Source organism: Aciditerrimonas ferrireducens, assembly GCF_023130475.1.
GTDB lineage: Bacteria > Actinomycetota > Acidimicrobiia > Acidimicrobiales > UBA8190 > Aciditerrimonas > Aciditerrimonas ferrireducens.
Genome location: NZ_JAKHEX010000018.1, coordinates 660 through 47,745, shown reverse-complemented (window position 1 = coordinate 47,745; position 47,086 = coordinate 660). Strand labels below are relative to the sequence as shown.

The following is a 47,086-nucleotide window of genomic DNA, read 5'->3' as shown; positions in this document are numbered from 1 at the left end:
CGATCCCCAAACGGATCGCGTAGACAGCAACGACACCAGCCAACAGCTCAACCACCCAGGTCAAGGCCCTACAGTGCTGAATCGGAGGCGTAACTTCGGTCTAGGCGGTCAGGCCGCCGACCCGTAGAACTGCTCGTGGAACGAGAACACCCCGCCGTCGCTGGCCACCATCCAGTACCCGCCGGTCGCGGGGTCAGCGACGATCCCCACCACCGGCTTCGCCAGGTGGGTGCCGGGGGGCAAGACCCCCGGGACCGAGCCGTGGAACTGGGCGTCCCCGAAGGTGAACACCCCGCCGTCGGCCCCGACCAGCAAGTACCCCTGCCCGTCGGGCGACCCGTCGATGCCGACGATGGGGGCGGCCAGCGGGTGGGGGCCCGACAAGCCGGTGATCCCGTCCGACCAGGTGCTGCCCTCGAACTGGGCGTGGAACGAGAACACCCCGCCGTCGGCCCCGACCAGCCAGTACCCGCCGGTGGCCTGGTCAGCCCCGATCCCTACGATCGGGGCGGCCAAGGGGGTGGGCAGGGTGTTGGCCCCGCCCCAGTACTGGGCGTCCCCGAAGGCGTAGACCGCCCCATCGGCTGAGACCATCCAGTAGCCCAGGCCGCCGGGGGACTCTGCCGCCGCCACGATGGGCGAAGGCGGGGGCGAGGACAGCTGCCCGAACACCGGGGAGGCGTCCCCGCAGTTGGACACCTGGCCAGCCGAGTCCACGATCCAGTACCCGCCCCCATCCGGGGTGGCCAAGGCCGCCACCACCGTGCCCGCCGGCAGCTGGTGGCACCCGGTGGCCGGCTGGATCGGCCCCGAGGGAGGGGGCGGCGTGGTGCTCGACCCCCCACCCTGCTGTGACGGCGGGCCAGGGGTGGTGGGGATGCCCGGACCACCGCTCGGGGGCCCGACCACGAACTCCACCGGTACATAGAACCCGGTGGAGTCGTTGGGGTTGCTGGCCGGCGCCACGAAGAACGACGGGGCGTAGTAATACTCGCAGGTGGTGTTGTCGGCCGGGTAGCAGTCCTGTACAGATTGCCCGTCGCCAAAGGTAAGGGTGACGTCGGCGGTGCAGCTCTGCCCCGGGGCCAGCTGTACCGTGTCGCTACCGGACGGTGCGTTGGTGCAGTAGATCCCGGTCTCCGAGTCGCTGGACTCATACGGGAAGATGATCGACCCCACCCCGGTCAGCTCCACCGTCTGGCTGGAGTTGTTGGTGATGGTGATCGACTGGGTGCTCGACCCGCCGTTGTTGTCGATATACCCGAAGTTCACCAGCGACGGGGAATAGGAGATCCCCGGCACCGACTGGGCGCACGGCTGCGGGTTCGGGGTGTTGAGCCCCGAGCAGTAGGGCGGCGACCCGTCCTCGGAGCCGCCCCAATCGGACCAATCTGTTCATGCCCCCATGCTCCTTTCCTGTGCTGGGCCACCGCTCGCGGCGGCCCATTGTCCACCCGCGCTCAGCCGGTCATTGCAACAAGCTCGGCGAACCTCTCCGATGGCGTGCGCCAACCGAGCGTCTCTCGTGGCCTTCCGTTGAGCTCGTCAGCGATCGCGTCGAGCTCGTTCTCGCTCAGGGTGAAGAGGTCGATGCTTCTCGGCAAGTACTGGCGGAGCAGCCCATTGATGTTCTCGTTCGTCTCACGCTGCCAGGGGTGGTGGGGCTCGCAGAAGTAGATCTGGATACCGGTGTCCACCTTGAAGGCGGCGTGCGTGGCCATCTCCTTGCCCTGGTCGAGGTGATCGAGCGCAGCATCGCCTCGGGAAGCGTGGCGATCTTGCGCTGCATGGCGTCGCGAACGGTCTCGGCCTTGCGATCACTCGGCAGGTGCACGAGGACGACGAAGCGGGTCGTGCGCTCGACCAAGGTGGCGACCTGGGAGCGGCCGGACCGGCCGAGGACGAGATCGCCTTCTGAAGTGGCCGGGGACGGCTCGGTCCTCGATCTGGGCGGGACGCTCGGAGATGAGGACCGGGTCGACGATGCGACCACGCTTGCCCCGGCCGGGGTTCGGTCCCTTCTTGCGCCGGCAGGGCGGCCTGTGCGAAGCGCTGCCACGAGCTCGGCCCGAAGCCCTCCGCGGCCTTGGACGGAGAGGACTGGGAGATCGCCTCGTGCGACACCCACCAGGGTGGCTCAGCCGGATGCTCGAGGCGGAGGCGGTTGGCGATCTGCTCGGGCGACCAGCGCTTCTTCAGCCCCGTCTCGACCGCTTGGGCAAGGTGAGGGTGGCAGGCGAGCTTGTGCTTCTTCGGCCGACGAGCGCGGGCGTGGGCCGCCTGGTGCGCCGTCGCCGCCCGGTAGTGCGCCATGCCGCCGTTGCGGGCGACCTCACGGCTCAGCGTGGACGCTGGCCGGCCGAGACGTCCTGCGATCGACCGCAGGCTCTCCCCGGTCACGAGTCCTCGCGACAGCTCCTCTCGCTCCTCGATGCTCAACCGTCTGCCCGGCATCTTGCAGCCACCTCCTAGGAACCACATTGCTGTAGTCCACCGAGGCGTTGCAACGATCAGCTGAGCGCGGGACCCCGTTTCCGGGTTCGAGTGCGACAGTCGGCCGTCGAAGGATGCACAGGGGCCGGGCCGCTTAGCGGCTCGGGTCGGGGTCGAGACCGAGGGCCCGCCGGAGCCCGTGGGCGAGGAGCCCTGGGGCGAGGCCCGCCTGGCCCGGGTGGCGCGCTGCGACGTAGCCGTCTGGGCGGACGAGCACCGCGCCGCTTTTCGAGAGGCCGTAGGCCTCGAAGAAGGCCGGGTCCTCGATGGCGATGGTGGCGAGGGGGACGCCGAGGCGGGCGGCCTCGGCACCGACCGGTTCCAAGCTGGTCGCAACGGCGGGCCCGCAGAGGAGCGTGAAGCGGTCCCCGAGGAGGTCGAGGGTTGAGCGGGCGCGCCGTGGGGATGTAGTCGCCCACCGGGTCCTCCACCGCAGGTGGGGCCGTGCCGTCGGGGGTGATGGCGGCCGAGTCGTAGACGGCACCGAGGACGATGCCGTCGATCGGGGCCGGGGGGCGGGCGGCCCCGAGACTGGCCTCCACGGTGGCCGCTGCCGCGGGGCGCCGTTCCTCCTCGTAGGTCGCCACCAGGGCCCCCTGGCCAGAGCCGGCTACCACCATTGCGAGCTTCCATGCCAGGTTGTGGGCGTCGGCGACACCGCAGTTCATGCCGAGGCCACCGAGGGGGGTGGTGACGTGGGCCGCGTCGCCCGCGAGGGCCACCCTGCCCAGCGCGAAGCGCTCGGCGAGCGCCGCTTGTCGGCGCCAGAACCGCCACTGGAGCGGTTCCACGGGGACCTCGTCGTCGCCGACGGCCGCTCTCACCAGACGCTCCGCCTCGCGCCGGTCGAAGGGTCGGGTCGGGTCGTGCTCGGTGAGCAGCAACCAGTGCTCCGCATTGTCGACGGCCCCCACGGTCGTGCCAGGCCCGGGTTGGCTGAGGTAGTAGGCCCCGGCCAGGCGGTCGGCCATGCGCTCTTTGAGCGGCGACCAGAACAAGATGGACACCCGGTCCCCGCCCGGCCCAACCGGCGCCCAGTCCACACCCAGCTCGGCTCTCACCCGGCTCTGGCTGCCGTCGGCCCCCACGAGCCACTGGCAGCTCACCGTGCGCGACTCGCCGCTGGCCCGCTCGACGACCCCCGCTTCCACGGACTCCTCTCCGGCGCGGAACCAGGCCAGCTCGGTCCCCTGCCAGATGCGTGCACCCGCGGCCCGGGCCGCTTCCAGCAAGATCGGCTCCAGGCGCTCCTGGGAGCAGATCACCTCCTGGGTCGGGCTCGCTGGGTGCCGATCGCCGGGGTCGGGTACCTCCTGGCGGACGTAGTCCTCGGCGAGCAGCGTCGCCCCCCGGTACGCGAAGAGGCTCTCGGCCCGCTCGAGCGCGACCTCGGCGACCGCCGGCTCGAGCCCCCACTGGCGGAGGATCTCCATCGTGCGCACCGTGACCCGCCGGCCCTTTGGGAAGTCCAGGGCCGAGTCGTGGCGCTCCACCACCGCGCAATCGACCCCGAAGCGGCGCAGACCAATGGCCACCGCCAGGCCCACGGGGCCACCACCGGCAACCAGCACGTCGGTCGCGCCACCCAAGCGCACCAGCACAGCTTACCGACCCTCCGATCAGGCCGACGACTACCAACACCGCCGACCCTCTGCAGCGCCAGAGCCACAACCTGCCGTGTCTTTCTCCACCCAGAAGGCGGCCATCCTCGACGACCTGCACCGCCTGGACCTGCCCATGACCAAAAACCAAGCCGAGCGGGACCTGCGGCCCGTGACGCGCCACCGCAAGATCTCCTCCTGCTTCCAAAGCCACGCCGACGCCGAACGCTTCGCCCGGGTCCGCAGCGACCTCCCCACCACCCGCAAACACGTCATCTTCGCCATCTGCGCCCTCATCCACCTCCTCAACGACGACCCCTGGATCCCACCGGCCCCACTCGCTGCTTGACCATCGGGTCACTTCCGCCGCCCCCACCTGAATGGTTACCGCGTTTCCCTCGACGAACCCGCCAGCGGCGTGGTTGGAGACCAAGGTGAGATAGGAGTGACCCTTGCGCCAGGAGACCTCGTCGACGCCGGCCACGAACAGCTTGTCCAGGCGCTTCTTGTCGAGCCCGGTTGCCATCACCCGGCAAATGATGCGCCCGACGGTGTCCCAGTCGATGCGCACCAGGCGGCACAGGGCCGTCTTGTCCATGGTGGTGGCGAGGCACCCGACCAGGTCCTCGGAGTCTCTGGTGAACCGGGAGCCGGCCCGGGCGAAGGTCACCTCCTCGGTGCGGGCGCCCTCGGTGGGACAGTCGACCCAACGGAGATCGGCCCGAACTTCGAGGCGCCACCGGCCCAGATCGAAGTGCCGCCACGACGAGGAGACCGGGCGGGTGTCGTAACAGGCATTGGTCGTGTCCTGGCACTCAGGGCAGTACCGCTTCCGGCTTCGCAGCTTGACGGTGACCACCACTCTGGACGGCTCGAACACCACGGCGGTGACCGTCACCCCGGGCAGGTCCATGAGGCGCTTCAATGCAGTGGTGACGCGAACGGGATCGGTCTCCTCGGCTCGGTTGGTGTCGCAACTCCGAACCTGGAGACCATCCGTGCGCGTCACCCAGATACCCGGTGCGAACGCCGGGCCCACCTACTCCGACCCAGGTCGCGAAACGGGAAACGGGAAACGGGAAACGGGGACAGATGTCACCCTTGCTGACCGGTTTCGAAGCTCTTGTCTTCCACGAGGAACTTCCTGGTCACATCGGCGCGTTCACGCACATGCATGCGGGAAGACCCGAAAAAGAGCGGTGCCAAGAATAGGCGAACAAGCCGACGGCGCGCCGCATCCCCGACGACAATGTGCGGGAATAGATCGAATCAGGGAAAACGTGAACAGCTAAGAAACGAGCGGCCAGGTTCAACCAGGAGGGGTCAGGACCATTGTCGGGTCGTTACCCCTGTCGCGTCGAGCCTCTAGTCTTCGTCGTCGCTCGGGAAACCGTTAGGGAACAGGAGCGGCACGCTCTCTGGGTCAACATCGTCGCTATCCGCGTGCTGCGCCTTCCGCTGAGCGATCTCCCACACGTGCTCAAGGAACTTCTCGACCATCTCGTTGAGCACGCCGGCCAGCCGGTCCGCCTCGGCGTCCCGAGCAGCATCGTCGCTCAAGTCGACGTCCGGGTTGAGCGGCAGCGTCAAGTGCACGCCCTCACCGGACTCCACAACCAGACGGATAGCTTGTTCTCGCTGTTCAGGCGTCAGCGCCATCGTCCAACACCTCGATCGTCGAAGGATCGACCTGATAACCGTTTACCACGTACTGCGTGTACCCGAGGTTGTCAACTGGCACCAGCACCAGCTCTCCCTCCACCTCCCGCGGCAACCCCTCGTAGGTCGGCAACCGAGGATCCGGCTCGGGCAACAGATTGTTCGCTTGCGCTTTGTCCCAATCCAACAATACTGCTCGAACCCTGGGCACGAGCATCATGCTAGCAGGCAGGTGTCTCAGCTGTCACTTCACGACTCGAAAAAGCTCTGGTCGTTGCGGTGAGCGTTGCAGTCCCTGCATGACGGGAGCAGGTTCCCCAGCCGGTATTGGCCACCCTCAGCGCCAGTCAAAGTCGTGTCCTGGGTGAGAGTGCTCTGGTCCAACACCTTGCCGCAGTAGACGCACGGCGCGTGCGCACCGTCCATGAACTCGCGGAGGAGAGCCCCCGTCCTATTTGCTTGGTCACGACTGTTGCCACGCAGCTCGCCGCCTGGCCGCTTGGCTGAACGGATCTGCTCCTCGTTGCTCATACGAAAAGCGTCGCTCGGCGGAGTGACCGAAAGCACGGCCGGTTCAACCGGTGGTCGCGACGAGGGCATCGTCGTCGTGGCGGTGGGCGTGGCCCCCTTTGAGGGAGCGGCGTGGCATGTGGTTGATGCGGCGGGCGATGGCGTCGAGGTCGGCTTGGGAGGAATTGGACAGGTCGGTCCTCTTCGCCGACCAGCGGCGCCCGAGGCCGTTGATGCTCTCGTTGACGGGACGCTGGACAGCAGGGCGTGGGGATCGGCGAAGTCGATGGGGGTGCCAAGAACCTGTTCGATGCCCACCCACAGCGCCATCTCTCGGCCCTGATCCCAGGTGAGGGTGCGCCGGCCTGGCTGGGGGATCGGGCGAAGCAGGCGGATCGCGCCCTGGGCCAGGTGCCAGGCGTCGTAGCCCTCGGGTAACCGCCCGAGCGGGCAGAAGCGTGTGGCGCGATCCACGATGGTGATGACAGCCGAGGCGTTCCTGGCGCCGATGATCAGACCGCCGTCCAGATGCCCGATCTGGGTGCGGCGACCGGCGGCGGCGCTGGTGGTGCAGATGACGCCACAGCCCCAGGTCCAGCCCGCGGTCTCCTCAGTAGATCGCCTGGTAGATCGTCTCGCGGCTCACGCCTTGGCGTCGAGCGATCGTCATCGGCGGCTCTCGGTGCTCTACCAAGCGCCGGGTGACACGCCGGGCCAGCGCAGGATCTGCTCTGAGCCGCGGGTCTTGGGCCGACGAGCACAACGTTCCGCTCGAAGCTGCGCGCAGGCCGCCGCGGAGCGGGTCCGTCCGCCGTTGCGGTCCACTTCCCGAGCGATCGTCGACACCGGCCGTTCGATGTGCCGAGCGATTTGGCGCAGCGACTCGCCCCGCACCAACCCGACCCGGATCTCCTCACGCTCGCCCAGCTCGAGGCGTCGACCTGGCATGCTGGTACCTCCATCGGTGGTTGCTTCCAAGAGCACCGACCATCATGGCCGGCGTGTCGCAACCACCGGTGGAAGCAGCGGTTGGAGGTTCGAGCCCTCCCCCGCCAGCGAAGGCACGCCCCGGAGAGCTCGTGGGGAGGGCATGGGGGAACGAGCAGGGCAGACGCCAGAGGGCGGCGGGCCGGGGGTCATTCGGGGCGTGGGAAGGGCCGGCCTCGGAAGGCACTGGCGTCGAAGGGGCAGCCGGTGGCACCTGGCCTATGGCCCGAGCCGAAGCCAGGTCGGTGACCTCTGGCTCCCGGACGAGCCGGGCGTCCAACGGGCGGCCGGGGAGCGGCGTCCGCCGGCGGTGGTGGTGCTGTTCCACGGCGGCTACTGGCGCATGCCCTACGGTCGGCGGCTCATGGTTCCCCTGGCCCGGGGCCTGGTCCGTCACGGCCTGGCCGTCTGGAACGTGGAGTACCGGCGGGTCGGGCTGGGTGGCGGGGGCGGGGGCTGGCCGGCGACGGTCGACGACGCCGCCCGGGCGGTCGACGCCCTGGCGGCACGGGCCGAGGTGGACGGGGAGCGGGTCGTGCTGGTCGGCCACTCGGCCGGCGGTCAGCTGGCCCTCTGGGTCGCTGGCCGGCACCGGCTGCCATCCGGGGCGGCGGGTGCGAGGAGCGCCGGGCAGGTCCCGGCGGTCGGGATCCGGGGGGTGGTGGCGCTCGCCCCGGTGACCGACCTCCGGGGCACGGCGTCGGGACCGGTCCGGTCCTTTCTCGGGCCCGACCCGACCGGCTCCCGGGCGGAGGCCGCATCGCCTCGCGGCCTGCTTCCCCTCGGGGTGCCCCAGATGGTGGTGCACGGGGCGGTCGACGAGGTGGTGCCGGTCGCCGCCAGCCGGGCGTACGTCGCTGCGGCCCGGGAGGCGGGGGACGATGCCCGCTTGGTCGAGGTGCCCGGGGTGGGCCATCGGGGGGTGATCCTGCCCCGGGGGCCGGCCTGGGAGGCGCTGGTGGGCGCGGCCTGCTCCTGGTGCGCTGCGCGCCGTTGAGCCGCTGGTGCTCGGGTCCGAGCGGGCTGGTGCCGATGGCTCCTCGGTGGTGGCAGACGCGGCGCAGCAGGGCGCCTGGCAGGGCTGGGCGGACGAGCTCTCGGGCCTGGACCGGGCGGTGGTCCTGGAACGGCCCGGGGCGGGGCGCCACGGTGGCCCCTTCCCGAAGATCCGCTCCTGGTTCGCCCTGGGAGCCCCGGCCGAGCTGCTGAGCCCGCTCTCGCTCCTTCGGGTCCTCGTACCCCTGGTGGCTCTGGGCGTGCCTTTGGTGGCCGTCGGGAGCCGAGTGCCGAGCGTGACCCAGGATGTGGCGTGGGCCGGCCTGGGGTGCCTGGCGGTTCTCTGGGGCGCCTTGGCGGCGGTGCGGCGACTGGAGCGGTCGGCCACGACCTGGTCGAGCCGGGCGCTGCTGGTGGTCCTGGGCGGAGCGATGTGGCGCGGCCGGCCCGACGACGTGGTCGGGCTGCTCGTCCTGGCCGTTCCGCTGCTGGTCTTCGACGGCATGTTCCTGGGTGCGGCCGAGACGAGCGGCCAGGCCGGGGTGCTGGTGGCCTGGGCGCTCGGGGTGGCGGGGATCGGTCACCCGAGCGGGCTGGCGGTGGTGGCCGTCGGTGCCCTCGGGCCGGTGGTGGGGGGGCTGGTCGGGGGTCTGCTGGCCCGGACCCTGGCTCGAGTGGGCACGGTGGACGCCGAGACCGGGCTGGCCAACGCCGTGGGCGTGGCCCGGACGGTCCAGCGCTGGGGGCTGCGGGAGCAACGGGCGGTGACCCTGGTGGTGCTGGCGGTCCAGGGCCTCGCCGAGGCCCAGGAGGCCCTCGGGCACCGGGTGGCCGGGGAGGTGCTCCGGCGGGTCGTGGAGCAGCTCGGCACGGTCGTGCCCCCGGGAGCCCTCGTCGGGCGGGTGGCGAGCGAGGAGCTGGTCGTCGCCCTCCCCGACGATCGGCTGGCCCTGGACCCGGCGGCGGCCGGGCAACTGGCCACGGCCCTCGTGCAGGTCGTCGGCGCCGGCCGGTACCTCGCCGGGGACCTGCCCGTGACGGTGCGGGCCGCCGCCGGGGTGACCCAGGCGCCGGCCGAAGGGCAGGCGGTGAGCGAGCTGCTGCGCCGAGCCGCCCAGCGGGCCCGGTCGGCGGAGCGGACCGGCCGGCTGGTCCTCACCAGCGACCTGCGGGACCGGGAGGACCCGACGGGCCGCGCCGTCCATCCTCTTCGGCCCGAGGACTTGGCCCTCCTCGCCGATCTTCGAGCGGGTCTGGCTCGCGGCGAGCTCTGGCTCGCCCTGCAGCCGCAGGTCGCGGCCAGGACGGCGAAGCTGGTCGGGCTGGAGGCGCTGGTGCGCTGGCGGAGCCCGGTCCACGGGCAGGTCCCCCCAGGCCGGTTCGTTCCCCTGGCCGAGCGCACCGGCTTGGTGGACGAGCTGACCCTCTGGGTGCTCGGCGCTGCCCTGGACGCCGCCGTCCGGTTGCGCTCGGCCGGCGTGCGGGTGCCGGTCTCGGTGAACGTCTCGGCCCGTTCGCTCGGCATCCCCGGGCTCGCCGACCAGATCCTCTCGGCCCTTGCCGCCCGGGGCCTACCCCCGGAGGCGCTGACCGTCGAGATCACCGAGACGGCCGCCTTCGACGTGGAGCGGGCCGCGGCCGTCCTCGGTCCGGTCCACGAGGCGGGGGTGGCTGTCTCGATCGACGACTTCGGGGCCGGCTTCACCTCCCTGGCAGCCCTCCCGCGCCTGCCGGTGGACGAGCTGAAGGTCGACCTGGCCTTCGTCCAGCGGATGCGCCGTTCGCTCGCCGATCGGGCGGTGGTGGTGGCCGTCCAGACCCTGGCGGCCCACCTGGGTCTGCGGTCGGTGGCCGAGGGCGTCGAGGACGACGAGCTCGCCGAGGAGCTGGCCCGCCTGGGCTACGACGTCCTCCAGGGCTACGGCCCGGGGCGCCCGATGCCCGAGGCCGACCTGCTGGCGTTCGTGCGCGCCCGGGACCTGCTCGATCAGCCGGTGGCGGCTGAGGTCGAGGTCAGCTGAGGACCCGGCGGCGGAACCCCCACAAGCCGATCGCCCAGAGCAGGGCTCCGAACCCGACCACCGCCAGGTAGACCCAGAGGAGGGCCATGTGGGGGACCCCCGCGGTCAAGGCGGCCCGGAAGCCCTCGCTCATGTAGACGAGCGGGTTCACCAGCACCAGGTACTGGAGCCAGGCGATGGGGTGGAGAGCCTGCCAGGGGTAGTAGATGGCCCCGAGGAAGGTGAGGGGCAGGACGATGATGGCGAAGATCAGCGCCACCTGCTGGGGCGGGATGAGGGTGCCGATGGCCAGGCCGAGGGCCCCTGCGCAGAGGGCGGCCAGGGGGGCCAAGGTGACGAGGACCGGCCAGTCGACCGAGAGGTGCACGGGGGTGGCGGGCACGAAGGCCGCCACGGGGAAGACCACCGCGGCGGCCACGAGGCCCTGGAGGGCGGCGGCCACGACCTTCTCCGCGGCCACCGCCCAGATGGGCAGGGGCGCGAGGACCCGGTCCTCGATCTCCTTCGTGTAGCCGAACTCCTGGACGAGGTTGAGGGCCACCCCCTGGATGCCCTGGAAGATGATGGAGAGGGCGACGACCCCGGCGATCAGGACGGTGGAGAACGAGGTCGTGGAGCCGCTCCCACCGATGGCCTGGCCGATCTTCGGGAAGACGTAGGTGAAGACGAAGACCAGCAGCAACGGTTGCATGACCACCCGGATCACGAACACCGGGAAGGTCGAGCGCAGGACCCGGAGGTCCCGGGCCAGCAGGGCGAGGAAGGTGCGGGTCACTCTCGGAGGTCCCTCCCGGTCAGGCGGATGAAGACGGACTCCAGGGTCGGCTCCTCGACGGTCACGTTCGTCACCGTTCCCGCTCGGCTCGCTTCGGCCACCACCGTCGGGAGGACCGAGCCGGCGTCCCGGACGAAGCAGCGTACGGTGCCGTCGAGGGCCACGACCTCGGCGTCCCCCGAGGCGAGGACCCCTTTGACCAGGGAAGCCGCCTGCTGGGCGTCACCGGCCAGCGCCAGGCGGATCTCGCTGCGATCCCCGAGGGTCCGCTTCAAGGCGGCTGGCGTGTCCTGGGCCAGGATGCGGCCGTGGTCGATGATGGCCAGCCGCTCGCAGAGCTGGTCGGCCTCTTCCATGTAGTGGGTCGTCAGCAGCACCGTCTGCCCGCGAGCGTGGAGGTCCCGGACGAGGTCCCAGAGGGCCAGGCGGCTCTGGGGATCCAGACCGGCGGTGGGCTCGTCGAGGAAGAGGACCTCGGGCTCGTGGAGCACCGCCCGGGCCACCATGAGACGCTGGGCCATGCCCCCCGAGAGGGACAGGACCGGCGCATTGGCCCGGTCGGCCAGGCGGAACCGCTCGAGGAGCTCCTCCGCTCGCCTGGCCGCTTCCCGACGGCCGAGGCCGAAGTAGCGGCCGTGGTAGTAGAGGTTGTCGGAGACGCTCAGGCTGCGGTCCAGGGTGTTGGTCTGGGAGACCACCCCGATGTGTCGTTTGACCCGGGCCGGGCTCCGGACGACGTCGACCCCGGCGACGAGGGCTCGGCCGCTGGTCGGGAGGACCCGGGTGGTCAGGATGCCGATGGTGGTCGACTTGCCGGCCCCGTTCGGGCCGAGCAGGCCGAAGATCTCGCCGCGGCGGACCTGCAGGTCGAGGTGGTCGACGGCCACCAGGCCGTCGCTGCTTGGCCCGTCCGGCCGTCCGGCCCCGGGGGGGCGTCCGGCGCGACGAGGACCAGGGGTCCGGAAGACCTTCGTGAGCTGCTCGGCCCGGACCACCTCCTCGGCTGGGGTCACTGCGGGTCCCCCTGGAGCCAGGGCCATCGACCCTCAGCGGGGGCGGCCCGGTTTGGTGGGCTTCCCCGCAGGGCCCGACCCGAGGGCTCCGCCGAGGTCGCTCGCCGGGTGCTGCCCGTTGCCGAGCACGGGCGAGCTGCCCGCCAGGCCAGGGGAGGATGACCCCGTTCCCGCCCGGAGGGGGCTCGGCGCTCCTTCGCCGGGGGAAAGGGGCGAGGCGGCGCCGGCCAGGACGGAATCGGCCCGGCCGGCTGCCCCGACGGGTTCGGGGATCGCCTCGTCCTGCTCGCTGCCCCCGATCCAGGTGGCCTCGTCGTGGACGAAGTGCTCTCCCCGCATCCAGGAGGCAGCGCCGGCGATGACGAGCATCACGATGGCGAAGACGAAGACCACCTCGAGGCCGTGGTGGAACGGCCCGGCGATGAGGCTGGGGAAGAAGTGCTTCCCGGTCAGCACGGCCGCGTCACCCTTCGGCAGAGCGCCGAGGACCTTCGGCCCGAGCAAGGTGGCCATCGGGTTGTAGCCGAGGAACCCGGCGAAGAGGTAGCCCATGGGAGGCAGGTGGGCCAGCCCCGCGGCCGTCGGCGCAGCGACCCCGTGGCGGACCAGGCCGTGCGCGATGGCCTTCGGCATCCGGGAGGCCAACCCGGTGATCATGAGGGAGAAGAAGATCCCCATGGACAGAGGCAAACCGGTGTTCATGAAGGTGGCCCGCATGCCCGAGGCCGCCCCCCGCTCGCGGGCCGGGACGGCGTTCATGATGGCCGCCATGTTCGGGGCGGCGAAGAGCCCCATGCCCGCCCCGTTGCCGAAGGCCAGGAGGGCGAAGAGCGGGTAGGAGAAGTTCACCGGCAGGAGCAGGAAGAGCCCGAAGTCCAAGGCGACGAGCAGCATGCCGCCGGTGGCGAACCACCGGGCCCCGTAGCGGTCCGAGAGCTTGCCCGAGATCGGGCCGCAGACCAGGAAGCCGAAGGTGAAGGGCAGCATGTAGATACCGGCCCACAGGGGCGTGTTCTGGTAGGCGTAGCCGTGGAGGGGCAGCCAGATGCCCTGGAGCCAGATGACGAGGATGAACATGAAGCCGCCCCGGCCGATGGCGGCGAGCAGGCTGGCGATGTTCCCGGCAGCGAAGGCCCGGATGCGGAACAGGGACATCCGGAACATGGGCTCGGCCACGTGGTGCTCGATGACGACGAAGGCCACGAGGAGGGCCACCCCGCCGGCCAGGAGCCCGAGCACCAGGGGGCTGGTCCAGCCCATGGTGTCGTGGCCGTAGGGCCGGATGCCGTAGGTGATGGCCACCAGGATGGCGGTGAGGCCTCCGGCGAAGGTCAGGTTGCCGAACCAGTCGATGCGAGCCGGGGTCCGGATGCCTCGCTCCTCGAGCTTCCAGTAGGCCCAGACGGTGGCGAAGACCCCGATGGGGACGTTGATGAGGAAGACCAGGCGCCAGTCGATCGAGGCGAGGATGCCGCCGAGCACCAGGCCGATGAACGAGCCGATGATGCCGGCGATGTTGTTCACCCCCATGGCCATGCCCCGCTGGTCGGCCGGGAAGGCGTCGGTGAGGATGGCCCCGGAGTTGGCGAACAAGAAGGCGCCGCCCACCGCCTGGAACAGGCGGATGATGATGATGGCGAGCGCCCCGGTCGAGCCGGTCCAGGGCTCGAAGGCGATGAAGGCCGAGGCCGCGGTGAAGATGGCGAAGCCCAGGTTGTAGGTCCGGACTCGACCGAAGATGTCGCCGATCCGGCCGATGGTCACCACGAGGACGGCGGTGACCAGGAGGTAGCCCATGAGCATCCAGAGCAGGTAGGAGAAGTTGGCCGGGTCCAGGGGGTTCATGTGGAGGGACCGGAAGATCGCTGGCAGGGCGATGAGGAGGGCCGAGCCGTCGATCATGGCCATGAGGACGCCGACGGTGGTGTTCGAGAGGACCAGCCACTTGTACCGGTCGGAACCCCCGCCGCCGGGGGCCCCGCGGGGCGCAGTGATGGCCGAGGAGACGCTGCGGTCGTCGGGCATGGCCCCAGTCTATCGTTGTCGGACAGGACTGTTGACTCGATGAACTATCCGATCGATGGTCGTTCGCGGCAGGACCGGGATCGTCGCCTGCGAGCTCGGCGTCGCCGGGGCCGCCTCGGCGTCCTGGTCGCCCTCGGGGGGTCGGTCGCGGGCCTGGCGTTCGCCGGCGTGGGCCCCTTCGCCGGCGGGCCGACGACCCTTCGCCAACGGATCGTGGCCCTGGCCGAGTCCCAGGTCGGCTACCGGACCGACCCGCCCGACAGCTACTGCAACCGCTACAGCGCGTCCTGGGGGGCGGGGAGCACCGACTGCCCGGGCGGCCTGCGGGCCGAGGAGTGGTGCGCCGACTTCGCCGCCTGGGTGTGGTGGCGGGCCGGCGCCGAGGTGGCCTACGGCGACGGCCCCGGTGAGCTGAACGGCGCAGCCGCCAGCTTCGTGGCCTGGGGCGAAGCGCATGGGACCTGGCACCCCCTCGGGACCGGCTACCGGCCCGAACCGGGCGACGTGGCGGTCTACGGCTACGACCCGGCGACCGGGACGGCGGTCCACGTGGCGATCGTGGTGGCCGACCCCGACGGGCCACGGTTCCCGGACGTCGTGAACGGCGACGGGGACAGCACCGGATTTAGCGTGGTGGAGCGGGGGAGCCGGCAGTTCTGGGCCGACACCACGGCCGGCACCGTGATAGGGCCCCTCTCGGGGTACGTGGCCCCAACCCCACGCCCCGCCCAGCCGCGCCGGACAACGACCGGGCAATCCTCGGCAGCGTGACGAAAGGCCAGGGCCGCTGCTGCCTTCAGCCTCGAGACCCCGAGGGCTGGCAGCGGTCGTGCGAGTGGCCTTGGTAGCCTGCGGGCATGTCTGCTCCGGTCATCAGCCGCACCCGGGTGGTGGCGGCCCCGCCGGAAGCGGTCTTCGCGGTGCTGGCCGACCCGCGTCGTCATCCGCTGATCGACGGGTCCGGCTCAGTCCGTGGGGTGACCCGCGGACCGGAGCGCCTTTCCCTGGGGGCACGGTTCGGGATGGAGATGCGGATCGGGGTGCCCTACCGCATCACGAACACGGTGGTCGAGTTCGAGGAGCCTCGGCGGATCGCCTGGCGGCACTTCGGGGGCCACGTCTGGCGCTACGAGCTGGAGCCGGTCCCCGAGGGCACGAAGGTGACCGAGACCTTCGACGGTCGGCCGTCGAAGGCGCCCTGGCTGCTGCGGCTGATGGGGGTCGAGCGGACCCACCCGACGGCTATCGAGGCCACCTTGGACCGCCTCGCTGCGCTCGTCGAGGGGGGACTCGTCGAGGACAGCCAGGCTGGCGAGGCTGCCGATCAGCGGCCCGATGCCGCCGGGTCGGACCGATCGACCTGAGCGCGACGTGACCGGCACGGACGGTCGGGGCCCGCGTGCTCGGTGCCGGGGCGGGGCCACGCTGACCCTCCAGGAGGCCGCCGATCGCCTGGGCGTCCACTACATGACCGCCTACCGCTACCTCCGGACCGGTCGGCTCAACGCCAGCTGGCGGGACGGGCGCTGGTGGGTCCCAGCGGGCGAGCTCGAAGCCCTGGCCGAGGAGCTTGCTCGTCGTCCCGCGCCAGGGCGGCGACCCGGGTCGCTCCGGGGCCGGACGGACCAGCCCAGCTCGGGCCGACCGGTGGACCCGAGCGTGGCCGAGCGGCTGGCGGGGCGGCTGGTGGCCGGGGACGAGGCGGGTGCCTGGGTGGTCCTCGAGGCCCTGGTCCTGGCCGGCCACGACGTGGTGGACGTCGTGACCGACGTGCTCGGGCCGGCGATGCGGGCGATCGGGGAGCGCTGGGCGACCGGGGAGGTCTCGATCGCCGAGGAGCATCTGGCCTCGCAGGTGGTCGAGCGTCTGGTCGTCCGCCTCGGGACCCGCAGCCGCCGGCCGGGCCGGCGGTCGCCGGTCGTGGCGTTGGCGGCACCGCCCGGCGAGCTGCACCGGCTCCCGCTCAGCATGGCCGTCCACGTCCTGCGGGCTGCGGGGTTCTCGGTCCTGGACCTGGGCTGCGACCTGCCCGCCGCCGACCTGGTGGCAACCGTCCAGGACCCGCCGCGTCCGCTGGCGGGCGTCGTGGTGGGCGCCACGCTGCCGGCTCACCGGCCGGCCCTGGCGGAGGTGGTCAGGGCGCTGAAGACGGCGGTTCCAGGGGTACGGGTGCTCGTGGGGGGAGCAGCCGTGCCCTCGGCCGCCGAGGCCGAGGCCCTCGGGGCGGACGGCTGGACCGGTCCGGACGCCCGGTCGCTGGTGCGGGCCGTGGACGCGGTGGTGCGTGGTTCGCGACCTCGGGCCCTGCCCTCGGGCTGAGCTCGGTCGCGGCCAGGGCGAGCGCTCGCGCCAGCACCGTCTGCAGGTCGCGCACGAGGCCCAGGCGGGCCAGGAGGCGGAGGCCGAGCCAGGTCGGGTCGAGCTCCAAGCGGCCCATGCCCTGGCGGGCGCTGCGGGGAAAACGGTGGTGGTTGTTGTGCCACCCCTCCCCGAGGGTCAAGAGGGCCACGACCGCGTTGTTGCGGCTGTCGTCCCGGGTGACGAAGCGCCGGCGGCCGAAGCGATGGGCCACGGAGTTCACGGCGAAGGTCGAGTGGTAGAGGGCGACGGTGGAGACCAGGAAGCCCCAGACGAGGACCTGCCAGCCCGAGGTGTGCAGGCCGGGCCACGCTGCCGCGAGGCCGACCCCGAGCCCGAAGGTGGCGAGGGCGGTAAGGGTCGGCACCAGGTGGTGGAAGCGGTCCAGGACCCGCAGCTCCCGGTACCGGGCCAGATCGGGGACCAGGTCGAGTCGGGTGCCCTGGTTGGCCGGGTCGAACAGCCACAGGAGATGGGCGTGCCAGAACCCTTCCCGAGGGGAGTGCGGGTCACCCGGTCGGTCGGTCGTCCGGTGGTGCTGACGGTGGTGGGCTGCCCACCACAGGGGGCCCCGTTGGGCGGCGGCGGCGCCGAGAACCGCCCCGGCAAACTGGACCGGCCGGGAGCAGCGGAAGGAGCGGTGGCTGAAGTAGCGGTGGTAGAAGGCGGTGATCCCGAACATCCGGGCCAGGTAGGAGACGAGGGCCACCCCGAGAGCGACGGGGGAGACCCCCACGGCGACGACGGCCAGGACCGCCAGGTGGACGAGCAGGAACGGCACCCCAGGCCGCAGGCCGCCGGCCCGGCCCTGCCGGCTCATCGGCCGGCCCGCCCCGGTCGGGGGGCGAGGACGAGCTGGACGTCGCTGATGTGGCGTCGCTCGAAGGCCGCCTCGCAGTAGGCCAGGTAGAGCCGCCACAGACGCAGGAGCCGGGGGTCGAGGCCCGCCTGGCGAAGCCTCGACGCCGCGCCTTCGAGGTTGGCCCGCCAGCGGCGCAGGGTCTCGGCGTAGTGGGGCCCGATGTCCGAGAGGGCCACGGTCTGGAGGCCCGCTCCCGCGGCCAGGGCGACGAGCCGGCTGACCGAGGGGATGCAGCTGCCCGGGAACACCTGGGCCCGGATGAAATCCGGCCGGTGCCGAGCTCGGGGTTCGGCGGCCTCGTCGATGACGATGGCTTGGAGGCTCATGCGGCCCCGGTCACTGAGCAAGCGGCGGCAGGCCTCGAAGAAGGCCTGGTGGTGCCGCCAGTCCACCGCCTCGATCATCTCGACCGAGACGAGGGCGTCGAAGCGGCCCCGCAGGTCCCGCCAGTCGAGGCCGAGCACGGTCACCTGCGCTTCGGCCCTCGCCTCGTGGACCGCCTGGCGCGCTGCCTCCTCCTGAGCGGCCGAGATGGTCGTGGTGGTGACCCGGCAGCCCCGGGTCGAGGCCGCGTGGAGGGCCAGGCCGCCCCATCCGGTGCCGATCTCCAGCAGGTGGTCGTCCGGGCCGAGCTCGAGGGGGGCGAGGATGCGCTCGAACTTCAGCCGCTGGGCCGTGGCCAGGTCGATCCCGGGGGGATCGAACACGGCGCAGGAGTAGGCCATGGTCTCGTCGAGCATCGCCTCGAACAGGGTGTGAGGCAGGTCGTAGTGGGCCCGGACCGCCGCCCGGTCCTCGGTCGGGCTCGGGGCGCCGGGTCGTCGCAGGTGGTCGAGAACCGGAGCCACGGGCCGGAAGAGGGCGTCGAGGCGGGACTGGAGGGGCTCGGCCACTGCGGCCAGGGCGCCGACCACTCCCGCCAGGTCTTCGGCCTCCCACCAGCCGGCCACGTAGGCCAGGCCGAGGCCCCGGGTGCCCGATCGGAGCAGGGCCCCCAAGGCACGGTCGTCGAGCACCGCCATGCAGGGTCCCCGCTGGTGCCGGTGGCCGGGCAGGGGACGACCCGCGTCGTCGACCAGCCGCGGACCCCCGGGGCGGGCCAGCCAGCGAGCCAGGCCGGTCCGTCCCGCCAGGCAGGCCCAGGGGGGCACCGTCGGGGGGTCGAGCGGCAGGGCCATGGCTCTGCCCTCCGGTCGGGTCAGGGCTTGAGTGCCGGGCGGACTCAACGGGGAGCTCCAGGGTGCTGCGGCGGACCGATCGCTCCAGCCTGACGCAACCGACCTGGGAGACGCCAGCGGCGTCGAGGATCCGGGTGGGGATGGAAGGGAGCCCCGCGTCGGGCCAGGTGGAGGGCCTGGCGGTAGATGCCGGCCGAGACCCGGTGGGTCTGGAAGGGGCGACGCCAGAGCAGCCGACCCATCGTGGTCCGGTCGAGGGGCTGGCGCTCGAGCACGAGCCGGGTGCGGAGGGCGTCGCCGCCCGGTTCGCCGGTCCTGGGGTCGTCGAGGAGGAGGTCCCAGGCGAGCCGGAGCCGCTCTCCAGGAGGCTGCCAGGTGACCCGGTACCAGCCGGTCGGGGGGAGGAACGGGGAGACGTGCATGGCTTTCGGCACCATGTGGGTCCCGGGAGGCCCGAGGACGTAGTGGTGACGCTCGTGCCAAGGGGTGTTGGTCACCTCGGCCACCATGCCGATGGGCTCGCCCTCGTCGTCGTGGAGGTACGCGCACGCGATGGGGTTGAACAGCCAGCCCCAGGTCCGGGGGTGGAAGAGCACCTGGATCGGTCCGGGGGCGGCCCGCCCGAGCGGCGCCTCGGCGAGGGACCGGAGGGCTTCGGCCGGGGGCCGGGCCCGGTCACCGGGCAGGTCGGCCCGCTGGAGCCGGACCGGGGCCCAGCCCCGCCCGTGGCGCCAGAGCGGGTGGAGGGCGCTGACCTTGTCGATCTCGTCGAGATCGAGCAGGAGCATGGTGAGGGGGAAGCGGAAGCGATGGCGGGGGCCGAGCCGACCGTGGCCTGTTCGCTCGTGGACCACCGTGCCGTCGTAGAGAGCGCTGCGCATCGCGGGGGGATCCGGATCAGAGCTCCTCGCCGCCGAGCCGGCGGGTCACCGCGAGGGCCGAGCGGACGCCGTCTTCGTGGAAGCCGTCGCCCCAGTACGCGCCGCAGAACCAGACTCCACGGCGGCCGTTCAGCCGGTCCTGCCAGGCCCTGGCGGCAACTTGGGCCCGATCGACGACGGGGTGGGCGTAGTGCAGTCGTCGGAGGACCCGCGCCGGGTCGACGGCGTCCGACCGGTTGAGGGTGACGAGCAGTCGCTCGGCGGTCGGGAGGGACTGGAGGCGGGTGATGTCGTAGGTCAGGGTCGGCGCCTCCGGCGGGTCGGCGAGCCGATGGTAGTTCCAGCTGGCCCAGGCCCGCCGGGCCCGGGGCAGGAGCCGCCGGTCGGTGTGGAGCAGGGCCTCGTTGGGCTGGTAGCGCATCGCTGCGAGGACCTGCCGTTCGTCCTCGGAGGCGTCGGCCAGGAGGGCCAAGGCGTCCTCGCCGTGACAGGCCACGACGACCTGGTCGAAGTGTGCCGGTCCCTTCGGGGTGCTGAGCTCCACCCCGGACGCGGTGCTGCGGACGGCCCGCACGGGACAGCCGAGGTGGAGCCGACCCTGCCGCTCGAGCGGCCCCAAGACGGCGTCGACGTAGCGTCGGGCGCCGCCGGTGACCGTTCGCCACGCTGCCTGGTCCCCGAAGCGCAGCAAGCCGTGGCGAGCGAAGAACGCTGCGAAGGTGCCGGTGGGCATCTCGAGGAAGTGGGCCGGGTCCGCCGACCAGATGGCCGAGCCGATGGGGACGAGGTAGCGCTCGACGAACCCCGGCGACCAGTGGCCAGTGGCCAGGAACTCGGCCAAGGTGGGTCCGAAGGGGTCCCCGGGGCCCCCCGCTTCGGACGCCTCTCGGGCCTCCAGCTGGGCCAGGAGGCGTCGGCCGGCCCGGTTGAAGCGGCCGATGTCGACCAGCATCCGCCAGAACCCTGGCCGGAGCAGGTTGCGGGGCTGGGCGAAGACGGTGGCCGGCGAGGTCCCCCGCCACTCGATGCCCGTCACCTCGTCGCTGACCGAGAAGCTCATGTCCGCCGGCTGGGTCGGGATCTGGAGCCGAGCGAAGAGGCGGGTGAGGTACGGGTAGGCCCGCTCGGTGTAGACGAGGAACCCCGTGTCCACCGGGACCGGGCCCTCGGGCACCTCGACGGTCACCGTGTGGGTGTGCCCGCCGGGTCGCCCCTCGGCTTCGAAGACAGTCACGTCGTGGCGCCGCCGGAGCAGCTCCACACAGGTGACGCCGGCGATGCCCGTGCCGACGACGGCGATCCGCACGACTGCTTCCTCCCCGCTCGTCTGCCCGGCCGGTGCTCCTGGGAGGGGCGGGAACTGGCGCCGAGGCCGGGCGGCGCCAGCCCGCCCCTCATGCGGGAGAATTTAGCACTAAATTCTCGCCATGGTCCAGCGCCGGCAGTACGAGGGTCGAGACCTGGCCGAGCGAGCGGCGGCGCTGGGCCGGAGGACGGCCTGGCTCCTCGTGGACGAGGTCCTGGAGGCCAGCGTGGTGGGGAGCTTCAGCGCGCCGGGGATCCGCTGGCGTCGGCGCCTCGGGGCCGGTACGCCGGCGTTCGGCCGGCTTCCCTCGCAGGTCGGTCGGACCGTCCTCGTGACCGGGGCCACCTCGGGCATCGGCTTGGAGGTCGCCAGGGGCTTGGCCGCCCTTGGTGCCCACGTCCACCTGGTGGGGCGGGACCCCGCCAAGGCGGCTGCCGCAGAGGCGGCGGTCCGGGCCGCCGGCGACCCCGAGGCGGTGGTCCACCTGGCCGACCTGGCCGATCCCGAGGCGGTCCGGGCGCTGGCCGACGAGGTGGCCGCAGGGGCCGGCGTCCTCGACGCGGTGATCCACGCTGCGGGGAACCTGCTGCCGACCCGAACGGTGGGGCCAGGGGGTGCCGAAGCCACGGTGGCCGTACACCTCCTCGCCCCGTTCCTGTTGACCGAGCTGCTTCGCCCGGCCCTGGCCGGGGCGGCCTCTCGGCCGAGCGGTGACCGGGCCCGGGTGGTGCTGGTCACCTCAGGCGGCCTCTACACCCAGGCTTTCGACGTGCGGGGCTTGGACCTCGCTCCCGAGGACTATCGAGGCGCCCTGGCCTATGCCCGGGCCAAAAGGGCCCAGCTGGTCCTCACCTGGGCCCTGGCCTCGGCCCTCGGGCCCCTCGGGGTCACGGCCCACGCCGTCCACCCCGGGTGGGTGGACACCCCGGGCCTCCGCAGCGGCCTGCCGGGCTTCGCCCGGCTCCTTCGGCCCTGGTTGCGGCGACCCGAGGAAGGGGCCGAAGGCATCGTCTGGGTGGCCACGGCCCCCGAACCGGCCCGGTGCAGCGGCCGGCTCTGGCTGGACCACCGGGCGCGGCCGGCCCATCGGCTGCCCTGGACCTGGGTGCCGGCTCGACGATCCAGCCAGGCCCGAGCCCTGCTGGCCTGGTGCGCCGCGCAGCCCGGCTGGTCGCCGGGTCCGGGGTGGACGTCGGCGATCTGAGGGGCCAGGCCGGATTTCCCCGACGGGTCGGCTCGGACCCATACTGAGCCCATGCCGACGCCGGGTCGTCTGATGCCGCACGCCGCCATGGGCGGCTTGACCGCCCTCTCGGTGGCCGCCCTGGTCCTCTCCCTGGTCCAAGCCAGGCCCCTCGGGGAGACCCTGCTGCGCCAGGCGGCCGGCAACACCGCGGGCGCCCCCAGCCTGACCCTGGTCGAGACCGTCGACCAGGTGGTGGCCGGTCAGGCGCACGTGCTGGAACGGGTCGAGGAGACCTACCAGGCCCCGGCCCGGCTCGCCGCCAACCTCGGCGGGGGGCGGGAAGAGGTCGTGGTGGACGGCGTCGCCTACCTGAGCGACAACGGGGGCCGGACCTGGTACCGCAGCGAGCAGCCCGTCGACCTGACCGACGCCGTGGCCCAGCTCGACGCACCCATGGTCCTCCTTGAGCACGCCCGTGACGTGGACTTCAGCCACGGCGAGCACGTCTTCCGCTACCAGACGAGCGTGGCCCAGGTCGTCGAAGACCTCCACCTCTCCCTGCCGGCCCCGGCGACCGGCACGGCGGCGATCACGGCCACGGTGCACGGCGAGTTCCTCAAGACGGTGCACCTGCGCTTCGCCTCGGCCGGCCGGGACTTCCTCCTCAGCCTGGACTACCACCAGGTCAGCCACGCCCCGGCGGTGGTGGCCCCGGTGGCGAGCGGCGTCGTGCCCTGAGCCTGCTCTGGCTCCGCTCCTGCTCGAGCTGAAGCCGGGTTCGAGCGCCGGGGGTCAGCGCCCGGCCGGTGCCGAAAGGTAAACCGCTGCGCCGAGGCGGTACCAGAGGGGGAGCAGGAGAGGGGCGAGCACCGTGCCGGCATCGGGCGGGCCCTGGTAGGTGAAGTGGATGCCGTCGACCTCCCGGATGGGCACGCCGTCGATGCTCGCCTCGTAGCGACCGTCCGGACAGACCAGGGCGTGGAGGTGCTGGACGGTCACCGTCCCGGGGTGCTCGGCAGCGACCTCTTCGACGAGCTGGTTGTAGAGGGCGACCCGGCGAGGGTCGTCGGACGGCCAGGGCGCGCCGTCGGGTTGCTCGCCGGTGTCGAAGCACGGGCTGGTCTCGATGACCATGCGGGCACCCTGGCCGGTGGCCACCTGGACCGCCTGCTGGAGCATGCGGCGCAGGTAGGCCTGGTAGCTGGGGTCCAGGATGCTGGTCCAGCGGCCCGCTGGGGTGGTCCGGTCGAGGGTCTCCCAGCGGCCGGCGAGGAGCACCACCACCTGCGGGTGGACCTGGGCCATGCGCTGGCGCCAGTACGCCGCCCAGGTCTCGCCGCCGGGGCCCGGGGGGACCCGGCAGGTCCCCGGCGCGCCGGTGCCCCCCGGTCCTGGGCCGGCCACCTGGTCGACCTGGCCGTGGAGCCGGATGAGGTTGCCCTCGGCCACCCCGCAGCCAAGCAGGCCGGCGTCGGTGATGGCCACGTCGGCCCGGCCCTGGTAAGGCAGGAGGGTCAGGCCCAAGGTGAGGGCCACGGAGTCCCCGACGAGCAGGACCCGCACCGGCGGGCCACTCGGGGTGGGGGGCCAGCGGGGCAGCGCGCTCGGGATCGGCGCCGCCGAGACGGGCACCGCGGTGACGGCCACCACGAGCACGGCGGTGGCCGTGAGGGCGGCTGGGCCGAGCACCCAGGCTCGGAGGGATCGAAGGAGCCGACCCGCTCGGAGGGGCTGTTCGACGAGGAGGGTCGAGGCGGTGGCCACGAGCAGCGCCACGGCGGTCCGGACCCCGAGGAGGGGCCAGCCGAAGAGGCCGGTGTCGGCGTGGGTGAGCCAGAGGTCGAAGGGGTAGTGCCAGAGGTAGAGGGCGTAGGACACCTGGCCCAGGGCCCGCAGCGGTGACCAGCGCAGGAGGCGGGCCACCAGGCCCGCGGGCGCCAGCGTGGCCGGGACGATCACCGCAGCCGAGGCCAGGGCGGCCAGGCCGATGCCGCCCTGGAAGGTCCAAAGGTCCTGGGCGCTGAGGCGCCACCAGAGCAGAGCGGTCCCGATCGCGCCGAGGAGGGCCAGGCTGCCGAGGAGCCGGCGGGCCCGTGAGCTGGCGACGTGGCCGGCTCGGCCAGCACGGTGGTGCTGGCGCCACAGGGCGACGGCCACGGCGGCCGTGGCGCCGACCAGGAGGCTCTGGGCGTGGGTGTCGGTGCCGAAGTACACCCGAGTGGTGGCTCCGGGCCGGACCAGGAGAGCCATCTCGAGGGCCGAGGCCACGGCCCCGGTGGCCGCGACCCCGAGGAGGGGCCACAGGGTGCGGGAGCGCCGGAGGACGGCGAGGACCACGAGAGGCCAGAGCAGATAGAACTGCTCCTCGACGGCCAGGGACCAGGTCGGGAGCAGGGGGGAAGGCGGGCCGGTCTGCACGAAGTAGTGGGAGCCAGCGGCGATGAAGTGCCAGTTGGCCACGTAGAACAGGGTCGAGAGCTCGTCCAGGCGGAGCTCGGGTGCCAGGGTCGCCCCGGCGAAGAGGCGGGTCCAGATCGCCACCCCCACCAGCAGGAGGACCAGCGCCGGGAGGAGCCGGCGGGCCCGTCTGGCCCAGAACGCCCCCAAGTCCAAGGAGGCCCGGGCGGCCCACTCGGCGACCAGCAGCGAGGTGATGAGGAAGCCGGAGAGGACGAAGAAGGTGTCCACACCGAGGAACCCCCCAGGTAGCGCACCGCTGAGGCCGCCGTGGAACGCCAGGACGGCGAGGACGGCCACCGCCCGCAGGCCGTCGAGGGCCGGCACGCGTTCGAAGGCTGCGCCGGGCCGCTCGCCCGTGTCGCGCCGGGGTGCCACCGGCCCGGCAGGCTAGCCCGCAGGGCTCGGCCGCTCACCCCCGAACCCGTGCAGATGTCCAGCATCTGCTTCAGCTCGCCACCGGACGTGCCGAGAGAAGCCGTGTGGGGCGCAGACTCCTGTCGCTGCGCAACGGGGGCGTCGGTGCGGGCTGCGGCAGAGCCCGCCGGAGGATCGCGCCCGGTGCGCCGGGGCGGGCAGCCGACGGGCGCACCGAGCCCACCGAGGCCGGGTTCTCCCTGGTCGAGGTGGTGGTGGCCGTGGTGGTCCTGCTCGTGGTCCTCGTGCCGGTCGGCAGCCTGCTGGCCACCTCGGACCAGGTGACGAGCACGGGTCGCTTCCGGGCCACGGCCGAGCAGCTGGCGGCGTCGGACCTCTCGGCGGTCGAGCTCGAGGCGGCCGAGCATCCCGGGGTGCTGCCCCCCTTCAGCGGGGTGCCTGGCCTGCCCGTGGCCGTTGCCAGCCCCACCGGCTCTCCGCCGGCCTGGAACACGACGCAGCCAGCGCTCCTGACCACAGAGGGGACGGAGCAGTACCGGCAGTGGGTCGACGGGAGCTGGTGTGACGAGGCGCCGACGACGAGCAGCGGCACGGCCGGCCAGCTGGCCAGCGTGGGGCAGGGGCCGCCGGTCTTCCTGGTCGTCGTGAAGGTGGTCTGGGGGCCGAGCGGCGCTGACCTGGGGGTGACGGCTCCCTCGACGTCGTCGGTGGTGAGCGCCCAGGTGCTCGCCCCTCAACCGGCCTGGCCGCCCACGAGCGGCCAGGCCACCAGCGAGTGCCCGGCGGACCTCGGATGAGCGGCCGGTCACAGCTCGTGACGGACCCGCTGGGCCGGTCCGTCGAAGGCGGCCAGGGAGGCTGGTCGCTGGTCGAGCTGCTGGTGGCGTTGGCGGTCTTCATGGTCGTGCTGGCCATGACCGCCACGATCGTCACGGTGGTCAGCCAGCAGTCCTCGGCCGACCTGACGGCGGCTCGCACCTCTGAGACCTCGACGGTGGCCCTGAGCGGCCTGACGGCGGTGCTCGAGGGGGCGGTCACCCCCGAGGCCGCCTGGGTGGCCGAGGGCAACCCGACCGGCCAGGACCCCCCGGCCGACGCCGGGATCTGCTGGGACGACCCCCAGAACCCTTCGAGGACCCTGCCCTCGTCCGCCGGGGTGCAGCTGCCCGATCCCGGGCCGCAGCCCCCGAGCCCCCTGCTCGGCCCAGACCCGATGGGCACCGTCCCGGCCCCGAGCCCCTACCAGGGCGACCTCGTGGACCCCAACGGCCTGGCAGTGATCTACGCCCACGACACCGCCGTCGAGCTCTGCACCTACCCCCCGAACCAGACCACCCCGGTGGTGGAGGAGCTGTGGCTGGACCCGGCCTCGTGCACGAGCCGGGCGGCCAGTGACGCCACCTACGACCCGAGCGTGGTGGGGGACTGCACCCTCGACGTGGTCCGGTTCGACCCGTATGTGGGACCGACCGCCTCCTCGACGAACGACTACGCCCCGGCCGATCCGCTCGAGGCCCCGAACGCCACGGTGGTGGATCAGGTCACCCACGTCTGGTGCGACCAGGCCTGCCAAGCCGGCACCTCGTGCTGGAGCTACCTCGATCCCTCCACCGGTCAGCCGGTCGACGCCCCACCGGTGTGCCCCGACCTCAGCCCAGCCACCGAGGCTCGCTTCACCCCGCCGCTCTTCACGTATCTCGGGGCCGGGGGCGCCTCGGTCGCGGCGAACGACGCCCAGACCCCGCTCGACCTGTTCTGCGGGCCGATCAGCGGGGCCCCGCCGGCGTGTCAGCCGACGGTGACCCCTACGAGCTCGACCGACGACACCGTCAACCTCGTGGCTGCCGGGATCCAGGCCGTCGAGGTCCGGCTGACCTTTCTCGGCGACGCCGCCTCGGGCAGCCAGCTGACCACCGACGTGGCGGGCCGCCCGGCCGTGGCCCTCCAGCGAACGGTGGCACTTGCGAACCTCGCCCAGGGGGGCGGCTCGTGAAGCCCCGAGGGACGAAGCGGGAGGGCGGCCAGGCCCTGGCGGTGGTGCTCGGCATCGTGGCCATCCTGGTGGCCGTGCCCGTGGCGGTGGTTGCCGGGGCCGTGGGGACCTCGGTCACCGCCAGCACGGCGGTCCTCCGCCAAGACGCCCTCCAGGCTGCCCAGGCCGGCCTCGCTGCCTACCGCTCGGCTCTCGCCGCCGACCCCGGGCTGGCCTTCGACGGCTGCGCCGAGGGACCAGCCGGGTCGAGCGCACCGCCGGCATGCACCCTCGATCCGACCGATCCCGCGGTGGTCTCGTCCCTGGACCCCGCTGCCTGCCCCTCCTCGACGACCACGACCGCTGGTTGGGTCGACCAGACCGGGGGAACCGACGGCCTGGTGAGCGGCTACCGGATGTACGTGGACGACACCGACGTGGTGGACCCGCCGAGCGGCTCGCCGCCCCCGCCGACCGAGCTTTACGTCACGGTGCTCGGGCGGGCCGGCAGCTCGGGCCACTTCACCTGCCAAAGCGTCCGGGCCGCCCTTGCCGTCCTCCAACCCACCGTCACGACGACGGTCAGTGCGGGGACCGCTACGGCGACGACGGCCGGCTCGCCGAGCGTGCCGACGGAGGCGACGGTGGTCCTCGACGGGGCGAGCGGGGCGCCGGGGACTGGGGTCGACCTCTTCTTCTGGTTCTTCTGGCAGCTCCAAGGCGGCGGACCCGCGGGTCGAGGCGCCCAGGTCACCACCACCGTCGTGGTCCCCGCCGGCGACGCCATCGGCACGAGCGCCGGCCAGGCCGGCCGGCCCGGCGCGGGCGGGGCCGGCTGGGCTCCTGGCGGGGACGGCTCCGGCGGGGGCGGGGGCGCCACGGTGGCCTGCGTGACCACCGGCAGCACCAGCTGTCCCCCGAGCCTGCCGCTCTGCCAGGGCGGTTCGTTCAGCACGAACGCGCCTGTAGCCCCGAGCAACGTTCCTTGCGTGTTCGCCGTAGCCGGCGGCGGCGGGGGCGGGGGCCAGTCGGCCTGCTGGTTCCAGGGTCGCGGTGGGGCTGGCGGCACGGGGAGCGGGTCGACGGCGGCGGTCACGAGCGTCTCGGGCGGGGACGGCACCGCTGGCCAGGCCCTCCTCGGGACCGGGGGTGGCGGGGGCAGCGGCGGCACGCCGAGCAGTGGTGGCAGTGGCGGGCCCGGTGCGTTCTGGCTCCTCGGCCAGGCGAGCAGCGGGCAGTCGGCCACCGGCTCAGCCGGCGGCGCCGGGGCCAACGGGCTGGGCTTCCTCGGGCTGCTCCTCTCCGCGGCCGGGGCGGGGCCGGGGTGGCCTGCAGCGGCGGCGGGGGCGGCGGGGCCGGGGCTTCCTGGGTCGATGCGGCCTTCACCAGCCAGACCAGCATCGGCCTGGCCCCTGCCGGCACCACCAGCGGCCTGGCCCTCGTGGCCGGGGGCCCCGAGGGGCAGAAGACGCAGGCCGCCAGCGTGACGAGCACCTGTGGGGCCTCCGAGCTCGTGGGGGGCGAGCCCAGCGGCCTGACCTCGTTCCAGGCCACCGTGGCCGGCGGCGGTGGGGGCAGCGGGGGGGCCGAGGCCACCGGAGGCGGGCTCTTCGCCGCCACGAGCGGGTCGGGGGGCGCCGGGGCAAGCCTGACCCTGGACGCCGCCGTCCAGGGCACCCCGATCCTCGGCTACGTGCTCGGGTGCGGGGGAGCCGGTGGCACGCTTCAAAGCGCCGGGCCCACCGCTGGCGCCGGCACGGGCGGGGGTGCCGAGGGGGGCGGCAACGGCGGAGGCGCCAGCGCCCTCTGCCTGCTGACGAGCACCGGGCAGGCCTGCACCCCGACCCAGCTGCCACCGTGCTCGATAAGCACGCCCGCCCCCTGCGTCCTGGCCGTTGCCGGGGGGGGGCGGTGGTGGGGGCGGGGCCGCCAACGTCGGCCTGCTCGATCTCGGGCTCGTGAGCGGCGGCAGCGGGGGTGCCGGCTTCACCTCGGGGACCGACGGGAACGGGACCCCGGGAGGGAGCTCGTCGTGGAACACCTTCTTCGCCGCTGGCGGTGGGGGCGGCACGACTCCGCCGAACGCGACGGGTGGGGCTGGCGGCGGCAGCGGCTCGACCGCCGGGCAACAAGGGAGTAGCCCCGGGACCGGCAGCACCGGGAGCGGCGGCACGGGCGGTTCGACGGGGGGCGGTGGCGGCGGCGGGGGGGCGGCTGGCGGTGGCGGCGGCCAGGGCGGTGTGCCGACCCTGCAGCTGTTGCTCGCTGCCGGTGGCGCCGGGGGCGGTGGCGGCGGCGGCAGCTCCTGGGCTGCCACCGGCACGATCTCGTGCGGCCCCGGGTGCGCCGTCACCATGGGCACCTCGGCCCTGGCCCCGGGACCGGGCGGCGGGCGGAGCGTCACGGCTGGGTGCCTGCTGCTCTGCGACGACCAGGTCCCGGGCGTGGCCGGCCAGCCCGGTGGCCTGAGCCTGCAGTGGGGCTACACCGCCCCGGGCCCTCCCAGTTCGAACGCTGCCTGTGCCCCGGCGGTGGTGCCCCTGCCGGGAACGGTCGAGGGCACAGAAGTGGTCGACCTGGCTGGGGCGAGCGGTTCAGCCGGGGGCTTGCCGGCGGCCGGCTCGGGGACGAGCGGCGGTCCAGGTGGCCAGGGGGCGGTATTGGACCTCACCGTCCAGGGGAAGGGACTCTCGCTCGTGGCCGTGGTGGGCTGCAACGGGGCCGGGCCGGTCGGGGGGCCCGGGTTCTTCCCTGGGGCCTCGAGCGGGGGCCAGCAGGCGGTGTGCACGGCCAGTGCCAGCGGGTCGGTGAGCTGCACGGTAGACGGCCAAGGCGGCGGGGGCGGCGGGGCGAGCGCCCTCTGCGTCCTCGGCCAGGGGCAGGGACCGAGCTCGTGTACGCCGACGAACCCGGCCTTGGCGTTTTGCCCCTTGAGTCTGAGCGGCCCACCGGCCGAGACCTGCCTCCTGGCGGTGGCCGGCGGCGGGGGCGGCGGCGGGGCCGCCAGCGTGGAGACCACGAACGGCCTGGTGGGAAGCGCCTGCAGCGCCCTCGTCGCCGGCAACGGGGGCCTCCCCTCCGGTGCCACGAGCACCCCGAGCGGCACCCCGGCGGTGGCCGACGGCGGGTCGGCGGCAGGCTCGCTCGGAGCAGGCCAGTCGGGAGCCGGCGGCGGGGGCACCGCCAGCCAGGCGCTCGGCGGCTACCCCGAGGCCTTCGGGTCCTCGGGCTCGCCCTTCGGCTACGCCACCCCCTCGAGCCCGGGGAACGGCAGCTGGGCCCCCGCCACGGGTGATCCTGCGGCCGGTGGTGGGGGCGGCGGGGGCTACAACACCGGGGTGGGCGGCACCGCTACCTCGGCCTGCGGCGGGGGCGGGGGGTCCTCGGCCTTCGTGGCCCCCTCGAGGTCGGGGATCCTGCTGGCCGTGACGAGCGGGGGTACGAACCCCGGCACCGGCTACGTCCAGGTCGGGGGCCTCGGGAGCCGCCTGATCGCCGAGCTGCCCGCCGGCGACGACCCCTCGGTCACCGTCGGCAGCACCTTCTCGGCCACCGGCTGAGCCCGGGCGGCGCTCAGGACGAGGCCGAGGATCCGGGGGACGAGGCGGCCGGGGCCGTGCCCGGTGCCGACCGGCCCGCCGACGACGCCCGAGACGACCGAGCGCTCGAGACGCCGTTGGCCGGCTGGTCGCCCGGGAGGGTGACGGCGCTGGCCGGTGGCGGTGCCCCCTGCTGGGTCCCGAGGTTGCCGAAGGCGTCCTGCCCCCCGGGGGAGGAGGCCACCTGGCACTGCTCCTCGAGGGCGTGGACCAGGTAGCCCTCGGGGATCCGAGGGCTCTCACTGATGGTGGTCATGAGGGCCTGCCACTCGGCGTCCTCTCCCGCGGCCACCGCCGCCTTGCGCTGGGCCGCTTCGAGCTGGAGGGCGGCGGTGCGCTGCAGCGCCTCCTGGGCAGGGCCTGGCGGGAGGCGCAGGGAGGCCTCGTAGGTCCGGATGGACTGGTCGACGTGGCCGCAGGCCGCCCGGACCAGGCCCAGGGCTGCGCTGGAGCCGCAGGCGGCCAGGAGCCCACCGGCCAGGAGCCCGCCGGCCGCTGCGGCGCCGAGGCGCCGGAGCCGCCGCCGGGCGGTCACGGGTGCCCCCGGCTCCCCCAGGTCAGTCGGCGAGCCATGCCGGTGCCTGCTTGAGGAGGTACTGGCTGACCGCCAGGCAGCGGTCGAAGACGTCGCAGAGGAGCTCCTCGCCCATGAGGACCTTGGCCAGCGAAACCGGGTAGCGGGCCACGATCGACAAGCGGCGCTCGGGGGCGTCGGTCGCCGAGGGGAAGGAGTCGATGGCCGAGACCTCGAGGGGCAGCTCGATACCCCCGACCCCGGCCAGGTCCATGGTGAGGCGGAGGAGGTCGGGCCCCTGGGGAAGGGGCGGCAGGCCCCAGGTGAAGGTCAGGGGGAAGTGGAACTCGTCGGGCGGCTCCTGGTCCTCCGGCAGGTCGACCACGGCGTCCTCGAAGGAGAGGAGGGTCCTCGGTTCGACCTCCAGGGCCAGGTGGAGGTCCAGGGGCCCGCCGCAGCCCTCCTCGGGGTGCAGGTCCACCTCCCACATCTGACGGAGCGAGTAGGTCTCGACGAAGTGTCGTTCGTCGTGGACATGGAACCCGTGGTCGACCGAGTGGTCCTTCAGGTCGGCCACGTATCCGGCGACGTCGATGACGGCCACAGTGCGCCCGAGCCTAACGGCTCCCCCGGCCCGCCAGCACTCGGGCGGCCCGCTAGGGTCGCCGAGGTGGGCGACGACGAGCTGCTCGGGCTCTTGGCCCAGGCCGCCGACGCCGTGGCCGAGGCCCTGGGCCGCCTCGAGGACTGGTCGGCACCCGGGAAGCGGCCCGGCCAGTACGGCCTGGACCTGGTGGCTGACGCTGCGGTGCTCGAGGTCCTGGACGCGGCCGGGGTCGGGGTGCTCTCCGAGGAGAGCGGTCGGCACCGCCCGGAGGCCGAGCTGACCGTGGTCGTCGACCCGGTCGACGGGTCCACGAACGCCTCCCGACGCCTGCCCTGGTACGCGACCAGCCTCTGCGCGGTCGACGGGGAAGGGCCCCGAGCCGCCTTGGTGGTGAACCAGGCCACCGGCGAGCGCTACCAGGCCCTCCGGGGAGCGGGCGCCTTCCGGGACGGTCAGCCGATCCAGCCCTCCGGCAGCGACGGGTTGACCGGGGCGATCGTGGCCGTCTCTGGTTGGCCCGCTCAGCCCGTGGGCTGGGGCCAGTTCCGGGCGCTCGGCGCCGCCGCCCTGGAGCTCTGCGCGGTGGCCGACGGACGGCTCGACGCCTTCGTGGCCGACGCCCGGCACCCCCTGGCCCCCTGGGACTACCTCGGTGGCCTCCTCGTCTGCGCCGAGGCCGGGGCAGCCGTGCCGCCCTGGGAGACCACCGTGACCTTGGAGCCCGGGGCCCGGCGGCCAGTGTGCTGCGCAGCGTCGGGTCCATTGCGAGGAGCCCTCGGGCGGGCCCTCGGATTGCCATGAGCCCCCGCCGGAGAGGCGCCCGGGGCGGCGACGCTCGGCCGGTCCCTCGGGGTCGCCGGGGTAGGCGACCTGGCCCGCTCGGGCAGGACCCCGATCGGCTCCGACGCAGCCAGCTCAGCCACTGGCGGGCCGACGGTCAGCCCAAGGTTCGGTTCCCGAGCGAGGCCGAAGCCAACCGGTTCGCCCTCCAGGTCCGTTTGGCTTACGGCCACGACCCGGTGGCCTACCCGTGCGAGCTCTGTGGGGGCTGGCACTTGGGCGGCACCGCCGACGAGGGCTGACGCCCCGGCAGGAGACCGGGGGCCGCCCCGGCAGGGAGCCGGCCGAGGTCAGGATCCGGCTGGCTCCCGCTCGGCGAGGAACGCCTCGAAGTCCTTGGCGACGATGCGCAGGCCGGTCAGGCCCTCGGCGGCCGGATCATGCCGGTCGCCGTCGCTCCGCCGGGGAGGAGCTGGTTGACGGTCACGCCGAAGGGACGAAGGTCCTCGGTCATGATGCGGCTGAGGGCCTCGGCGCCGGCGCGAGCTGGGCCATAGGGGACGAAGCCCCGGCGGACCATGGTCTCGTGGTTCATGGTGACGTTCACCAGCCGTCCTCCGCCCGCTTCGACGAAGCGTCGAGCGAAGGCCCGACCCACGAGGAAGTAGCCGGTCAGGTTGGTGGCCACCACGTCGCCGAACGCCTCGGGGGTCACCGCGAAGAACGGCATCGGCGCCTCGAAGAACCGGGGGTTGACCACCCGCATGCCAAGCCCGGCGTTGTTCACCACGAGATGCACTGGCCCTCGGTCCCAGGCGAGCTCCGCAGCGCGCTCGACGGCCCTGGGGTCACGGACGTCCATCGCCAGGGCCCGGGCCGGCTTCCCGGCCGCTGCCCGTTCGGCCACGGTCGCCTCGAGCCGGGGGGTGGGCCGGGCCGCGAACCAGACGGTGGCCCCGGCCTCGAGAAGGGCGTCGGCCATGGCCAGGCCGAGGCCGCTGGTCGCTCCGGTGACCACCACGGTGGTCCCGGTCAGTCGGATCGATCGAAGGTCGTCCACGCGCACCGAGCCATGGTGGCCCAGCAGAACGGGATGCGCCCGACGCCCCCTCGCGGCTCGCTGGGCGACGAGTAGGGTCGGGGGAGGAGTCTCGGGCGCTTAGCTCAGCTGGGAGAGCAGCTGGCTTACAACCAGCAGGTCGTCGGTTCGAGTCCGGCAGCGCCCACGTCCAGAGCCGGGCGTCGACCCAGCAGCGACCGTGTCGAGCACGGGGGTCCGGAGCGGTTCACCGAGCCTGACGAAGGTCAAGGTCGCTTGACATCACGGATGCGTCAAGATAGCTTGACACCGTGCGGAACCGGGTCCGGGAGGCACGGCTGGCCCGAGGCCTCTCCCAGGCCGACCTGGCCGAGGCCCTCGGCGTTTCCCGGCAAACCGTCATCTCGATCGAGCGTGGCCGCTACCTGCCGTCGTTGCCGCTGGCGTTTCGGATCGCGCGGTTCTTCGGATCGACCGTCGACGCCATGTTCGACATGGATGAGTCGAAGCGATCCTCCTGAGGCTCGGGGCGTCGGTGGTCATGCTGGTGGGCGGCATGGCCATCGCGATGGCCGTTGCTGCGACGAACGGCTGGACGGCACTGCTCGCCATCGGGCCGATCGTCCTCGTCATCGCCTTTGGCTCTGTTCGCCTGGCTCGGAGGGACGACGACCTCGGTGCTCTGCTGCGGGGGCAGCCCGACGAGCGCCAGCGAACCCGGCGTTTGCGGATCCAGGCGTTCGTCGGGCGGGTCACCGCTGTGACGGCCGCCGGCGCCTACGTGGGAGCGGTTACGGCGAGAGCCGCTCTTTGGCCCTTCGCCGTGGCCCTGGCCCTGGCCCTACCGTGCCTGGCCCTCGTTGCCGGTTGGATCCGGTATCGAGAGGGTGCCGTCGAGCCCGGTGAAGGGGAGGGCTGAGGGTGGTGTCGAACCGCATCACACCCGGGGCTCGGCGCTTGGCTGTTCATTTGGAGTGGGCCAATCAGTTTTCGCGCTATGCTGCGGCCATGGCAAAAACGGTCGTGACGCAGCTGACGGATGACATTGACGGGAGCGAAGCAGAGGAGACGGTCGTCTTCGGTCTCGACGGCAAGACCTACGAGATCGACTTGAGCAAGAAGAACGCCGCGGCACTGCGCAAGGCCTTGGCGGTCTACGTGGAGCACGCCCGCCCGACCGGTCGCGGGAGCCGGCGACGGGCCCCTCAGGGGAGTCGGGCGACCAGTGGACGGCGATCGGCGAAGACGCTCTTCTCGCAACTGGACGCCGAGGAGAAGGAACGGTTCCGGGCCTGGGCCGACATGCCAACGGCGCGGAGGATCTCCGACGCCCGCGTGCAGGAGTGGATCGACGCCGGTCGCCCCTGACGATCGGGCTCGCACGGACGAGGCGGTGCCGGTGCGTCCGAGGGCCGGCACCGCCTGTCGCGTCCAGCCCCGTTGGCCTCAGGAGGCAGGCGCGCTGGGGAACCGGGGTGGACGATGCTCCTGGAGGGCCTGGACGCCTTCCTTGGCGTCGGGCCCGAGGAAGGTGAGCATCTCGTAGGCGGCCGAGGCGTCGAAGATCGGGCCGGCAAGCCGCAGCCAGTTGTTCAGAGCCCGTTTGGTGAGCCGGAGGGCGGCTTGGGGTCCTCGGGCCAGTTGGGACGCAACGGCGAGGGCCTCGTCCATCAGTCGGTCGGCGGGCACGCAGCGGCTCACCAGGCCCACGCGCGCCGCCTCCTCAGCGTCGATGAAGTCGGACGTGAGCAGGAGGTCCTTGGCCTTGGCCATGCCGCAGAGCAGGGGCCAAAGGATGGCAGCGTGGTCCCCGGCGACGACACCCAGGCGAAGATGCCCGTCGGTCAGGCGGACGCCCTGCGCGGCGATGGAGATGTCGGCCAGCAGGGCCACGACGAGGCCGGCGCCGACGGCCGGCCCGTTGATGGCCGAGACGATGGGCGTGTCGCAGCGGAGCATCTCGGAGACGAGGTCCTGGGTCTCCTCGAGCATGGTCATGACTGCTCGGTAGTCCTCGGTCATCCGGCTGATCATGGCGAGGGTGGACGTCCCGCCAGACCCGGATCAGCTCCTGGTGCATGGGCTCGTGGGTGGCGTTCAGGCGTTCGGGCCGATTGAGGGTCATGACCACGACGCCCTGCCCTTTCTCCTCGAAACGCACGTACTGGTAGTCCGCGAACCGCATGGCTGCCTCCTGCTGTGCTCGGCCCAGGGTCGGGCTGGTCGGCTGGGGTGGGTTGGCTCACCCGGCCATGGTCAGACCGCCGCTGACCGAGAGGACCTGACCGGTCACGTAGCCGGCCTCGGGCGCGCAGAAGAAGGCCACGGCGGCGGCCACGTCCTCGGGCTGGCCCAGCCGGCCCATGGGCACCGCCCGCGCCAAGGCTTCTTGGAGGCGCTCGGGCTGGCGGCGGAAGAGTGGGGTGTCCGTCGGGCCCGGACAGACCGTGTTGGCCGTCACCTGGGCCCGGGCCGTCTCGCGGGCCACGGACTTCATGAAGGCGATCACCCCGCCCTTCGCCCCGGCGTACACCGTCTCGCCGCTGGAGCCCACCCGACCGGCGTCGCTGGCCACCGCCACCACCCGGCCGGCCCGCTGGGCCAGAAGGCGGGGCAGCAGGGCGTGGGTGATCCGGACTACGCCCAGGTAGTTGATGGCCACGACCTTCGCCCAGAAGGCCGGGTCGGTGTCGACGAAGGGCCGGGTCTCGTCCCAGCCGGCGCAGTGGACCACGGCCCACAGGGGCGGGAGGTCCTCGTCCAGGCGGGCGGCCAGGCGCGAGCCCGCGCTCTCGTCCGTGACGTCGAGGTGCGCCGTCGCAATCTGGCCGGGCGCCTCGGCCGCCAGGCGCTCGAGGCCCGCCTCGTCGAGGTCAGCGGCGAGGACCGCCGGGTAGCGCTGGGCGAGGAGCAGGGCCGTGGCCCGACCGATGCCCGAGGCCGCGCCCGTCACCACTACGGTGCCGCCGGTTGCCGCCATCTGCGCGCCTTCGTCGTGCTCCATGTCCACCCCCACGTCTCGCCCGCTCCGGCTCGCTGCCCGACGTGCGGCCGGCTGCCCCGGGGTCCCGAAGCACGGTAGCGGGCGGGAGAGGGGGACGGGAACGGGAACGGGCGACGTCCCGAGCAGCAGCCCCGGGCCCCGTCCCAGGTGGCAAGCTGCTCCCGGTGCCGGCCATCCTCGCCCTGCTGGTCTCGAAGCTCAAGCGCTCCCAGGCCATCCGCCTGGTGCTGGTCGGGGTGGTCTGCCTGCTGGGCGGTGCCGCCGGGTTCGCCGCCACCCAGCACGTCTCCTTCGGCACGGCCGTCTACTGGGCCATCACCACGGCCACCACCGTGGGCTACGGCGACGTGACGCCGAAGAACGCCGTGGGCCGGGCCATCGCCTCGCTGGTCATGCTGACCACCATCCCCCTCTTCGCGTCGGCCTTCGCCCTCTTCGCTGGCGCTGTGGCCGCCACCCACCTGCGTAGGCTCCTCACCGTGGTCCGTCCTGAACCCAGCGGTGAGGAGGTCGTGATCTACGGCGGCGACCCGGTCGTGCCCCAGGTGGCCTCGGCCCTCTCCCGGGCTGGTCGGCGGGTGATCGTCGTGAGCGACGCGCCCCTCGGCGAACTGCCCGACGAGGTCCGGCTCCTGGCCCGGGACCCCACCTCGGAGGAGTCGGTCCGCCGGTCCCACCCTGAGCGGGCCGCGGAGCTGCTCGTGACCGGCCGCAGCGACGCCGACGTGCTCGTGACCGCCGTCTTGCTGCGCCGGGCGGCTCCTGCGGTGCCGACCGTAGCCCTGGCCCACTCGGCCCCGGTCTGCCAGGCCCTCCGGGAGCTCGGCGTCCCGGTCCAGGTGTCGGCCGACGAGCTCGTGGTGCAGACCCTGACGAAGAGCCTCGAGGCGCCCCACGCCGGACAGGTCCTGCTCCGGCTCGTCGAGTCCAACGGCTACCGCATGCGGGAGGTTCCGGTGGCCGCGGAGGAGGTCGGTCGATCGCTCAGCCAGGTCCGGGCGGGTCGCCAAGGCCTCGTCCTCGGCCTGGTCCGGGACCATGAGGTCCGCATCGGGATCACCGAGGACCCGGTCCTCGAGGGTGGCGACCAGCTGGTGGTCGTGGAGCCGGCCAGCGTCCCGACGCACTGAGGGTCGGCTGCCCCCGCTGGCCCGCCCCGGGGTGGCCGCTGGTACCGTCGAGGGCGTGATCGGACCGGGACGCCGATGGGTCGCACGCCTCGGGTCGGTCGTCGCCCTGCTCGGTCTCGGGCTCGGCACCAGCGCCTGCGCCGGAGGCCCACCGCCCCGCCCGCGCTTCACCCCCGGACCGACCGCCATGGTGCAGGCCGCCACCGTCGGCGGTCTCGGGAAGATCCTGGTGGACGGCAAGGGCATCACCCTCTACATGTTCACCCTCGACCACCGCGGCCAGCCCAGCGTCTGCTACCAGTTCTGTGCGGTGGAATGGCCGCCGCTGACGCTGCCCAGCGGGGTGACCAAACCCATCGCTGGCCCGGGGATCAAGGCGTCGCTGCTCGGCACCACCCGTCGGAGCAACGGCCAGCTCCAGGTCACCTATGACGGCTGGCCGCTCTACCTGTGGTACGGGGACACGGTGCCCGGCTCGACCAGCGGCCAGGCCCTGGCCAACGCCGGGGGGCTCTGGTACGTCCTGCGGCCCTCGGGCCAGATCGTCCGCTGAGCAGCCCGTCCCCGCTCACGTTCGTGCCCTCGGCCACCCCTGCGGCCTGCCGCCTCAGCGGACCCCGACGGGCCGGAACTGGACGCTGATCCGGGGGCGAACCGGTCGCTGGGTCTTCGGGACAGCGTGCTCGAACGTCCGCTGGCAGGACCCGCCCATGACCAAGAGGTCCCCGCTCGCCAGGTCGAAGCGCCACGTTGCGCCTCCGCCGCGAGGTCGGAGCAGGAAGCGCCGGGTGGCCCCCAGGGAGAGGATGGCGACCACGGTGTCCTCGGTCGCGCCCCGCCCGATGGTGTCGCCGTGCCAGGCCACGCTGTCCCGGCCGTCTCGGTAGCAGCACAGGCCGACCGTGCGGAGCGCCTCCCCGAGGACCGGTCGGAACCGGGCGTTCAGCACCGCCCGGGCCTCGGCCAGGGCCGGGTGGGGAAGCGGGTCGCTCGCCCCGTACCAGGCGAGCAGGCGGGGAACCGCCACCACCCGGTCGTACATGGGTCGCTCGGCCGCCCGCCAGGGCACCGTGTCGAGGAGCTCCCCGAAGAGCTGGTCGGCGCCGAGCACCCAGGAGCGGACCAGGACCAGCCACGCGCCCTGGCCAAGGTCCAGGCGGGTCTCCTCGACGTCGCCCCGTTCGCCCGGCCGGGCCGCCAACGAGCGCACGACCGGCCGGTCAGGGTCGAAGAGGGAGGGCTGCAGGGCCACCACCGCACCCCAGGCTAGCGCGGAGCCGAACAGGCGTTCGGGACCGGAGCGCTGCGACCGGGGCCCTGGGTTCCCGCCGGCGACCGCCCGCGTAGCCTCAGGCCCGATGTGCCTCCTGGTGGTCCTCCACCGCGTCGTCCCCGGCGCCGCCCTCGTCGTCGGAGCCAACCGGGACGAGCAGCTGGCCCGACCGGCCCGGGCCCTGGCCGTCCTCCGGCCGAGCCGACCTCGGGTCCTCGGCGGCCTCGACGAGCAGGCCGGAGGCAGTTGGCTGACGGTGAACGACGCCGGGGTGTTCGTCGGGCTCACCAACCAGCCCGACGGCCGGCCCCCGGATCCAGAGCGGCCATCCCGGGGCGCCCTCCCGGTGGCGGGGGGGACGGCCCGGAGCGCCTCGGCGGCCCTGGCGACCGTGGTTCGCAGCGCGGCCCGGTGCCACCCCAACCCCTGCGAAGTGCTGCTGGGGGATCGGACGAGCCTCTACTGGGCGGCGGTCCGCCCCCGGCGGCCCCTGCGGGCTGCCGCGCTCGGCCCCGGGCTCGTCGTGCTGGGCAACGCGCCCCTCGGCCGGTCCTCGGCCAAGACTGACCGGGTCCGGCGGAGCGCAGCGGCCCTCGTGGGCCAGCCCCTCGAGGTCGTCCTCGCCGGGCTGGCCCGGCTGCTCGCCGACCACGAGTCGCCGGCCGGTCACGGACGGGGCCAGGCGCCGGGGTCCCGCGGCGCCTGTTGCGTCCACGAGGACGGCTACGGCACCCGCTCGTCCCATCTCGTCGTCGTCCCCGAGCGACCCGACGAGCCGCCCCGACTCTGGGTCGCCGACGGCCCGCCCTGCCAGGTCCCCTTCGAAGCGGTCGACGCGCCCTGGGCGGAGCCAGCGACGACGGCGGCCCGGGAGGCCCAGTAGCGTCCGGGGGATGAGCCAGACCCGGGCGGACCAGCACAGCCGGCGCGCCGACGCCCTGGTGATCTTCGGCATCACCGGGGACCTGGCGGCCAAGATGACCTTCCGTGCCCTCTACCGGCTCGAGGAGCACGACCGGCTGCGCTGCCCGGTCTACGGGGTGGGTCGGCAGGACTGGTCGAACGAGGAGCTTGTCCGCCGGGCCCGGGCGGCCCTGGACCAGGGCGGCCTCCCGGTCGACGAAGCAGTCTTCGACCGTCTCGCCCGGCGCTTGCACTACCACGGCGGCGACCTGGCCGACCCCGCCACCTACCGCCGCCTGGCCGAGGAGCTCCAGGGGCGCACGACCCCGGTCTTCTACCTCGAAGTGCCCCCCAGCCTCTTCGCCACCGTCGTCCAGGGCCTTCACCAGGCCGGCCTGACCGAGGGGGCCCGGGTGGTCGTCGAGAAACCCTTCGGCCGCGACCTGGCCTCCGCCCGGGCCCTGGCCGCCGAGCTCCACCGGTACCTGGACGAGCGACAGCTGCTCCGGATCGACCACTTCCTCGGCAAGGAGCCGGTCCTCGACCTCCAGTACCTCCGCTTCGCCAACGCCGTCTTCGAGCCGCTCTGGAACCGTTCGCACGTGGCCGCCGTGCAGCTGACCCTGGCCGAGGACTTCGGGGTGGAGGGTCGGGGCGGCTTCTACGACCCGGTCGGGGCCCTTCGGGACGTGGTCCAGAACCACCTCCTCCAGGTCCTCGCCCTCGTCGCCATGGAACCGCCGGTCGGCGCCGGCCCCGATGCCGTCCAGGACAAGAAGCTCGAGGTGTTCCGGGCCATGCCGCCGGCCGAGCCGGCCCGAGCGGTCCGCGGCCAGTACCAGGGGTACCGGGACGTCGAGGGGGTGGCTAAGGACTCCACGACCGAGACCTTCGTCGCCCTGCGCCTGGCGGTCGACAACTGGCGCTGGTCGGGGGTCCCGTTCCTGATCCGGGCGGGCAAGAAGATGACCATGCGCTGTACCGAGGTTCGGGTCATCTTCCGCCGGCCCCCCCGCCTGGCCTTCCTCGACGAGCCGGCCCGGCCCGAACCGTCCCAGGTGGTGGTCCGCATCGACCCCGACCCCGGGGTCCGGCTGGTGCTTTTGGCCAAGGGCCACGACCGAGGTGTCCGCCGGGTCCACCTCGACCTCTCCTTCGCCGAGCAGCTCGGCGTGCCGCCCGAGCCCTACGAACGCTTGCTCCACGACGCGCTCGAGGGGGACGCGTCGCTCTTCAGCCGCCAGGATCTCGTCGAGGAGACCTGGCGCATCGTCCAGCCCCTCTTGGACTCGCCCCCGCCCCTCGAACCCTACGAGCCGGGCAGCATGGGCCCGCGGGGTGCCGACGAGCTCGTCCGAGGCCTGCCTCCCTGGCACGAACCCTGGCTCGAGCCGACCAGCGGGGGAGCCGGATGAGCGTCGGATCGACCGGGCAGGGAGCGGCGCCGCTCGTCGTGGTGACCGGGGCTTCCAGCGGCATCGGTGCCGCCCTCGTCCGCTCGGTGCCCTGGGGGGACGCCGAGGTCCTCGGGGTCAGCCGCCGACCCCCGGCCCCCCCGGCGCGGCACCTGGCCCTCGACCTCGCCGAACCGGCCAGCTGGGCGGCGCTCGCCGTCGCGGTCGCCGAGGCCCTCGACCGGCACCCCGGTGGTCGGGTCGTGGTCGTCCACGCCGCCGGCACCCTCGAGCCCATGGGCTTCGCTGCCCAGGTGGACCCCGAGGCCTACGAGCGAGCCGTGCTGCTCGGCGCGGCCACCATGGCCCTCGGCCAGCGCCTCCTCGGCGTGCTCGCCCGCCACGACGCCCCCCGGCACCTCGTCCTCCTCACGTCTGGCGCCGCCCGGACCGTCTATCTCGGCTGGTCCGCCTACGGAGCGGCCAAGGCGGCCATGGACCAGTGGTGCCGGATCGTCGGGGCCGAAGAGGCCGAGCGCGGCGGTGTCCGCATCCTGGCCGTGACGCCCGGGCCGGTCGACACCCCCATGCAGGCTGCCATCCGCGCCGCCTCGGCCGAGGCCTTCCCAGCCCGCGAACGGTTCGCCGAGCTTCACCGCCTCGACCAGCTGCCCCGGCCCGAGGTGGTCGCCGAGCGGATCTGGGCACTCCTCGACGAGGACCTGCCCTCGGGCACCGTCCTCGACCTCCGCCACCAGGTCATGGAGGCCGCGGGAACCGGGGCCTCCAGGAAGCCTGGTCCCGCAGCGGGGGGGGCGCGATGAGCCGCTTGCACGCGTCGGTGCAGGCGCTGCTCGGGCTTTTGGCCCGAGCCGACCTGCGAGACGACGCCGCCGTCGAGGACCTCCTGGCCGAGTCCACCGCCCGCCGGCAGCTCGACCTCTCGGACCTGGGCCCCGAGGAGCAGGCTGCCCTCCTGGCCAGCCGCTGCACGGACCTCCTGCCCTCGCCGGCGGCCTTCGCCGAGCGAGTGGTGCGAGCGCACACCGCGGGTCGGGCCTTCGTGGCGAAGTTCGGCATCGACCCGACCGGCCCCGAGGTCCACCTCGGCCATGCCGTCCCCATGATCCTCCTCTCTCGGGTCCAGCGGATGGGCCACCGGGTGGTCCTCATCGTCGGAGACCTCACGGCCCGCATCGGCGACCCCTCGGGACGCTCCGACGAACGGCCGCCCCTCAGTGCGGAGGACATCGCCGCCAACCTGGCCAGTTACGAGGACCAGATGCGGCCCTTCTTCGACCTTGCCAGCGCCGAGGTCCGCCGGAACAGCGAGTGGCTCGACCAGGTGACCCTGCCCCGGCTCATCGAGGTGACCGCCCGCCTGCCGGTCTCCATGGCCCTCCAGCGGGACGACTTCCGCCAGCGCCTTGCCGCCGGCCAAGGCCTCTCGCTCGCCGAGCTGCTCTACTCCGTCGTCATGGCCCTCGACTCGGTCGAGACCCGCTGCGACCTCGAGGTCGGCGGTATCGACCAGTTCCTCAACCTCCAGATGTGCCGAAAGGTCATGGAGCTCCACGGTCTCGAGCCCGAACTGGTGGCGACCACGCCCCTCCTCGAGGGGACCGACGGCAGCGGCGCCAAGATGTCGAAGTCCCGGGGCAACTACGTGCCGCTCCTCGCGCCCCCCGACGAGGTCTTCGGCAAGGTCATGTCGATACCCGACCACCTGGTCCGGCCATGGTTCGAAGCCTTGAGCGAGTGGCGGGACGAGGAGCTCGACCTCCTGACTGCCCGGCTGGCGGCCAAGGAGGTCCGGCCGGTCGACGTGAAGCGCCTGCTGGCGGGCGAGGTGACCGCTGCCCTCCACGGCCTCGAGGCCGCCATGGCCGCCCGGGCGGAGTTCGCCGCCCGTTTCGCCACTCGGACCTACGCCCAGGCCGACCTCCCCGTGGTGAGCGACCTGGCGGCGCCGCTGGCGGCCAGCCTCCGGGCCCTCGGGTTCGCGGGGTCCAACGGCGAGATCCGCCGGGCTGCCGCCCAGCGGGGCCTCCGCCTCGTGGTCGAGGCCGAGGGTGGCCAGGAGCAGGTGATCCTGGAGACGGGCGACGTACTCCGTCCCCTCGCCGACGTGCTCGCCGAACGCCTTGGCGAGCGTCTCCCGGCGAAGGCCCAGCTCTTCGTCAAGCTGGGACGGCACCTGGCTCGGGTGGGCCAGTAGGACCCGGCGGCCGTCCTGGCCCCGGGGGCCGCCGGGGCCAGGACCGGTCTCTCCTCAGCCGTTGTGGAGTTTGTGTGATGTGTTGTGAAACCGGGTCGTGCCCAGTGGACGACCCGCCTCAGTGGGAGAACCGGACCGCAGGCAGGAGTCGGGCCAACCACGGCGGGCAGTGCCACGCTCGGTGGTGACCGAGGCGGAGCACCACCGGGAGGAGGACCAGTCGGACGACGAGGGCGTCCAGGGCGACCGCGACGGCGAGGACCACGCCCATCTCCTTGGGGGCCAGGGGGCCCGAGAGGGCGAAGGTCAAGAAGACGGCGATCATGACGGCAGCCGCCGAGACCACGACCCGCCCGGAGGTGCGGACCGAGCCGAGCATGGCGTGCTCGGGATCGGCGGACCGCTCGAAGCGCTCCTTGGCGGCTGAGAGGAGAAAGAGGGTGTAGTCCATGGCCACCCCGAAGACCATGGCCCCGAAGAAGAGGGGGGCCCAGGCGTCGACGAAGCCCTGGGGGGTGAAGTGGAGCAGGCCGGCGAGGTGACCGTCCTGGAAGATCAGGCGGGCGACCCCGAAGGCCCCGGCCACCGAGAGGCCGGTCAGGAGGACGCCGGCCAGGGCGAGAAGGGGGGCCTGAAGGGCCACGAGGAGCAAGAGGAAGCCCATGCCGAGCAGGACGCCGTAGACGAGGGGGGTCTTGGCGGCCAAGGTGTGCTGGAGGTCCACGTTCTCCGCCGCTGCTCCCCCGACCAGGCTGCCCTGGGGAAGGGCTCGGCGGAGGCGGCCGATGGTGGCGGCGGTCGCCGGTGTGGAGGGACCGGTGGTGGGGACGACCTCGTTGAGGGTCCAGCCGGCGTGGGTCGGGCCGGGAACACTGGCCGCCACCCCGGGGAGCCGGGCCAGGGTGGTCAGGGCGTCGTGCTCCTCGGCGGCGGGCACGAGGACGTCGAGGGTGCCCGGGGCCCCGGGGCCGAAGGCGGTCACGATCTGCTCGTAGCCCACGCGGGCGTTGGCGGTCGGGGGGATGATGGTGATGGAGGGCATGGCGGTCCGGAGGCCCAGCGCGGGCCAGGCCGCCAGGGCCAGGACGGCGAGGGCCCCGAGGGCGGCGGGGAGCGGATGGCGCCAGAGGCCCCGGCCGACCCGGTGGAGGGCGGACTCCAGACGGTGCCCGGCCGGATGGGCGGGGGCGTGGCGGCGGAGCCGGACCCGACCCCGGTCGATAGCTAGGCCGAGTCGGCCGAGTACGGCGGGGAGCAGGGTCAAGGTGGCCGCCAAGACGGCCACGACGGCCAGCATGATGCCGAGGGCCATGGACCGGAAGGCGGGGCTGGGGACGAGGAGGATGGAGCCGAGGGAAGCGAGGACCGTGAGGGCCGAGAAGGCCACGGCCTTCCCGGCAGTGCCCATGGTCTCGGCCACGGCGGCCACGACCGCGTCGGGGGCACCGTCCTCGGCGCGGTGGTGGGCGAGAGCTGCTCGGAAACGGACCACGAGGAAGAGCGCGTAGTCGATCCCGAGAGCCAGGGCGAACATGAGGGCGAAGTTGAGGGCCCAGATGGAGGTTGGGGTGAGGTGGTTGACGAGGACCAGGGCGCCCGCCGCCACCGCCAGGCCGGCCAGGGTCAGCATGAGGGGGAGGCCCGCGGCGACGACGCTGCCGAAGGCGACGACCAAGATGGCCAGGGTCACCGGCCACGAGAGCATCTCCGAGCGCATCATGGCCGAATGGTTGGCGCTGTTGAAGTCCGCCCAGAGGGCGCTGTCGCCGGTGAGGGTGACGCTGACGCCGTCACGACCGAGGCGAGCCAAGGGGGCGGCCAGGGCGCCGGCCGCCTTGACCATGCGGTTGGGTCCGACCTTGGCGCCGGCGGTCACGACCGCCGTCCGGCCGTCGCGGGAGAGGGTGAGCCCGGGGGTCGGCGGCTCGACGACCGAGACCGCCGAGTCCCGCCGGAGGGTGGCCTCCACGCTGGCCAGCACCTGGCGACCCGCTGCGCTGGCCTCGAGGGGGCCCTGGCGGTCGTGGACGACCACCTCGAGGGCGCTCGAGCCCAGGCCGGCGAAGTCCCGCTGGATGACCTGTCGGGCTCGGACCGACTGGCTGGTCGAGCTGACCCAGCCGGCGCCCGCGAGTGAGGAGGTGGCTTTGGGGGCGAAGACCCCGAAGGCCACGACGACGAGCGCCCAGACCACGAGGACCACCCGTCGGCAGCGAGCGGCGCGTCGGAGCGTCGGTCGTCGACACGGTTGGTTCCTCCTCCGGTTCGGTACTGGCCAGGACCGCCGGGGTGTCCCCCGGCGGTGTGGTGCTCGGACGGACCGGGATGGGCCCGTCAATACCCGGGGGAGTATAGAGAGCGACGAGCGGTCCGCGGAACGGACACGCGTGGCCTCCGCGACCAGCCATGCTGGGGGTCGTCGCCAAGGGCAGAGACGGAGAGGAGGTCGGGAGCGATGGCCGAGGAGATCGACGTGAGGACGCTGGCGGCTCTGACCGAGACGGAGGAGCCGTTCATCCTCGATGTCCGCCGGCCCGAGGAGTACGTCGAGGCGCACGTCCCCGGCGCCCGGTTGGTTCCCCTCGACGAGCTCCCGGCCCGGCTGCAGGAGCTGCCGAGCGAGCGGCCGCTGGTGGTGATCTGCGCGAGCGGGGGCCGGTCGTTGCAGGCGGCGGACTGGCTCGCAGCCCACGGCCGCGAGGCCGTGTCGGTGGCCGGGGGGACCCGGGCCTGGGCCGAAGTGGGTCTCCCGGTGCATCGGGGGAGCGGCTGCTGTTCGGGCTGAGCGCACCGGGTCTGCCCCGGGGCGATGCCCACCCCGGGGGCGTGGCGAGTGGAGGTGGCGGGAATCGAACCCGCGTCCTCCGGCTTCTCAGCAGGCCTTCTCCGAGCGCAGCCGGCGAGGAGTTCTCGGGACCAGCCCCGTCGTCGGCGCCGGGACCGGTCCCCAGTCGGCTGGGATGTCCCCCTCGGCCTGCCGACCGGACCGAGGGGTGAGCCCTACGAGATGACGCCTGCGACCGACCCGTAGGGCTGGGGCCGGGCAGACGGGCTACCTAGCTCAGGCAGCCAGCGCGAGCTGAGGCTCGGCGTTTGTTTTGTGTTCCGGCTCTTTTACGTGGCTCCGGAGACCACGGCTCGCTTCTCCTGCCTTGACGACCGGAGTCGAAACCGATCACCCCCTTCGTGTCGCTGTCCAGGACAGGGACGCCAGCAGTCTACCAAGCCGCTCGGGTCGGACCTTCGGGCAGGTGGTCGGTCGTCTCGGCGCCGGAGGAGAGATCCGTCATCCAGGGGTGCGGGCTGCACCGTAGAGGGGGCGACAACGGACGTTGCGCTCGTTCGCCAAGCGGCGGGGAGCGACGGGGACGGTGCGGCCGGTGGGTCCCCTGGAGCAGACCACAGGGAACGCTGGCGCGCCGTCGCGGTGGACGGCCTCCGGTGTTCGACGCGGGAGGGACGGAGGTCGCAATGGAAGAGCAGCTCGACGCCGGGACCCGAGGACTGCGCCGGCGGCCCTGGCGAACTTCCTTTCTCCTGGCGGGAGCGGCCCTGCTCGCCAGCGGCGGGCTGGTTCTCGTGCCGGGGGTGGCCCACGCTGCCGGCAGCAGTCTGCCGGTGCTCCGGCAGGAACCGGCCGGATCGGCCCCGGTCGCCGAGGCCCTAGACCTCGCCACCCAGACCCTCTACGTCGCCGACAGCGCCCAGGCGGCCTCCGGCGTCGCCGTGCTCTCGACGGCCTGTAGCGGTGGGAGCTCGCCCTGTGGTGGGCCGGTGACCGAGGCCCGGGCCGGTCAGGGGCCCGATGCCCTGGCTCTGGCGAGTGGCTCGGGCCCCGCCACCCTCTACGTGGCGAACGCCGACGACAACACGGTGTCGGTGCTGGACGCCGCGACCTGTGACGCGAGCGACCAGTCGGGGTGCTCGCCGGTGGCCACGGTGTCGGTGGGGACGGCGCCGTCGGCCT

At 73.2% G+C, this 47,086-nt stretch carries 44 protein-coding genes, 1 tRNA gene, 1 other RNA gene and 4 pseudogenes; 25 read left to right on the top strand and 25 right to left on the bottom strand.

Annotation, left to right across the window (positions count from 1 at the left end):
- Window positions 1–108: 108 nt before the first annotated feature.
- The 5 genes and pseudogenes from Acit_RS10085 to Acit_RS13980 form a co-directional block, all read right to left on the bottom strand.
- Window positions 109–1,272 carry a hypothetical protein gene (locus tag Acit_RS10085; RefSeq protein WP_248108687.1) on the bottom strand — a complete coding sequence of 388 codons (1,164 nt, stop codon included), beginning with the start codon at window positions 1,270–1,272 and terminating at the stop codon, window positions 109–111.
- A 188-nt stretch (window positions 1,273–1,460) separates the two neighbouring features.
- On the bottom strand, window positions 1,461–1,721 hold the full coding sequence (locus Acit_RS14055) for an IS30 family transposase (protein WP_446650472.1): 261 nt from the start codon (window positions 1,719–1,721) through the stop codon (window positions 1,461–1,463).
- Complete coding sequence (locus Acit_RS10080; RefSeq protein WP_446650473.1) at window positions 1,642–2,454, bottom strand: helix-turn-helix domain-containing protein; 813 nt, start codon at window positions 2,452–2,454, stop codon at window positions 1,642–1,644. Before Acit_RS10080 ends, Acit_RS14055 begins: the two co-directional genes overlap by 80 nt.
- A 133-nt stretch (window positions 2,455–2,587) precedes the next feature.
- Window positions 2,588–2,977, bottom strand: coding sequence for an aromatic-ring hydroxylase C-terminal domain-containing protein (locus Acit_RS13985; protein ID WP_376746046.1), 390 nt, complete (start codon window positions 2,975–2,977; stop codon window positions 2,588–2,590).
- A 61-nt stretch (window positions 2,978–3,038) separates the two neighbouring features.
- Window positions 3,039–4,064, bottom strand: a pseudogene (locus tag Acit_RS13980) (FAD-dependent monooxygenase); the annotation flags it as partial.
- Window positions 4,065–4,170: 106 nt separating this feature from the next.
- Between Acit_RS13980 and Acit_RS13675 the strand changes: the two are divergent.
- Window positions 4,171–4,443 (top strand): IS66 family transposase, encoded by a 273-nt coding sequence (locus tag Acit_RS13675; RefSeq protein WP_248108683.1) that lies wholly within the window; start codon window positions 4,171–4,173, stop codon window positions 4,441–4,443.
- Between the two features lie 198 nt (window positions 4,444–4,641).
- Here the strand turns inward: Acit_RS13675 and Acit_RS13975 are convergent.
- The 4 genes and pseudogenes from Acit_RS13975 to Acit_RS13970 form a co-directional block, all read right to left on the bottom strand.
- Window positions 4,642–5,007 (bottom strand): annotated as a pseudogene (locus Acit_RS13975) (helix-turn-helix domain-containing protein); the annotation flags it as partial.
- Between the two features lie 452 nt (window positions 5,008–5,459).
- Window positions 5,460–5,753, bottom strand: coding sequence for a hypothetical protein (locus Acit_RS10065; RefSeq protein WP_248108681.1), 294 nt, complete (start codon window positions 5,751–5,753; stop codon window positions 5,460–5,462).
- Window positions 5,737–5,964, bottom strand: a complete 228-nt coding sequence (locus tag Acit_RS10060; protein WP_248108679.1) for a hypothetical protein — start codon at window positions 5,962–5,964, stop codon at window positions 5,737–5,739. Before Acit_RS10060 ends, Acit_RS10065 begins: the two co-directional genes overlap by 17 nt.
- A gap of 986 nt (window positions 5,965–6,950) precedes the next feature.
- Entirely contained in the window at window positions 6,951–7,211 is a 261-nt protein-coding gene (locus tag Acit_RS13970) for a helix-turn-helix domain-containing protein (RefSeq protein WP_376746045.1), read from the bottom strand.
- 199 nt (window positions 7,212–7,410) lie between these two features.
- Between Acit_RS13970 and Acit_RS10055 the strand changes: the two genes are divergently transcribed.
- Together Acit_RS10055 and Acit_RS10050 are read left to right on the top strand one after the other, a co-directional pair.
- On the top strand, window positions 7,411–8,247 hold the full coding sequence (locus Acit_RS10055; protein WP_248108677.1) for an alpha/beta hydrolase: 837 nt from the start codon (window positions 7,411–7,413) through the stop codon (window positions 8,245–8,247).
- A 49-nt stretch (window positions 8,248–8,296) separates the two neighbouring features.
- A complete protein-coding gene (locus tag Acit_RS10050) occupies window positions 8,297–10,267 on the top strand; it encodes an EAL domain-containing protein (protein WP_248108675.1) in 1,971 nt (656 codons plus the stop codon).
- On the opposite strand, the gene Acit_RS10045 is transcribed toward Acit_RS10050, so the two are convergent.
- Genes Acit_RS10045 through Acit_RS10035 form a run of 3 tightly spaced genes read right to left on the bottom strand, consistent with a single transcriptional unit; the run spans window position 10,260 to window position 14,080 of the window.
- Complete coding sequence (locus Acit_RS10045; RefSeq protein WP_248108673.1) at window positions 10,260–11,042, bottom strand: ABC transporter permease; 783 nt, start codon at window positions 11,040–11,042, stop codon at window positions 10,260–10,262. The genes Acit_RS10050 and Acit_RS10045 overlap by 8 nt on opposite strands.
- Window positions 11,039–12,082: an ATP-binding cassette domain-containing protein gene (locus Acit_RS10040; RefSeq protein ID WP_248108672.1), complete on the bottom strand. Its 1,044-nt coding sequence runs from the start codon at window positions 12,080–12,082 to the stop codon at window positions 11,039–11,041. The genes Acit_RS10045 and Acit_RS10040 overlap by 4 nt, the downstream gene beginning before the upstream one ends.
- Window positions 12,083–12,088: 6 nt before the next feature.
- Window positions 12,089–14,080, bottom strand: a complete 1,992-nt coding sequence (locus tag Acit_RS10035; protein ID WP_248108669.1) for an MFS transporter — start codon at window positions 14,078–14,080, stop codon at window positions 12,089–12,091.
- A gap of 39 nt (window positions 14,081–14,119) precedes the next feature.
- Here Acit_RS10035 and Acit_RS10030 point away from each other — a divergent pair, with 39 nt between their 5' ends.
- The 3 genes from Acit_RS10030 (at window position 14,120) to Acit_RS10020 (ending at window position 16,399) form a co-directional block, all read left to right on the top strand.
- Window positions 14,120–14,851 carry a CHAP domain-containing protein gene (locus tag Acit_RS10030; protein ID WP_248108661.1) on the top strand — a complete coding sequence of 244 codons (732 nt, stop codon included), beginning with the start codon at window positions 14,120–14,122 and terminating at the stop codon, window positions 14,849–14,851.
- 86 nt (window positions 14,852–14,937) lie between these two features.
- On the top strand, window positions 14,938–15,444 hold the full coding sequence (locus tag Acit_RS10025) for an SRPBCC family protein (RefSeq protein WP_248108659.1): 507 nt from the start codon (window positions 14,938–14,940) through the stop codon (window positions 15,442–15,444).
- Window positions 15,445–15,451: 7 nt separating this feature from the next.
- The gene (locus Acit_RS10020) at window positions 15,452–16,399 is read left to right on the top strand and encodes a B12-binding domain-containing protein (protein ID WP_248108657.1); all 948 of its coding nucleotides are present in this window, start codon (window positions 15,452–15,454) and stop codon (window positions 16,397–16,399) included.
- 40 nt (window positions 16,400–16,439) lie between these two features.
- Here the strand turns inward: Acit_RS10020 and Acit_RS13175 are convergent.
- The 4 genes and pseudogenes from Acit_RS13175 to Acit_RS10000 all read right to left on the bottom strand — a co-directional run.
- Window positions 16,440–17,258 (bottom strand): annotated as a pseudogene (locus Acit_RS13175) (acyl-CoA desaturase); the annotation flags it as partial.
- Window positions 17,255–18,478 (bottom strand): SAM-dependent methyltransferase, encoded by a 1,224-nt coding sequence (locus tag Acit_RS13170; protein ID WP_282436743.1) that lies wholly within the window; start codon window positions 18,476–18,478, stop codon window positions 17,255–17,257. The gene Acit_RS13170 and the pseudogene Acit_RS13175, both read right to left, overlap by 4 nt.
- A gap of 44 nt (window positions 18,479–18,522) precedes the next feature.
- A complete protein-coding gene (locus Acit_RS10005; RefSeq protein ID WP_248108655.1) occupies window positions 18,523–19,359 on the bottom strand; it encodes a DUF1365 domain-containing protein in 837 nt (278 codons plus the stop codon).
- A gap of 16 nt (window positions 19,360–19,375) precedes the next feature.
- On the bottom strand, window positions 19,376–20,665 hold the full coding sequence (locus Acit_RS10000; RefSeq protein ID WP_248108653.1) for an NAD(P)/FAD-dependent oxidoreductase: 1,290 nt from the start codon (window positions 20,663–20,665) through the stop codon (window positions 19,376–19,378).
- Between the two features lie 121 nt (window positions 20,666–20,786).
- On the opposite strand from Acit_RS10000, the gene Acit_RS09995 reads away from it, so the two are divergent.
- Window positions 20,787–21,869 carry an SDR family NAD(P)-dependent oxidoreductase gene (locus Acit_RS09995; RefSeq protein WP_248108651.1) on the top strand — a complete coding sequence of 361 codons (1,083 nt, stop codon included), beginning with the start codon at window positions 20,787–20,789 and terminating at the stop codon, window positions 21,867–21,869.
- A 51-nt stretch (window positions 21,870–21,920) separates the two neighbouring features.
- On the top strand, window positions 21,921–22,589 hold the full coding sequence (locus Acit_RS09990; protein ID WP_248108649.1) for a hypothetical protein: 669 nt from the start codon (window positions 21,921–21,923) through the stop codon (window positions 22,587–22,589).
- Window positions 22,590–22,643: 54 nt separating this feature from the next.
- Here Acit_RS09990 and Acit_RS09985 read toward each other — a convergent pair whose 3' ends face one another.
- Complete coding sequence (locus tag Acit_RS09985; RefSeq protein ID WP_248108647.1) at window positions 22,644–24,686, bottom strand: DUF459 domain-containing protein; 2,043 nt, start codon at window positions 24,684–24,686, stop codon at window positions 22,644–22,646.
- A 104-nt stretch (window positions 24,687–24,790) separates the two neighbouring features.
- Between Acit_RS09985 and Acit_RS09980 the strand changes: the two genes are divergently transcribed.
- The 4 genes from Acit_RS09980 (at window position 24,791) to Acit_RS09970 (ending at window position 30,218) form a co-directional block, all read left to right on the top strand.
- The gene (locus tag Acit_RS09980) at window positions 24,791–25,483 is read left to right on the top strand and encodes a prepilin-type N-terminal cleavage/methylation domain-containing protein (RefSeq protein WP_248108645.1); all 693 of its coding nucleotides are present in this window, start codon (window positions 24,791–24,793) and stop codon (window positions 25,481–25,483) included.
- Entirely contained in the window at window positions 25,480–26,679 is a 1,200-nt protein-coding gene (locus tag Acit_RS13165) for a PulJ/GspJ family protein (RefSeq protein WP_282436742.1), read from the top strand. Before Acit_RS09980 ends, Acit_RS13165 begins: the two co-directional genes overlap by 4 nt.
- The gene (locus Acit_RS13160; protein ID WP_282436741.1) at window positions 26,676–28,145 is read left to right on the top strand and encodes a hypothetical protein; all 1,470 of its coding nucleotides are present in this window, start codon (window positions 26,676–26,678) and stop codon (window positions 28,143–28,145) included. Before Acit_RS13165 ends, Acit_RS13160 begins: the two co-directional genes overlap by 4 nt.
- A gap of 408 nt (window positions 28,146–28,553) precedes the next feature.
- Window positions 28,554–30,218, top strand: a complete 1,665-nt coding sequence (locus tag Acit_RS09970; RefSeq protein WP_248108691.1) for a hypothetical protein — start codon at window positions 28,554–28,556, stop codon at window positions 30,216–30,218.
- 13 nt (window positions 30,219–30,231) lie between these two features.
- Here the strand turns inward: Acit_RS09970 and Acit_RS09965 are convergent, their stop codons facing one another.
- Both Acit_RS09965 and Acit_RS09960 read right to left on the bottom strand, forming a co-directional pair.
- Window positions 30,232–30,792, bottom strand: coding sequence for a hypothetical protein (locus tag Acit_RS09965; RefSeq protein WP_248108643.1), 561 nt, complete (start codon window positions 30,790–30,792; stop codon window positions 30,232–30,234).
- A gap of 22 nt (window positions 30,793–30,814) precedes the next feature.
- Window positions 30,815–31,375, bottom strand: coding sequence for a hypothetical protein (locus Acit_RS09960; RefSeq protein WP_248108642.1), 561 nt, complete (start codon window positions 31,373–31,375; stop codon window positions 30,815–30,817).
- A gap of 66 nt (window positions 31,376–31,441) precedes the next feature.
- Between Acit_RS09960 and Acit_RS09955 the strand changes: the two genes are divergently transcribed.
- Window positions 31,442–32,179, top strand: coding sequence for an inositol monophosphatase family protein (locus tag Acit_RS09955; RefSeq protein WP_248108640.1), 738 nt, complete (start codon window positions 31,442–31,444; stop codon window positions 32,177–32,179).
- A gap of 397 nt (window positions 32,180–32,576) precedes the next feature.
- Here the strand turns inward: Acit_RS09955 and Acit_RS09950 are convergent, their stop codons facing one another.
- Entirely contained in the window at window positions 32,577–33,224 is a 648-nt protein-coding gene (locus Acit_RS09950; RefSeq protein WP_248108638.1) for an SDR family NAD(P)-dependent oxidoreductase, read from the bottom strand.
- 87 nt (window positions 33,225–33,311) lie between these two features.
- Here Acit_RS09950 and Acit_RS09945 point away from each other — a divergent pair.
- The 4 genes from Acit_RS09945 (at window position 33,312) to Acit_RS09930 (ending at window position 34,565) form a co-directional block, all read left to right on the top strand.
- Window positions 33,312–33,384: transfer RNA gene (locus tag Acit_RS09945), tRNA-Val, on the top strand.
- Between the two features lie 124 nt (window positions 33,385–33,508).
- Complete coding sequence (locus tag Acit_RS09940) at window positions 33,509–33,718, top strand: helix-turn-helix transcriptional regulator (protein ID WP_248108637.1); 210 nt, start codon at window positions 33,509–33,511, stop codon at window positions 33,716–33,718.
- Between the two features lie 14 nt (window positions 33,719–33,732).
- Window positions 33,733–34,116: a hypothetical protein gene (locus Acit_RS09935; RefSeq protein WP_248108635.1), complete on the top strand. Its 384-nt coding sequence runs from the start codon at window positions 33,733–33,735 to the stop codon at window positions 34,114–34,116.
- Window positions 34,117–34,205: 89 nt separating this feature from the next.
- On the top strand, window positions 34,206–34,565 hold the full coding sequence (locus Acit_RS09930; protein WP_248108633.1) for a histone-like nucleoid-structuring protein Lsr2: 360 nt from the start codon (window positions 34,206–34,208) through the stop codon (window positions 34,563–34,565).
- Between the two features lie 78 nt (window positions 34,566–34,643).
- Here the strand turns inward: Acit_RS09930 and Acit_RS09925 are convergent, their stop codons facing one another.
- Window positions 34,644–35,219, bottom strand: coding sequence for an enoyl-CoA hydratase-related protein (locus tag Acit_RS09925; RefSeq protein WP_248108631.1), 576 nt, complete (start codon window positions 35,217–35,219; stop codon window positions 34,644–34,646).
- Window positions 35,220–35,439: 220 nt separating this feature from the next.
- Window positions 35,440–36,177 (bottom strand): SDR family NAD(P)-dependent oxidoreductase, encoded by a 738-nt coding sequence (locus tag Acit_RS09920; RefSeq protein ID WP_282436739.1) that lies wholly within the window; start codon window positions 36,175–36,177, stop codon window positions 35,440–35,442.
- A 188-nt stretch (window positions 36,178–36,365) separates the two neighbouring features.
- Between Acit_RS09920 and Acit_RS09915 the strand changes: the two genes are divergently transcribed.
- Both Acit_RS09915 and Acit_RS09910 read left to right on the top strand, forming a co-directional pair.
- Window positions 36,366–37,331 carry a potassium channel family protein gene (locus tag Acit_RS09915; protein WP_248108627.1) on the top strand — a complete coding sequence of 322 codons (966 nt, stop codon included), beginning with the start codon at window positions 36,366–36,368 and terminating at the stop codon, window positions 37,329–37,331.
- A 55-nt stretch (window positions 37,332–37,386) separates the two neighbouring features.
- Entirely contained in the window at window positions 37,387–37,884 is a 498-nt protein-coding gene (locus tag Acit_RS09910) for a COG4315 family predicted lipoprotein (protein WP_248108625.1), read from the top strand.
- Window positions 37,885–37,938: 54 nt separating this feature from the next.
- On the opposite strand, the gene Acit_RS09905 is transcribed toward Acit_RS09910, so the two are convergent.
- On the bottom strand, window positions 37,939–38,586 hold the full coding sequence (locus tag Acit_RS09905) for an alpha-ketoglutarate-dependent dioxygenase AlkB (protein ID WP_248108624.1): 648 nt from the start codon (window positions 38,584–38,586) through the stop codon (window positions 37,939–37,941).
- Between the two features lie 103 nt (window positions 38,587–38,689).
- On the opposite strand from Acit_RS09905, the gene Acit_RS09900 reads away from it, so the two are divergent.
- Genes Acit_RS09900 through tyrS form a run of 4 tightly spaced genes read left to right on the top strand, consistent with a single transcriptional unit; the run spans window position 38,690 to window position 43,119 of the window.
- Entirely contained in the window at window positions 38,690–39,487 is a 798-nt protein-coding gene (locus tag Acit_RS09900) for an NRDE family protein (protein WP_248108622.1), read from the top strand.
- A 10-nt stretch (window positions 39,488–39,497) separates the two neighbouring features.
- A complete protein-coding gene (zwf, locus tag Acit_RS09895) occupies window positions 39,498–40,922 on the top strand; it encodes a glucose-6-phosphate dehydrogenase (protein ID WP_248108620.1) in 1,425 nt (474 codons plus the stop codon).
- A complete protein-coding gene (locus Acit_RS09890; RefSeq protein WP_248108618.1) occupies window positions 40,919–41,725 on the top strand; it encodes an SDR family NAD(P)-dependent oxidoreductase in 807 nt (268 codons plus the stop codon). The genes zwf and Acit_RS09890 overlap by 4 nt, the downstream gene beginning before the upstream one ends.
- Window positions 41,722–43,119, top strand: a complete 1,398-nt coding sequence (tyrS, locus tag Acit_RS09885; RefSeq protein ID WP_248108616.1) for a tyrosine--tRNA ligase — start codon at window positions 41,722–41,724, stop codon at window positions 43,117–43,119. Before Acit_RS09890 ends, tyrS begins: the two co-directional genes overlap by 4 nt.
- A gap of 118 nt (window positions 43,120–43,237) precedes the next feature.
- Here tyrS and Acit_RS09880 read toward each other — a convergent pair whose 3' ends face one another.
- Entirely contained in the window at window positions 43,238–45,322 is a 2,085-nt protein-coding gene (locus Acit_RS09880) for an MMPL family transporter (RefSeq protein ID WP_248108614.1), read from the bottom strand.
- Window positions 45,323–45,574: 252 nt separating this feature from the next.
- Here Acit_RS09880 and Acit_RS09875 point away from each other — a divergent pair, with 252 nt between their 5' ends.
- The gene (locus tag Acit_RS09875) at window positions 45,575–45,904 is read left to right on the top strand and encodes a rhodanese-like domain-containing protein (protein WP_248108613.1); all 330 of its coding nucleotides are present in this window, start codon (window positions 45,575–45,577) and stop codon (window positions 45,902–45,904) included.
- A gap of 46 nt (window positions 45,905–45,950) precedes the next feature.
- Here the strand turns inward: Acit_RS09875 and ssrA are convergent.
- Window positions 45,951–46,302, bottom strand: a transfer-messenger RNA (tmRNA) gene (ssrA, locus tag Acit_RS09870).
- Window positions 46,303–46,590: 288 nt separating this feature from the next.
- Between ssrA and Acit_RS09865 the strand changes: the two are divergent.
- Window positions 46,591–47,086, top strand: a pseudogene (locus tag Acit_RS09865) (hypothetical protein); the annotation flags it as partial.

Bases quoted from the DNA above. Each gene is read 5' to 3' on its own strand.
- Acit_RS13165 (WP_282436742.1), top strand. From the start codon at position 25,480: ATGAGCGGCCGGTCACAGCTCGTGACGGACCCGCTGGGCCGGTCCGTC.
- Acit_RS09890 (WP_248108618.1), top strand. From the start codon at position 40,919: ATGAGCGTCGGATCGACCGGGCAGGGAGCGGCGCCGCTCGTCGTGGTG.
- Acit_RS09875 (WP_248108613.1), top strand. From the start codon at position 45,575: ATGGCCGAGGAGATCGACGTGAGGACGCTGGCGGCTCTGACCGAGACG.
- Acit_RS09920 (WP_282436739.1), bottom strand. From the start codon at position 36,177: ATGGCGGCAACCGGCGGCACCGTAGTGGTGACGGGCGCGGCCTCGGGC.
- Acit_RS13970 (WP_376746045.1), bottom strand. From the start codon at position 7,211: ATGCCAGGTCGACGCCTCGAGCTGGGCGAGCGTGAGGAGATCCGGGTC.
- Acit_RS10080 (WP_446650473.1), bottom strand. From the start codon at position 2,454: ATGCCGGGCAGACGGTTGAGCATCGAGGAGCGAGAGGAGCTGTCGCGA.
- Acit_RS09995 (WP_248108651.1), top strand. From the start codon at position 20,787: ATGGTCCAGCGCCGGCAGTACGAGGGTCGAGACCTGGCCGAGCGAGCG.
- Acit_RS09990 (WP_248108649.1), top strand. From the start codon at position 21,921: ATGCCGACGCCGGGTCGTCTGATGCCGCACGCCGCCATGGGCGGCTTG.
- Acit_RS10040 (WP_248108672.1), bottom strand. From the start codon at position 12,082: ATGGCCCTGGCTCCAGGGGGACCCGCAGTGACCCCAGCCGAGGAGGTG.
- Acit_RS09930 (WP_248108633.1), top strand. From the start codon at position 34,206: ATGGCAAAAACGGTCGTGACGCAGCTGACGGATGACATTGACGGGAGC.
- Acit_RS10005 (WP_248108655.1), bottom strand. From the start codon at position 19,359: ATGCGCAGCGCTCTCTACGACGGCACGGTGGTCCACGAGCGAACAGGC.
- Acit_RS10030 (WP_248108661.1), top strand. From the start codon at position 14,120: ATGAACTATCCGATCGATGGTCGTTCGCGGCAGGACCGGGATCGTCGC.
- Acit_RS13170 (WP_282436743.1), bottom strand. From the start codon at position 18,478: ATGGCCCTGCCGCTCGACCCCCCGACGGTGCCCCCCTGGGCCTGCCTG.
- Acit_RS14055 (WP_446650472.1), bottom strand. From the start codon at position 1,721: ATGGCCACGCACGCCGCCTTCAAGGTGGACACCGGTATCCAGATCTAC.
- Acit_RS10025 (WP_248108659.1), top strand. From the start codon at position 14,938: ATGTCTGCTCCGGTCATCAGCCGCACCCGGGTGGTGGCGGCCCCGCCG.
- Acit_RS10035 (WP_248108669.1), bottom strand. From the start codon at position 14,080: ATGCCCGACGACCGCAGCGTCTCCTCGGCCATCACTGCGCCCCGCGGG.
- tyrS (WP_248108616.1), top strand. From the start codon at position 41,722: ATGAGCCGCTTGCACGCGTCGGTGCAGGCGCTGCTCGGGCTTTTGGCC.
- Acit_RS09925 (WP_248108631.1), bottom strand. From the start codon at position 35,219: ATGACCGAGGACTACCGAGCAGTCATGACCATGCTCGAGGAGACCCAG.
- Acit_RS10065 (WP_248108681.1), bottom strand. From the start codon at position 5,753: ATGGCGCTGACGCCTGAACAGCGAGAACAAGCTATCCGTCTGGTTGTG.
- Acit_RS09900 (WP_248108622.1), top strand. From the start codon at position 38,690: ATGTGCCTCCTGGTGGTCCTCCACCGCGTCGTCCCCGGCGCCGCCCTC.
- zwf (WP_248108620.1), top strand. From the start codon at position 39,498: ATGAGCCAGACCCGGGCGGACCAGCACAGCCGGCGCGCCGACGCCCTG.